General features: G+C 55.8%; 47 protein-coding genes (1 of these 47 running past the window's edge). 19 read left to right on the top strand and 28 right to left on the bottom strand.

What is annotated here, in order from left to right:
- Positions 1–101 precede the first annotated feature (101 nt).
- From ACB496_RS15935 to ACB496_RS15945, 3 genes are read left to right on the top strand one after another with little or no spacing between them, the layout of a single operon-like run.
- Positions 102–449, top strand: coding sequence for an ArsC family reductase (locus tag ACB496_RS15935; protein ID WP_371973056.1), 348 nt, complete (start codon positions 102–104; stop codon positions 447–449).
- 10 nt (positions 450–459) lie between these two features.
- Positions 460–1587, top strand: coding sequence for a succinyl-diaminopimelate desuccinylase (gene dapE / locus ACB496_RS15940; RefSeq protein WP_107703144.1), 1128 nt, complete (start codon positions 460–462; stop codon positions 1585–1587).
- Between the two features lie 25 nt (positions 1588–1612).
- The gene (locus tag ACB496_RS15945; RefSeq protein WP_059179411.1) at positions 1613–1810 is read left to right on the top strand and encodes a YpfN family protein; all 198 of its coding nucleotides are present in this window, start codon (positions 1613–1615) and stop codon (positions 1808–1810) included.
- Positions 1811–1848: 38 nt separating this feature from the next.
- On the opposite strand, the gene ypfH is transcribed toward ACB496_RS15945, so the two are convergent.
- From ypfH to dapA, 6 genes are all read right to left on the bottom strand, one after another.
- Complete coding sequence (gene ypfH / locus ACB496_RS15950) at positions 1849–2544, bottom strand: esterase (RefSeq protein WP_371973057.1); 696 nt, start codon at positions 2542–2544, stop codon at positions 1849–1851.
- Positions 2545–2617: 73 nt separating this feature from the next.
- Positions 2618–4645, bottom strand: coding sequence for a tRNA(Met) cytidine acetyltransferase TmcA (locus ACB496_RS15955; protein WP_371973058.1), 2028 nt, complete (start codon positions 4643–4645; stop codon positions 2618–2620).
- Positions 4645–5514: a neutral zinc metallopeptidase gene (locus tag ACB496_RS15960; protein ID WP_100779351.1), complete on the bottom strand. Its 870-nt coding sequence runs from the start codon at positions 5512–5514 to the stop codon at positions 4645–4647. The genes ACB496_RS15955 and ACB496_RS15960 overlap by 1 nt, the downstream gene beginning before the upstream one ends.
- Before the next feature lie 120 nt (positions 5515–5634).
- A complete protein-coding gene (purC, locus tag ACB496_RS15965) occupies positions 5635–6348 on the bottom strand; it encodes a phosphoribosylaminoimidazolesuccinocarboxamide synthase (protein WP_095282862.1) in 714 nt (237 codons plus the stop codon).
- Between the two features lie 110 nt (positions 6349–6458).
- A complete protein-coding gene (gene bamC, locus ACB496_RS15970) occupies positions 6459–7493 on the bottom strand; it encodes an outer membrane protein assembly factor BamC (RefSeq protein ID WP_100779350.1) in 1035 nt (344 codons plus the stop codon).
- A gap of 16 nt (positions 7494–7509) precedes the next feature.
- Positions 7510–8388, bottom strand: a complete 879-nt coding sequence (gene dapA, locus ACB496_RS15975) for a 4-hydroxy-tetrahydrodipicolinate synthase (protein ID WP_371973059.1) — start codon at positions 8386–8388, stop codon at positions 7510–7512.
- 145 nt (positions 8389–8533) lie between these two features.
- On the opposite strand from dapA, the gene ACB496_RS15980 reads away from it, so the two are divergent.
- Together ACB496_RS15980 and bcp are read left to right on the top strand one after the other, a co-directional pair.
- Positions 8534–9094, top strand: a complete 561-nt coding sequence (locus tag ACB496_RS15980; protein WP_100779348.1) for a glycine cleavage system transcriptional repressor — start codon at positions 8534–8536, stop codon at positions 9092–9094.
- The gene (gene bcp / locus ACB496_RS15985; protein ID WP_100779347.1) at positions 9094–9564 is read left to right on the top strand and encodes a thioredoxin-dependent thiol peroxidase; all 471 of its coding nucleotides are present in this window, start codon (positions 9094–9096) and stop codon (positions 9562–9564) included. The genes ACB496_RS15980 and bcp overlap by 1 nt, the downstream gene beginning before the upstream one ends.
- 38 nt (positions 9565–9602) lie before the next feature.
- Here the strand turns inward: bcp and ACB496_RS15990 are convergent, their stop codons facing one another.
- Positions 9603–10664 (bottom strand): AI-2E family transporter, encoded by a 1062-nt coding sequence (locus ACB496_RS15990; protein ID WP_100779346.1) that lies wholly within the window; start codon positions 10662–10664, stop codon positions 9603–9605.
- Between the two features lie 221 nt (positions 10665–10885).
- Here ACB496_RS15990 and bepA point away from each other — a divergent pair, with 221 nt between their 5' ends.
- Complete coding sequence (bepA, locus tag ACB496_RS15995; RefSeq protein ID WP_100779345.1) at positions 10886–12349, top strand: beta-barrel assembly-enhancing protease; 1464 nt, start codon at positions 10886–10888, stop codon at positions 12347–12349.
- Between the two features lie 12 nt (positions 12350–12361).
- On the top strand, positions 12362–12721 hold the full coding sequence (gene arsC, locus ACB496_RS16000; protein WP_107703142.1) for an arsenate reductase (glutaredoxin): 360 nt from the start codon (positions 12362–12364) through the stop codon (positions 12719–12721).
- Here arsC and ACB496_RS16005 read toward each other — a convergent pair.
- A complete protein-coding gene (locus tag ACB496_RS16005; protein WP_371973060.1) occupies positions 12718–13542 on the bottom strand; it encodes an XRE family transcriptional regulator in 825 nt (274 codons plus the stop codon). The genes arsC and ACB496_RS16005 overlap by 4 nt on opposite strands.
- Before the next feature lie 158 nt (positions 13543–13700).
- Here ACB496_RS16005 and celB point away from each other — a divergent pair, with 158 nt between their 5' ends.
- The 3 genes from celB to ACB496_RS16020 are packed head-to-tail and all read left to right on the top strand — an operon-like array spanning position 13701 to position 17407.
- Positions 13701–15020: a PTS cellobiose transporter subunit IIC gene (celB, locus tag ACB496_RS16010; RefSeq protein ID WP_181826646.1), complete on the top strand. Its 1320-nt coding sequence runs from the start codon at positions 13701–13703 to the stop codon at positions 15018–15020.
- A gap of 3 nt (positions 15021–15023) precedes the next feature.
- Entirely contained in the window at positions 15024–15983 is a 960-nt protein-coding gene (locus tag ACB496_RS16015) for a N(4)-(beta-N-acetylglucosaminyl)-L-asparaginase (protein WP_371973061.1), read from the top strand.
- Positions 15980–17407 (top strand): M17 family metallopeptidase, encoded by a 1428-nt coding sequence (locus ACB496_RS16020; RefSeq protein WP_371973062.1) that lies wholly within the window; start codon positions 15980–15982, stop codon positions 17405–17407. The genes ACB496_RS16015 and ACB496_RS16020 overlap by 4 nt, the downstream gene beginning before the upstream one ends.
- 46 nt (positions 17408–17453) lie before the next feature.
- On the opposite strand, the gene ACB496_RS16025 is transcribed toward ACB496_RS16020, so the two are convergent.
- The 4 genes from ACB496_RS16025 to ACB496_RS16040 all read right to left on the bottom strand — a co-directional run bounded on the left by ACB496_RS16025 (position 17454) and on the right by ACB496_RS16040 (position 21882).
- Positions 17454–18155: a DnaA inactivator Hda gene (locus tag ACB496_RS16025; protein ID WP_213015986.1), complete on the bottom strand. Its 702-nt coding sequence runs from the start codon at positions 18153–18155 to the stop codon at positions 17454–17456.
- A 96-nt stretch (positions 18156–18251) separates the two neighbouring features.
- Positions 18252–19541 (bottom strand): uracil permease, encoded by a 1290-nt coding sequence (uraA, locus tag ACB496_RS16030; protein WP_100779339.1) that lies wholly within the window; start codon positions 19539–19541, stop codon positions 18252–18254.
- Between the two features lie 87 nt (positions 19542–19628).
- Entirely contained in the window at positions 19629–20255 is a 627-nt protein-coding gene (gene upp / locus ACB496_RS16035) for a uracil phosphoribosyltransferase (protein ID WP_023308769.1), read from the bottom strand.
- A gap of 196 nt (positions 20256–20451) precedes the next feature.
- Positions 20452–21882, bottom strand: coding sequence for a 6-phospho-beta-glucosidase (locus ACB496_RS16040; RefSeq protein ID WP_107703138.1), 1431 nt, complete (start codon positions 21880–21882; stop codon positions 20452–20454).
- A gap of 276 nt (positions 21883–22158) precedes the next feature.
- On the opposite strand from ACB496_RS16040, the gene purM reads away from it, so the two are divergent.
- From purM to ppx, 4 genes are all read left to right on the top strand, one after another.
- Complete coding sequence (gene purM, locus ACB496_RS16045; RefSeq protein ID WP_100779337.1) at positions 22159–23196, top strand: phosphoribosylformylglycinamidine cyclo-ligase; 1038 nt, start codon at positions 22159–22161, stop codon at positions 23194–23196.
- Positions 23193–23834 carry a phosphoribosylglycinamide formyltransferase gene (gene purN, locus ACB496_RS16050; RefSeq protein WP_100779336.1) on the top strand — a complete coding sequence of 214 codons (642 nt, stop codon included), beginning with the start codon at positions 23193–23195 and terminating at the stop codon, positions 23832–23834. The genes purM and purN overlap by 4 nt, the downstream gene beginning before the upstream one ends.
- 229 nt (positions 23835–24063) lie before the next feature.
- Positions 24064–26124 (top strand): polyphosphate kinase 1, encoded by a 2061-nt coding sequence (ppk1, locus tag ACB496_RS16055; protein ID WP_100779335.1) that lies wholly within the window; start codon positions 24064–24066, stop codon positions 26122–26124.
- A 3-nt stretch (positions 26125–26127) separates the two neighbouring features.
- Positions 26128–27669, top strand: coding sequence for an exopolyphosphatase (ppx, locus tag ACB496_RS16060; RefSeq protein ID WP_129035568.1), 1542 nt, complete (start codon positions 26128–26130; stop codon positions 27667–27669).
- A 10-nt stretch (positions 27670–27679) separates the two neighbouring features.
- Here the strand turns inward: ppx and ACB496_RS16065 are convergent, their stop codons facing one another.
- On the bottom strand, positions 27680–29920 hold the full coding sequence (locus tag ACB496_RS16065; RefSeq protein ID WP_371973063.1) for an EAL domain-containing protein: 2241 nt from the start codon (positions 29918–29920) through the stop codon (positions 27680–27682).
- Positions 29921–30285: 365 nt separating this feature from the next.
- Between ACB496_RS16065 and ACB496_RS16070 the strand changes: the two genes are divergently transcribed.
- Positions 30286–30456: a YfgG family protein gene (locus tag ACB496_RS16070; RefSeq protein WP_123428126.1), complete on the top strand. Its 171-nt coding sequence runs from the start codon at positions 30286–30288 to the stop codon at positions 30454–30456.
- Here ACB496_RS16070 and ACB496_RS16075 read toward each other — a convergent pair.
- Entirely contained in the window at positions 30446–31336 is an 891-nt protein-coding gene (locus ACB496_RS16075) for a LysR family transcriptional regulator (RefSeq protein ID WP_371973064.1), read from the bottom strand. The genes ACB496_RS16070 and ACB496_RS16075 overlap by 11 nt on opposite strands.
- Positions 31337–31434: 98 nt before the next feature.
- On the opposite strand from ACB496_RS16075, the gene ACB496_RS16080 reads away from it, so the two are divergent.
- Positions 31435–32625: an MFS transporter gene (locus ACB496_RS16080; protein WP_371973065.1), complete on the top strand. Its 1191-nt coding sequence runs from the start codon at positions 31435–31437 to the stop codon at positions 32623–32625.
- A 14-nt stretch (positions 32626–32639) separates the two neighbouring features.
- Here the strand turns inward: ACB496_RS16080 and guaA are convergent, their stop codons facing one another.
- Entirely contained in the window at positions 32640–34217 is a 1578-nt protein-coding gene (guaA, locus tag ACB496_RS16085) for a glutamine-hydrolyzing GMP synthase (RefSeq protein ID WP_100779330.1), read from the bottom strand.
- A gap of 62 nt (positions 34218–34279) precedes the next feature.
- Positions 34280–35746 carry an IMP dehydrogenase gene (gene guaB, locus ACB496_RS16090; RefSeq protein WP_100779329.1) on the bottom strand — a complete coding sequence of 489 codons (1467 nt, stop codon included), beginning with the start codon at positions 35744–35746 and terminating at the stop codon, positions 34280–34282.
- Between the two features lie 159 nt (positions 35747–35905).
- On the opposite strand from guaB, the gene xseA reads away from it, so the two are divergent.
- On the top strand, positions 35906–37279 hold the full coding sequence (gene xseA, locus ACB496_RS16095) for an exodeoxyribonuclease VII large subunit (protein ID WP_371973066.1): 1374 nt from the start codon (positions 35906–35908) through the stop codon (positions 37277–37279).
- Here the strand turns inward: xseA and ACB496_RS16100 are convergent.
- From ACB496_RS16100 to ACB496_RS16155, 12 genes are all read right to left on the bottom strand, one after another.
- Positions 37276–37491, bottom strand: a complete 216-nt coding sequence (locus ACB496_RS16100) for a zinc ribbon domain-containing protein (RefSeq protein WP_100779327.1) — start codon at positions 37489–37491, stop codon at positions 37276–37278. The two genes, xseA and ACB496_RS16100, sit on opposite strands and share 4 nt — an antisense overlap.
- A 44-nt stretch (positions 37492–37535) precedes the next feature.
- Positions 37536–38627, bottom strand: coding sequence for a Gfo/Idh/MocA family oxidoreductase (locus ACB496_RS16105; RefSeq protein ID WP_371973067.1), 1092 nt, complete (start codon positions 38625–38627; stop codon positions 37536–37538).
- A 73-nt stretch (positions 38628–38700) separates the two neighbouring features.
- Positions 38701–40176, bottom strand: coding sequence for a ribosome biogenesis GTPase Der (gene der / locus ACB496_RS16110; protein WP_100780837.1), 1476 nt, complete (start codon positions 40174–40176; stop codon positions 38701–38703).
- 110 nt (positions 40177–40286) lie between these two features.
- On the bottom strand, positions 40287–41465 hold the full coding sequence (gene bamB, locus ACB496_RS16115) for an outer membrane protein assembly factor BamB (RefSeq protein WP_100779325.1): 1179 nt from the start codon (positions 41463–41465) through the stop codon (positions 40287–40289).
- Between the two features lie 10 nt (positions 41466–41475).
- A complete protein-coding gene (locus ACB496_RS16120) occupies positions 41476–42096 on the bottom strand; it encodes a YfgM family protein (RefSeq protein ID WP_100779324.1) in 621 nt (206 codons plus the stop codon).
- A 13-nt stretch (positions 42097–42109) separates the two neighbouring features.
- Positions 42110–43384 carry a histidine--tRNA ligase gene (gene hisS, locus ACB496_RS16125; protein ID WP_100779323.1) on the bottom strand — a complete coding sequence of 425 codons (1275 nt, stop codon included), beginning with the start codon at positions 43382–43384 and terminating at the stop codon, positions 42110–42112.
- 80 nt (positions 43385–43464) lie between these two features.
- The gene (ispG, locus tag ACB496_RS16130; protein ID WP_100779322.1) at positions 43465–44583 is read right to left on the bottom strand and encodes a flavodoxin-dependent (E)-4-hydroxy-3-methylbut-2-enyl-diphosphate synthase; all 1119 of its coding nucleotides are present in this window, start codon (positions 44581–44583) and stop codon (positions 43465–43467) included.
- A 26-nt stretch (positions 44584–44609) separates the two neighbouring features.
- Positions 44610–45620, bottom strand: coding sequence for a cytoskeleton protein RodZ (rodZ, locus tag ACB496_RS16135; protein ID WP_371973068.1), 1011 nt, complete (start codon positions 45618–45620; stop codon positions 44610–44612).
- 298 nt (positions 45621–45918) lie between these two features.
- On the bottom strand, positions 45919–47085 hold the full coding sequence (locus ACB496_RS16140) for a bifunctional tRNA (adenosine(37)-C2)-methyltransferase TrmG/ribosomal RNA large subunit methyltransferase RlmN (protein ID WP_100779320.1): 1167 nt from the start codon (positions 47083–47085) through the stop codon (positions 45919–45921).
- Positions 47086–47250: 165 nt separating this feature from the next.
- Positions 47251–47682: a nucleoside-diphosphate kinase gene (gene ndk / locus ACB496_RS16145; protein WP_095282894.1), complete on the bottom strand. Its 432-nt coding sequence runs from the start codon at positions 47680–47682 to the stop codon at positions 47251–47253.
- A 156-nt stretch (positions 47683–47838) separates the two neighbouring features.
- Entirely contained in the window at positions 47839–50163 is a 2325-nt protein-coding gene (pbpC, locus tag ACB496_RS16150; RefSeq protein ID WP_371973069.1) for a peptidoglycan glycosyltransferase PbpC, read from the bottom strand.
- A 1-nt stretch (position 50164) separates the two neighbouring features.
- Positions 50165–55114: an alpha-2-macroglobulin gene (locus ACB496_RS16155; RefSeq protein WP_371973070.1), complete on the bottom strand. Its 4950-nt coding sequence runs from the start codon at positions 55112–55114 to the stop codon at positions 50165–50167.
- A 291-nt stretch (positions 55115–55405) separates the two neighbouring features.
- Here ACB496_RS16155 and ACB496_RS16160 point away from each other — a divergent pair, with 291 nt between their 5' ends.
- Both ACB496_RS16160 and ACB496_RS16165 read left to right on the top strand, forming a co-directional pair.
- Complete coding sequence (locus ACB496_RS16160) at positions 55406–56950, top strand: PTS transporter subunit EIIC (RefSeq protein WP_123427082.1); 1545 nt, start codon at positions 55406–55408, stop codon at positions 56948–56950.
- Between the two features lie 11 nt (positions 56951–56961).
- Positions 56962–57671: the 5' portion of a 6-phospho-alpha-glucosidase gene (locus tag ACB496_RS16165; RefSeq protein WP_107703114.1), read on the top strand. 658 nt of this gene lie beyond the right edge of the window; the window shows 710 of its 1368 coding nt (coding positions 1–710); it begins with the start codon at positions 56962–56964; its stop codon lies off the right edge, out of view.

Genomic DNA, 57671 nt, shown 5'->3' on the forward strand with positions numbered 1-57671 from the left:
ATAGCAGAATTAACGATAAGCTGAATGTGTTATATTTCTCTGAACAATTTAAAGTCGAAAAAATTGAACGTTTGTTATTAATAAAGACAAAAGGATTCACGATGATTGTGATGTACGGCATTAAAAATTGCGACACCATCAAAAAAGCACGCCGCTTCCTTGAGGCAAACCACGTTGATTATCGCTTTCATGACTATCGCGCAGATGGCCTGGATGAGGAATTTCTGCATAGCGCCATCGCTGAACTGGGCTGGGAAGCGCTGCTGAATACCCGCGGGACCACCTGGCGAAAACTCGATGAATCAGTACGCAATACCATCACTGACGCCGACAGCGCAGCGAAATTAATGCTCGAAATGCCTGCGATCATCAAACGCCCATTGCTCTGTGCGCCTGGGCAGCCTATGCTGCTGGGTTTTAGTGAATCCAGTTATCAGACTTATATTTGAGGTGTAGTCTATGTCATGCCCGGTCATTGAGCTGACTCAGCAGCTTATTCGCCGTCCCTCCCTTAGCCCGGACGATGCAGGTTGTCAGGCATTAATGATTGAGCGCCTGCGCGCCATTGGTTTTACCGTTGAGCGTATGGATTTTGGCGACACCCAGAACTTCTGGGCATGGCGCGGCCAGGGCGAAACGCTGGCTTTTGCCGGACACACCGATATCGTCCCTGCGGGTGACGCCGATCGCTGGATCAATCCTCCTTTCGAACCCACCATCCGCGATGGCATGCTGTTTGGCCGCGGTGCTGCTGACATGAAAGGCTCGCTGGCTGCGATGGTGGTGGCCGCCGAACGCTTTGTCGCCCAGCACCCGAACCACAAAAATCGTCTCGCGTTTTTGATCACCTCCGACGAAGAAGCCAGCGCCAAAAATGGCACGGTGAAAGTGGTCGAAGCGCTGATGGAACGCCGCGAACGCCTGGATTATTGCCTGGTGGGCGAGCCGTCGAGCACGGAAGTGGTCGGTGACGTGGTGAAAAATGGCCGTCGCGGCTCACTGACCTGCAACCTGACCATCCACGGCGTGCAGGGCCACGTGGCCTATCCGCATCTCGCTGATAACCCGGTACATCGCGCGGCGCCAATGCTGAGCGAGCTGGTGGGGATCGAGTGGGATAAAGGCAATGAATTCTTCCCGCCGACCAGCATGCAGATCGCCAACGTTCAGGCGGGCACCGGCAGCAACAACGTTATTCCGGGCGATCTTTTCGTGCAGTTCAACTTCCGCTTTAGCACGGAACTGACCGACGAGATGATCAAATCCCGCGTGATTGCTCTGCTGGATAAATACGAACTGCGCTACACCCTGGACTGGTGGCTTTCCGGCCAGCCGTTCCTGACCCAGCGCGGCAAGCTGGTGGATGCGGTGGTAAACGCTATCGCGCACTATAATGAGATCAAACCGCAGCTCCTGACGACCGGTGGCACTTCAGACGGACGCTTTATCGCCCGCATGGGTGCGCAGGTTGTCGAACTGGGCCCAGTAAACGCCACCATTCATAAAATCAATGAATGCGTGAACGCGGCTGATTTGCAGCTACTGGCTCGTATGTATCAACGTATTATGGAGCAACTCGTCGCCTGACGACTGCTCTGAGAAGGAATAGCGAATGGACTGGCTGGCAAAATATTGGTGGATTCTGGTGTTGGTGTTTCTGGTAGGCGTGCTGCTGAACGTGATCAAAGATCTGAAGCGCGTGGACCATAAGAAGTTTCTCGCCAACAAACCTGAGCTTCCCCCGCATCGTGATTTTAACGATAAGTGGGACGATGACGACAACTGGCCGAAGAAAGACCAGAAGAAATAGTTTCTAAAACCCCTCTCCCACGGGAGAGGGGTTTGAACTTACATAAACTCGACAATATCGTCGTCGTTTGGCTTGCTGCCGCTTAACGCTTCGTCGAAATAGTGCTTCGGCACGGTAAAGCGCAGGTGATCCAGCGCGAACTGCATGCTGCGATCGTCAATGGCGTGACCCAGTTCATCAACAATATCCAGCGTCACATCTCCCCCTTCACGAATCAGCGCTTCCTGAGCCGCCACCGCATGGGACAACTCAATCACGCGATCTTCACCGCCGTGAATCAGGTGGATGGTGGTTGCTGTCGTGGCGCTCTGTGGCAACGTCGCAAAGCGGCCGTTAAAGGCAATCACACGCGAGGCCAGTCCCGGCTGTGCTTTCACGCTCTCCAGCGACATAATCGCCCCCTGCGAGAACCCAATCAGCGCGGTTGCTCCGGCACTTACACCGCTCTGCTGTTGCCAGTAGCGTACGGTGTCGATAAAGGTCGGCATGATGGCATCGATGCGTGCCTGACGATTCTCCTCCGTCACGCCCTGCACGGAAAACCACTGACGCCCCTGTGGGCCGCAAGGCTCTACGCCGCCAATGCTGACGATGAGTGCGTCGGGGAAAATCGGCGCAAACCAGCTGCCGATTTGCCCCATATTCACTGCATTATCACCGACGCCATGAAACAGCAGCAGCAGTTGTTGCGCTGGGGCAGAAGGGCTTTGGACAACAAAATGGTCATGTTTCATGGCAGTCTCCTTAATTGTTAGTCAGGATTTTACGCCTCTGCGGGGTAATGACCATGCCACTTCATTGAAGAAGTCATTGAAAAAATTGCCATTGCAAAACGTCACTTTTGAGCCGCTCGCAGCGGCAGCGATCAAGTAATTCAAGGGCCTGCGCGGCCTCCTGGCGCTGTCGTATGAGTAACGTCTTACGTCCGTGAAGTGCCAGCTCGGCGCACAGTTGCGCGTCCTCTTTGCCCTCTTCCAGCCTGCCGCGCAGGGCCTCCAGCGGTAGAGATACCGCCAGCAACAGGCGCGTGAGCGCTGCTGCAGACGTCGAGAGAGGACGATGGCCAAAGGCGAAACCGCTTAACTCCAGCCAGTCATCATCATTAAGGGTAGTCTCCCAGCGATCGTCTACCGGGATCTTTTCGCCGTTCCAGCGTTCAATAATCCGCGCATCGCGGCACAGGCGCTGATGTTCCTGTGCGCACAGCGCCTGCCCCGCCTCGCTGATGGGCCGCAGCGCCATCGCCGTGTAGCAGCCGCTGCTGGCCTCGCGATGACTGCCCATACGCACCAGCACAAAGCCGCAGCGCTGCCAGAAGCGCCACAGCTCCTCGGTATAGCCAAAGCTGACGGAGAGATAATCTTGCTGTCGGTGCGCACCTGCGCTGCCCGTCAGCGCCTGGCCGATGCCCTCGCGCTGACGCGCCGGATGGACCGCTACGCGGGTGACGCGCCGCCCGACAAGCGTCGCCGCCAGCGGTGATCCGCCGTGTGCGGCAAGAGATTGCGCCACCAGATTGCCGCGCGGGCGTCGGTAGCCTGCCCACACGGCCTGGCTCAACGCCGGCGTTAACCCACCCTCGTCTACCAGCCACAGCGCCCCTGCCAGCGTTTTCCCGGCGCGGGCGACGGCAAAATGCTGGCCCGGTGCGTCCATCATCCGCCGCAAATCCAGGGGTGAGGTGCGGTAGTGCGCTGAGCACAAGAGCCGGTAGATATCAGCGGCAAGCTGCGGCTGGCTCTCCCAGGCGTTTTGTTCAAGGGAGATGATCTCGGGTGCACCGCCGGGTATCGCGTCCACAACGTCGTCATCAAATAACAACGCATCCGCTATCACGCGCTCAAGGGGGCAGCCAGCCGCCCAGCGAATGGGGGCCGAGAGCGTGAAAGAGAGCAGGCCGCTAAAACGCGCGCAGAATTTGAGTAAAAAGCCGCGTCCCGTACCTTCGTAACCCTGCACGGTCGTCGTGAGTAATACGCGCGGAAAACGCGACACCAGCTGTTCCAGCAGCGGCCCGGGAATGGCAGCGGCTTCATCAACCACCAGCCAGTCGGCCTGCTGGTCCGAGGCGAGCAACGCATCCGGGGCCATAAAGTGATAGTGATTTTCCGCGAAGCGGGCGATGACGTCTGTTGCCCCTTTCGCAGGCGCAGTGACGATAGCTCGCCCCGAAATGCGGCGTAACAGCATCCCTGCGAGCGCGGATTTCCCCCGCCCGCGCGGTGCCGTCACCACCGCTACGCCGGTTTCCATCCCGGTTAGTGCCGCCAGAACGTCAGCCTGTTCGCGCTGCGGCTCGCCGCTGGCAGGCTGCCAGTCGGGTGCAGAAGGCAAGGGGAAATCAGGTAAGGGCTGGTGTTCATGCCAGATCAACGCATCGGGATCGGCGCTCACCACCCGACAAAAATGGTGAACAAAATGCGGCGTTGCGATGGGAGTATCGCTGTCGCTCCAGCGAAGCGAATCACTGTCGGTTTGACCGGGCCAGACGGCAAAAGGAGGCGTGAGTAATACCAGCAGGCTGCCCGCGCGTAGTGTGCCGCTCAGCGCCGCAAAGGCTGCGACATCAAAACCGCAACGGGCATCGAAAATCGCGTGACGATACTCGCGCCCGAGCAGATTTTTTAGCGCCTGCGGCGCGCAGTGCGGCTCAATGGGCGCGTCGTTTCCGACCCACAGCCAGTCGCCGGAGAGCGCGTCGCGAAGCGTCAAAGCCTGCCTCTGCGACCACGTGTCGCTACCGCTGAGCACCAGCAACCGGCGATGACCTTCCTGCTGTAGCTGTGCGGCCAGTGGTTCAAACCAGGTGACCGCCTCTTCCCTGCCGCGCGACATCACATGGCTTTACCAAAGGTATTGCACTGAGCCGGATCGCCACTCGCAAAACCACGTTTAAACCAGGTGTAGCGCTCTTCGGAAGTGCCGTGGGTAAAGCTGTCTGGCACCACGCGCCCCTGACTTTGCTGTTGCAGACGATCGTCGCCGATAGCCTGTGCGGCGTTGAGCGCCTCTTCCAGATCGCCCGACTCCAGTACGCCCTGCTGCTGCATGCTATGGCCCCAGACGCCTGCGAAGCAGTCGGCCTGCAGTTCCATACGCACGGACAAGCGGTTGATTTCAGTCTGGGAGGCGTTTTGCTGCAGCTGACGCACTTTGGGTTCGATGCCAAGCAGTTTTTGTACGTGGTGACCGACTTCATGCGCAATCACGTAGCCCTGGGCAAAATCGCCGTCAGCGCCAAGTTTGCGTTTCATGTCGTCATAGAAGGAGAGATCGATATAGACGGTGCTGTCTGCCGGGCAATAGAACGGCCCCATTACAGACTGCCCGGTGCCACATCCCGTTCGCGTCGCGCCACGGTACATCACCAGTTTTGGCTGCTGGTAAGTGCGGCCCATTTTTTCAAACTGCTGGCTCCACGTATCTTCCGTGGTCGCCAGAATGACAGAGGTGAATTTTGCGGCTTCATCTTCGTTCGGACTGATGGAGCGCTGAGATTGCTGTTGTTGTGGAACCGGTTCTCCGGTCATTAAACCGGTCAGATCGACACCGTAGTAGCCCGCCACCAGCACGATAATCAGCAGAACAATGCCGCCTTTACCGCCGGGAAGTCGCATCCCGCCACCGCCCATCGACGGCCCCATGCCGCCACTGCTGCGCCTGTCTTCTACATTGTCACTTTCACGACGCCCTTGCCAGCGCATAACCACCTCGAAACTTTCTCAATATGAATAGAGTGATCGTAGGCGGTTAACGGACGGATTACCATAGGAAACAATGGTAACAAGCCAAAGGATGTTTCCACCCTTTGGCCCGAAAGGGAATTAATCGAGTTTAACGCCCAGACGATGCGCGACGGCTTCGTACGCTTCAATCAGGCCACCCAGGCTCTGACGGAAACGGTCTTTGTCCATTTTATCCAGGGTCTCTTTGTCCCACAGACGGCTGCCGTCCGGGGAGAACTCATCCCCCAGCACCACTTCACCTTTATACAGACCGAACTCCAGTTTGAAGTCGACCAGGATCAGGCCCGCGTCATCAAAGAGCTTTTTCAGCACGTCGTTGGCTTTGTAAGTCAGCTCCTGCATGCGCGCCAGGTTCTCTTTGCTCACCCAACCGAAGGTTTCGCAGTAGGATTCGTTGACCATGGGATCGTGCATTTCGTCATTTTTTAGGAACAGGTCGAACAATGGCGGGTTCAGTTCGATGCCTTCTTCAATACCCAGACGTTTCACCAGGGAGCCTGCCGCGCGGTTACGCACCACGCATTCGACCGGGACCATATCCAGTTTTTTCACCAGACACTCCGTATCGGACAGCAACGCTTCCATCTGAGTCGGGATACCGGCTTCGGCGAGTTTGCTCATAATGAAATGGTTGAACTTGTTGTTTACCATGCCTTTACGATCGAACTGCTCAATGCGTGCGCCATCCCCTGCTGACGTATCATTGCGGAACTCGAGCACCAACAGATCCGGGTTTTCGGTGCTGTATACGGTCTTCGCTTTGCCACGATACAACTCAGCTTGCTTCTGCATCTTCATTACTCCTGGTGTGATGATATGTACAAAAATCTCGGGATATTATGCCACGCACACGTTTGCGTAGCACGAAAATAAAAAGGGCTGGATTAACCAGCCCTGTTTTTTTATTTGCTGAATGCAGCCTGGAAGACTGCGACCAGCGCATCGTTCTGCGACTGGGTCAGCGTGTGACCTTTCGGATCGATGAACTGCAAGCTGCTGCGGTTATCGAGGTCACCGACCTGAATTTTGTAATCGCCGGACGCGAGGCCAGGATCGCTGGCACCCAGTTCCTGCCATGCGCTATCGGAAAGCGGTTTGTAAGTGGCCGTGATGCTGCCCGTTGAGCGGGTGCTGTCGGTCACTTTCATACCGGCTTTTTCAAGCACGGCTGGCAGACGCTGCCAGGTTTGCTGGAACGGTGCGCGCACTACCAGCATTGGCAGACCGGTGTCATCCGCTGCGCTCTGCACATCGAAAGTCACGCCATTGCGGCTCTGCGCGGAGTTCGCTGCATCGGTCGCGTTTTTATCGAGACCAGAAGCAATCACGTTCAGCATTTCAGTGCTGTAGCGCTGCAGCGAGGCCGCATCCGCCACTGGCTTGCCAGCCTGCTCCAGGTTCAGCAGTTTGACCGTGACGGCCTGCTGATAACCCTGCGGTTTGACAGAGACTTGATAACGACCACGGTACTGCTGATCTTCATCCAGACGGTTCCATTCGATCCAGTCGGTCGTCAGACTCTGACTGGCGTCGTCACGCTTATCAATCGCGTAGTTCTTCGACTGAATCACGCTGACCACCTGCGGCCACAGGGTGTTGCCACGACCGTTTTCGACCAGAAGCGTAGCCGTGTCACCCGTAAACTGGGTGCGGGCACCGCTCACCAGCGCCAGTGGCTGTGCCGGTGGACGAATGTCCAGCGCTTTGCCTACTGCACCACTGCTGTTAGTGACAGGAATGTTGTAATCACCGTTTTGAATCGGCAGGATCATACCCGCTGGCGCATGAAGTTCAGCAAGCGGCGTTGCATCCAGATAGGATTCATCACCGCTCACCTGGCGCTTGTAGCGCGAGTCTGAACTACAGGCTGCGAGGAGCATAACAAGCGAAACACCCGCAACCTTCGCCAGGCGCGACTTCTGTACTGAGTAAGCCATCAAATCTCCCTAAACTCTACAGCAAACCGGCATGCTTCAGCGCCCCAGTGACCACTTCGCGACCGTGGTCGGTAATGGGGGTCATCGGCAGACGCAGCGTGTCGGTCGCTACAAGTCCCAACTCCTTACATGCCCATTTCACTGGGATCGGATTGGGTTCGACAAATAATTTTGTGTGCAGCGGCATCAGACGCTGGTTAATCAAGCGAGCTTCGTCGAAATGACCCGCCGCAGCCAGTTTGCACATTTCGGCCATATCGCGCGCGGCTACGTTAGACGTCACGGAAATCACGCCATGACCACCGAGCTGCATGAAGTCCAGCGCGGTCGCGTCATCACCACTGAGCAGGATAAAGTCGTCTGAAACCAGCTCTTTGATCTGGTGAACGCGGCTTAAGTTCCCGGTCGCCTCTTTAATTGCGATAATATTTTTAACTTTCGAGAGACGGCCTACGGTTTCCGGCAGCATATCGCAGCCAGTACGCGACGGCACATTATACAGAATTTGTGGCAAGTCAGTATGTTCAGCGATGGCTTTGAAATGCTGGAACAGACCTTCCTGCGTTGGGCGGTTGTAGTACGGGGTCACCGTCAGGCAGCCGACAATGCCGCTGTTGTTAAAACGCTGGGTCAGGCTGATGGCCTCGGCGGTTGCATTTGCACCCGTTCCGGCGATAACCGGGATACGCCCGTCAGCCAGTTCGACGGTCATCATCACCACATCGCCGTGTTCTTCATGGCTCAGGGTGGCAGATTCACCGGTAGTCCCTACGGAAACGATCGCCGACGTCCCGCTGGCGACATGGTAATCAATCAGTTTTTTCAGGCTTGACCGGCAGACATTACCTTTCTCATCCATCGGCGTAACAAGCGCAACAATACTTCCCGTGAACATGGGCCATCCTCTGTGCAAACAAGATTCTCAATGGTACGTTTGGAACTGTAATAAAAGCAAGCGACGTAAGGCGTCCAGGCTGTTGTATGCATGTTTTTTTTATGCTTTCCTTAGGATGACTTAACCACGCAAAGGAAGAACAGGTTTGACAACCTCATCACAACATTACCTGGTTATCACTGCGCTGGGTGCCGACAGAGCCGGTATTGTGAACACCATCACCCGCCACGTCAGCAGTTGCGGCTGTAATATCGAAGACAGTCGCCTTGCGATGCTGGGTGACGAGTTCACGTTTATCATGCTGCTGTCCGGGACATGGAACGCGATTACGCTCATTGAATCCACGTTGCCGCTGAAAGGCGCGGAGCTGGATTTGCTGATCGTGATGAAACGCACAACTGCGCGCCCGCGCCCGGCCATGCCGGCGACCGTCTGGGTGCAGGTTGAAGTCACCGATTCCCCGCATTTAATCGAACGTTTCACCGCACTGTTTGACAGCCACCAGATGAACATCGCTGAGCTTGTGTCCCGCACACAGCCCGGACCGCTGCCAAAATTATTTATTCAGATCACGGCACACAGCCCTGCCTCGCACGATGCGTCAAATATTGAGCAAGCGTTCAAAGCACTCTGTACAGAACTCAATGCACAAGGCAGTATAAACGTCGTCAATTATTCGCAGCACGAACAGGATGGAGTTGAGTAATGAATCCACTGAAAGCCGGTGACATCGCACCGAAATTTAGCCTGCCCGATCAAGACGGCGAGCAAGTAAATTTGACCGACTTCCAGGGACAGCGTGTTCTGGTCTATTTCTACCCGAAAGCCATGACGCCAGGGTGTACCGTACAGGCGTGCGGTTTACGCGATAACATGGATGATTTGAAAAAGGCCGGCGTAGACGTGCTGGGAATCAGCACCGATAAGTCAGAAAAACTGTCACGCTTCGCTGAAAAAGAGCTGCTGAACTTTACGCTGCTCTCCGATGAAGACCATCAGGTTTGCGAGCAATTTGGCGTCTGGGGTGAAAAGACCTTTATGGGCAAAACCTACGACGGCATTCATCGCATCAGCTTCCTGATTGATGCCGATGGCAAAGTTGAACATGTGTTTGATGATTTCAAAACCAGCAACCACCACGACGTGGTGCTCGACTGGCTGAAAGCGAACGCCTGATTAAACGAAAAATCCCGGTTCATTGAACCGGGATTTTTTTATTCTTCCACCGCAGGCACATCCGGCCACGCATGCACCACCGCTTTAATCAGCGTCGCCAGCGGGATGGCAAAGAACACCCCCCAGAAGCCCCACAGCCCCCCAAAAATCACCACCGACAGGATGATCACCAGCGGGTGCAAATTCACCGCCTCCGAGAACAGCACCGGCACCAGCAGGTTACCGTCCAGCCCCTGAATAATCAGGTAGACCGCGAAACAGCTCCAGAATTCTGTACCCAGACCAAACTGGAACAGGGCCACACCGACTACCGGAATCGTCACCACGAATGCGCCGATATAGGGAATCAGCACCGAGAAGCCCACCAGCACCGCCAGCAGCAGCGAATAATTCAGACCAAAGATCACAAATCCAATCCAGGTCGCGACGCCGACCACAATCATCTCCAGCACTTTGCCGCGGATATAGTTGGTGATCTGTTGGTTCATCTCTTTCCACACCTGGCCCGCCAGCCCGCGATTGCGCGGCAAAATGCGGCGCACGGCGTTGAGCATCTGCTCTTTGTCCTTCACGAGGAAGAAGACCATCAGCGGCACCAGCACCAGATAGACCGCCAGCGTCAGCAGGCCCACCAGCGAGGCGAGGGAATATTTCACCACCGAATCGCCCATCGTCATGATGCGGGCGCGCATATTTTCCGCCATCGCATCAATAATGCCCGCATCCATCAGCGCCGGATAACGGCGTGGCAGCGTGGCGGCAAAATCGGAGAGTTTATTGAGCATTCCCGGCATATCGCGGATCAGGTAGATCCCCTGCTGCCAGGCAACCGGCATCACCACAAACGACATCAGCAACAGAATGCCGACGAACAGGATCAGCACAATGCTGGTTGCCCAGCGGCGGGAGCAGCCGATTTTTTCAAGGCGCACTGTCGGCCATTCGAGAAGATAGGCCAGTACCAGGGCAACGAGCAGCGGCGCCAGCAGGCCGCTGAAGAAGAACAAAATACCGAACCCGGCGACCAGAATAACCAGCAAAGCAATAGCTTCGGGGTCGCTGAAACGGCGCCGATACCACTGCATTAACATTTCGAGCATACAACCCTTCCCTGAATCTGATGGCTGGAGCGAGAGGCGAATTGTATCTAACTGTCACACAAAAGACTTTCCATTTTTGACGCTGCGTCACGAAACGCAAAAGGCGGGCGTTTGGGATTTTCTTCAGGCCGTAACACGGCTACACTCGCAGAGCAGCAGAAGGTGAACGATATGCACGTTCTTCGGTCAAATGGGTACATCCAAAATACAGGGCAGAGGTTATGTTCAGGCAGTTGAAAAAAACTCTGGTTGCAACGCTTATTGCCGCGCTGACTGTCGGTCAAATGGTGCCAGCTTTCGCTGACACATCCGATACATTGCCGGATATGGGTACCTCAGCAGGAAGCACGCTCTCCATCGGACAAGAAATGCAGATGGGTGATTATTACGTGCGTCAGCTTCGCGGCAGCGCGCCGCTGATTAATGACCCGCTGCTGGTGCAATATATCAACGGTCTTGGCATGCGCCTTGTGGCCCACGCCGACTCCGTCAAAACCCCCTTCCACTTCTATTTAATTAATAACGACGAAATCAACGCCTTCGCCTTCTTCGGCGGTAACGTGGTGCTGCATTCGGCGTTATTCCGTTATTCCGACAACGAAAGCCAGCTTGCGTCGGTAATGGCGCACGAAATCTCCCACGTCACTCAGCGCCATCTGGCGCGTGCGATGGAAGATCAGAAAAAAAATGCGCCGCTGACCTGGGTCGGCGCGTTAGGTTCGATCCTGCTGGCGATGGCCAGCCCGCAGGCCGGCATGGCCGCCCTGACCGGGACGCTCGCCGGGACGCGTCAGGGGATGATCAGCTTTACCCAGCAGAACGAACAGGAAGCAGACCGCATCGGCATTCAGGTGCTCCAGCGCTCTGGTTTTGATCCGCAGGCGATGCCGACCTTCCTCGAAAAATTGCTCGATCAGGCGCGCTACTCCACTCGCCCACCGGAAATTCTGCTGACCCACCCCCTGCCAGAAAGCCGTCTTTCCGATGCGCGTAACCGTGCCAATCAGATGCGTCCGGTCGTCGTTCAATCGTCGCAGGATTTCTACATGGCGAAGGTCAGAACCCTCGGCATGTATAATTCTGGCCGCAACCAGCTGACGAGCGACCTGCTCGATACGCTGACGAAAGGCAATGTGCGTGAGCAGAATGCAGCCCAGTACGGTCGTGCGCTGCAGGCGATGGAGGCCAGCAAATACGATGAGGCGCGCAAAGCGCTCCAGCCGCTGCTGGCCGCCGATCCTAACAATGCGTGGTATCTGGATCTCTCAACCGACATCGATTTAGGCCAGAAGAAAACTGCCGATGCGATTAATCGCCTGAAAAACGCCAAAGATTTGCGCACCAATCCGGTGTTGCAGCTCAACCTGGCGAATGCTTACTTACAGGGCGGCCAGCCGAAAGAGGCGGCAACGATTCTGAATCGCTATACCTTTGACCATAAAGACGATCAAAACGGCTGGGATTTACTGGCGCAAACCGAAGGACAGCTTGGTAACCGCGACCAGGAGTTAGCCGCGCGCGCCGAGGGCTTTGCCCTGGTTGGGCGCCTGGACCAGTCGATTTCCCTGTTAAGCAGCGCCAGTTCGCAGGTGAAACTGGGCAGTCTGCAGCAGGCGCGCTACGACGCCCGAATCGATCAGCTGCGCGCGCTGCAGCAACGGTTCAAGCCGTACGAAAAGATGTAATAAGGAGAAGTCATGTCAGACAAGGTTAAAATTTATCACAACCCTCGCTGCTCCAAGAGTCGCGACACGCTGAGCCTGCTGAAAGCGAACGGCATTGATCCCGACGTGGTGCTCTATCTGGAGACGCCGCCGGACGCCGCCACTCTTCGCCAGCTTCTGAGCATGCTGGGCATGGCGAGCGCACGTGAACTGATGCGCCGGAAAGAAGATCTCTATAAATCCTTAAACCTGGACGATAGCCACCTCACGGAAGATGCGCTGATTCAGGCGATGGTTGAAAATCCAAAGCTCATTGAGCGCCCGATTGTGGTCGCTAACGGTGAAGCGCGCATTGGCCGCCCACCGGAAGATGTGCTCGAAATCCTCAACTAAAGGGTGCGCCGCAGCGCTTCAAGAAAGCCCTGCGGCGTACTGTCCCCCAGCTTTTTCTGCGCTTTGCCCTGATTATAGAATTCACAGATTCGCATCAATAACTCCCCTGCCGGTTCCACATTCACTCGAGGAATGATTTCACCCAGCGGGATCGCCACCTGTACGGCGCTGTGCTGTGCCGGGCTGTGTTTTATCACTATCCCCTCCAGGCTCAACGATGTGGCGAAACCAAAAGTCTCAACAGATTGAATATCAGCCGGACAGGCTTCCAGCAGCTCTCTTGCCCAGTTTGCCACCAGCTGCGGTGAAATCCCCGCGTATAGCCTGGCAAAACACCAGCCGCTGACCGGCTCTCGCGCCCACAGCAGATGCTGTTCCCCGCCGTCGTCCATATGCAATGAGAGCGGCAGATGGTGCAGTTCAAGCCGCTGCGGTAAGTAACCGGCTTTCAGCGCTTTTTTGCCCTGCAGTGGCGCGCCCTGACGCGAAGATGCAGCAGGTTTCAGATAGCGATTCAGCGTCGCCCGCGAAACGCTAATCCCCAACCCTTCATTCACCAGCAGCAACAGTTCGTCCAGCGGCGCACCGGTGGCGTCACGCAGGGCGTTAATCAATGAAACCTGCTCCTGTCTCATCGCTTTGTGTATCACTTTAGGCGTCGTGTGGTTGTCGGATATCTGCTCACGCTTGCGCCAGCGCCGGACGGTGGTGACTGAAATTCCCAGCTCGAGGGCCAGCTCTCTGTCGCTCTTATCCGACTGCTGAAGATAGCGACGGGTGCGCGGTGTCGTGGTGGCATTGGCGTGCAGTTTGATTTCCATCGCGAGGCCTCAGTCAAATTTCTTATAACCAATCTTGTGAGATTTATGTTAACAAAGCGATTACATTGTGACCTGATTCACCTTTCGGTCGCAACGCTTCACTGATAATCCTCAGACATAGCATAAACAACGTCACGCGATCTTGTACGGAGTTCACAATGAACAATGTTCTGGGATTTATGGAAGCAAAATTGATGCCGCTGGCAGCCAAAACGGCTCAGCAGCGTCATCTGGGTGCCATTCGTGGTGCATACGTTTCATTCATGCCGTTTATTATCGTCGGCTCGATCCTGCTGGTTATCTCCTCGTTCCCGAATCAAACCTATCAGCAGTTTATGTCGTCGGCGTTTGGCGAAAGCTGGAGCGCGATTATCGAGATCCCGTTTAACGCTGTTTTCTCGACGATGTCTCTGTTTATCAGCTTCCTGGTCGCCTTCCGTCTGGCGGAGCACTACGACGAGGACCGTATCTCGTGTGGGATCCTGGCGCTGGTCAGCTTCCTGATCCTCACGCCGTTTATCAAAGTGGCGGAAAACGGCGGAATTACCGTGATGCCGGTGGAGTGGATTGGCAGTAAAGGCCTGTTCGTGGCGATGATTGGCTCGCTGTTATGGACGGAGCTGTTCTGCTGGCTGAAGCGTAAAAATCTGGTGATCAAAATGCCGGAGGGCGTTCCGCCTGCAGTGCAGGAGTCGTTCGCCGCGCTGATCCCCGCCCTGGTGGTGATGATTCTGGTGCTGGTGATCCGCATTGCGTTTGAAAACACGCACTATCACACCATCCATCAGTTCATCTATGACGTGGTCGCAACGCCGGTGCGTCACTACGGCACCTCCTATTTCGGCGCGCTGATGACGGTGTTCAGTATCACCATTTTGTGGTCAGTGGGCATTAACTCCGGTTCGATGATTAACGGCATTATCCGTCCGCTGTGGATGGAGAATCAGACCGACAATATCGCCGCCATTCAGGCGGGCGTGACGCCGCCGCACATTATTACCGAGCAGTTTTTCGACATGATCTGGATGGGCGGCGCGGGTGCCACGCTGTCGCTGGTCATCGCGATGCTGATTTTTGCCCGCAGTAAAAATATGCGGGAAGTGGCGCGGCTCGGCGCGGGCGCGTCGGTGTTCAACATCAACGAACCGATTCTGTTCGGACTGCCGGTGATCATGAACCCGATCATGCTGATTCCCTTTAACCTGGTGCCGCTGGTGTTAGTCACCGTGCAGTACGCGGCCATGAAAATCGGCGCGGTCGCCGTGACCACCGGGGTGTTTATTCCCTGGACGCTGCCGCCGGTCATCAGCGGCTTTATCGTCACCGGGCATCTCAGCGGCAGCGTGATGCAACTGCTCAACCTGCTGATCGGCGCGATGCTCTATCTGCCGTTTATGCGCATTCTGGACAAACAGTACCGCGCTGCGGAAATCGCTACTGCGACGCCAACCGAAACCACGCTGGCAAAACAGGAGTAAACCATGTGGGGAATTATCGCAACCTGGCGAATGGCGCTGGAAGGTGTGACGGAGTCTGCGTCTGCGCTGGCTACGGGGAAGCCTGTCACATCGGCAGTCGTGGATGCCGTTGCCGCCGTTGAAGACTTTCCGTATTACAAGTCCGTCGGCTACGGCGGGCTGCCCACGGAGAATGGCGAAGTGGAACTCGACGCCGCCTATATGGACGGCGACACGCTGGCCTTTGGCGCAGTGGGCAATCTGGTGGATATCGCCAACCCGGTGCGGGTAGCTCAGGCCTTGAGCCGTCAGCGCTATAACAGCTTGCTGGTCGGCCAGGGAGCGCGCGAGTGGGCGTTAAGCCAGGGCTTTACTGACAAAACCATGCTCACTGACCGGGCAATGCAGCACTACCGCAAGCGCTGTCGTGAAACGCTGGATAAGGGGCTCAGCCCGTACGACGGTCACGATACTGTCGGCATTATCGGGCTGGATAAGCAAGGCTCCATGAGTGTCGCGACCTCCACCAGCGGCCTGTTTATGAAAAAACGCGGGCGCATCGGGGATTCGCCGATTATCGGTTCCGGTTTTTATTGCGACAGCGAAACGGGGGCCGCCACCGCCACGGGCGTGGGCGAGGACCTGATGAAAGGCTGCACCAGCTACGAAATCGTGCGCCGCATGGCGCAGGGCATGACGCCACAGCAGGCGGCAGATTCCGTCGTCTTTGAACTGGAAGACAAGCTGATGTCACGCTTTGGCCGCGTGGGCGATCTTTCCGTGGTGTGCATGAATAACCGAGGCGAATTTGGCGCGGCGACCAACATCAAAACGTTCTCTTTTGTGGTCGCCACCGCCCGGCAGCCCCTGACCGTTTTTCGCACCGAACGCCTGCGTGAGAAAACCCACTATCAGGCCGTGGATGACGACTGGATGCAGGCCTATGCCACCCGCATTCGCGCGCCGATTGAGGAACAACCATGATTACCTGCCAGCTGATTACCTCTCTTGCCGAAGCCCGCCCACACAGCCATCTTCTGGCGCGCCACGCCTGCGCGCAGTTGCCGGAGACGGCGCTTATCAATGAGATGCGTGCACAGACAGGCGTAGCAGACACACGCTTCGGCTGTGCCCCTTTTACCCGTATTACTCTGCTGCCGGAAGCGCTGTGGAAGGATTCCCTGACCGACGGTTTAGTGGCCGCGCTACGCCCGCTTTTTGCCGCGCCCGTCAGCGAAAGCCTGGTGATTGATCTTTGCGATATTCACGACACCGTTCTGGGCCAGTTGCTGCGTTTCCTGTTCAATCAGGCGCATAACCTCAGCGATTTGCAGCTCAAGAAAACGGACGGTTCCGCCGTGCGGATTCGCCACATTGCCGCCCTGTGCCTGCCCGAGCAACGAGAGCGGTTAGCCAGCATCATCGAACAACAGCAGGCGGTTGCCAACGGGATGATGGCTGCGCGGCGTCTGGCAGACACGCCATCCGACCGCTGCACGCCACAGTACGTGGTCGACGAGGCGCAGACCCTGTGTGCCGCCTTCCCTGCCCTGCGCTGCGAGGTGCTTGATGAACAACAGATCGTCGGGCAAGGTCTTGGGCTGCTCCATGCCGTAGGAAAAGGCGCCACCTGCCCGCCGCGCCTGCTGGCGATTCATTACGACGGCATCAGCGACGGTCCGGTTCGCTGCTATGTGGGCAAAGGCATTACCTTTGACACGGGCGGTCTGTGGCTGAAGGAAGGCGCGGGAATGTACACAATGAAGTACGACATGTGCGGCGCGGCCAACGTGCTGGGCCTGATGCTGACGGTGGCGGAGCTGAACCTGCCCGTGCGGATCATGGGTGTGCTGGCGCTGGCGGAAAACGCCATCGGCCCGGACGCAATGCAGCCGGGGACGGTAGCGCGGGCCTGTAACGGCCTGACGGTGGAGATCAATAATACCGACGCCGAAGGACGTCTGGTGCTGGCCGACGCTATCGCCTGGGCAAGTCAGCGCCATCCGCAGGCGCACTACATTATCGATATGGCGACGCTGACGGGTGCAGTGGTAAAAGCGCTGGGGTATGAGCTGAGCGGATTAATGACGCAAAACGAAACGCTGCGGGAGCAGCTGATCCGCGCCGGGATCAGGAGCGGCGATGAGGTGTGGTCTCTACCGCTGGATGCGCGGCTGAAAAAACAGACCGAAAGCACGATTGCCGATCTGTGCAATACGCCGACCAATAATGCGGCGATCAGTGCGTCAGCCGCATGGTTATTACACCATTTTTGCCCGCCAACGATTCCGTGGGCGCATCTGGATATCAGCGGAACGGCGTTATGGCGTGAAGGCGGAAGAAGCGTGGCGTCGGGAAGACCGATTCCGTTATTGGTGGAGCATTTATTAGCAGATACAGAACTGTAAGCCCGTACACGCGCCGCGCCGCCGGGCCAGCAGGCCTGGTGGCGAATTAGAGTTTCAGCGTCTCTTTCACAAACGGAATGGTCAGTTTGCGCTGGGCCGTAATGGACGCATGATCGAGCTGATCCAGCGTATCAAACAGAGTGCGCATTTCCCGATCCAGTCGCTTTAACAGGAAACGACCTACGTCTTCCGGCAGCTCAAACCCACGTAGCCGCGAGCGTAACTGCAGCGCCTGAAGTTTGTCTTCATCAGACAAGGGTTGCAGCTTGTAGATTTGTCCCCAGTCGAGACGAGACGCCAGATCCGGCAATCCCAGATTCAGCTGGCGCGGAGGACGATCGCCGGTGATCAGCAACCGGGTTTTCCCCGATTCCAGAATGCGGTTGTAGAGATTAAACATCGCCATTTCCCACGGCTCATCTCCGGCAATGCATTCAATATTGTCGATGCAAACCAGTGAAAGATGTTCCATACCGTCGAGCACTTCCGGGACAAACCAGGTGCGTTTATCCAGCGGCACGTAGCCTACCGCGTCACCGCGCTGGGAAAGTTCCGCACAGGCGGCGTGCAGCAGATGGCTGCGTCCCGCGCCTTCGCGTGACCAGATATAAATGTATCCGCTGTGCTCCTGGCGCAACACGTTTTGCAGTGCAGCCAGTAAAGAGGGGTTATCACCCGGCCAGAAACTCGCGAAAGTTTCGTCGTCAGGAAGATAAAGTGGCAGAGAGAGCTGTGCCGGTCCGTTCAGAAATACCTCGATCAAGGTCTCACATAAAATCGGGAGGGAGTTTATCACGGAACCTGCAATGAGAGAACCGGGCGGATCGTCCGCCCGGTTTAACGATCAATGTGACGCTTTTTCGCTGTCAGCGGCGTCGAGAACTTCTTCTTCCGGGCGCAGTACAGAGATCAGTTTGAAGATCAGGCTCAGGCCTACGCCGACGATGGTGGCCAGCGCCATGCCTTTCAGCTCAGCGGCACCGATGTGCACTTTCGCGCCGCTCACGCCGATAATCAGGATCACCGAGGTCAGGATCAGGTTCTGCGTTTTGTTGTAATCCACTTTGGATTCAATCAGCACGCGAATACCGGATGCGCCGATCACGCCGTAGAGCAGCAATGAGACACCGCCGATGACCGGGACCGGGATAATCTGGATCGCCGCCGCCAGTTTACCCACGCAGGAGAGCAGAATTGCAAAGATCGCCGCCCCGCCGATCACCCAGGTGCTGTAGACGCGAGTAATCGCCATTACGCCGATGTTCTCACCGTAAGTGGTGTTTGGCGTGGAGCCGAAGAAGCCGGAAATCATGGTCGACAGGCCGTTAGCAAACATCGAACGGTGCAGACCTGGGTCGCGGATCAGATCTTTTTTGACGATATTCGCCGTTACCACCAGGTGCCCAACGTGCTCGGCAATCACCACCAGCGCCGCTGGCAAAATGGTGAAGATCGCAAACCACTCAAAGCGCGGCGTGTAGAAGGTTGGCAGTGCAAACCAGTGCGCCTGGGCAATCGGAGTGGTATCCACCACACCCATCGCGAAGGAGAGCGCATAGCCCGCCAGCACCCCGATCAGAATCGGGATAATCGCCAGGAAACCACGGAACAGCACCGAGCCGAACACCGTCACGCCCAGGGTTACCAGCGAAATAATAATGGTTTTGGACTCAGGCGATTGCCCGTCCGCAGGCAGCAGCCCGGCCATATTGGCCGCCACGCCCGCTAGCTCCAGACCGATGACGGCAACGATTGCGCCCATTGCCGCAGGCGGGAACATCACATCCAGCCAGCCTGTCCCGGCTTTCTTCACAATGAAGGCCACCAGGCAGAACAGCGCACCGCACATGATAAAACCGCCCAGAGCCACTTCGTAGCCTAATGGCAGCAGCAACAGGACCGGGGAGATAAACGCAAAGCTGGAACCCAGATACGCCGGGATTTTGCCTTTACAGATGAAAAGGTAAAGCAGCGTACCGACACCGTTGAACAGCAGCACGGTAGCCGGGTTAATGTGAAACAGGATTGGCACCAGCACGGTCGCACCAAACATGGCAAACAGATGCTGCAAACTAAGCGGGATCGTCTGCAAAAGCGGCGGTCTTTCACTCACCCCGATAGTACGGCGCGTCATAGTGTTTTCCTCTAAGTATTGTGAGTTGTTTGTGTTTTATTCAAAAAAAAGCCGACTATCAAAGTCGGCTTCTTTTTCGTTATTCGATTATTTCGTACCAAAAATCTTATCGCCGGCATCGCCCAGCCCCGGGATGATGTACCCGTGCTCGTTCAGCCCCTGGTCGATGGATGCGGTATACAGCTCTACGTCCGGATGCGCTTTTTCCAGCGCCGCGATACCTTCCGGTGCCGCAACCAGCACCAGCACTTTAATGCTGTTGCAGCCGGCGTTTTTCAGCAGGTCGATAGTGGCGATCATTGAGCCGCCGGTGGCGAGCATCGGGTCAACGACCAGCGCCATACGCTCGTCGATATTGGAAACCAGCTTCTGGAAATACGGAACCGGCTCGAGAGTCTCTTCATTACGGTAGATACCGACAACGCTGATACGCGCGCTCGGTACGTGCTCCAGCACGCCTTCCATCATGCCCAGACCTGCGCGCAGGATTGGCACCACGGTAATTTTTTTGCCTTTGATCTGCTCAACCTGGACCGGGCCGTTCCAGCCTTCGATGGTCACTTTTTCAGTTTCCAGGTCAGACGTTGCTTCGTAAGTCAGTAAGCTTCCAACTTCAGAGGCCAGTTCGCGAAAACGCTTCGTGCTGATGTCATGCTCACGCATCAGGCCCAGCTTGTGTTTAACGAGTGGGTGTTTCACTTCCACAATCTTCATTCTCATTCTCCTCTGAGGTGGCTACCGCAAAAAAAATCGCCGGATTATACCGCTTTTTTCCAGGTTCGCCATACCCATCTTGCTTGACGTTGATCAATCAAAGTGGATTAGGGAGTGTTAGAGAGTATAAAACAGGAAAAAAAAGCCGGAGGGGAGTCCGGCTTTTTCGGGGGATAGTTGACGTGCGGTGCTGCGCTTACAGGTCTGCGCCGTTAGTGGCGATAACCTTCTGATACCAGTCGAATGATTTTTTCTTGCTGCGGTTCAGGGTGCCATTACCTTCGTTATCTTTATCGACAAAGATAAACCCGTAGCGTTTTTTCATTTCGCCCGTGCCCGCCGACACCAGATCGATACAGCCCCACGGGGTGTAACCCATCAGATCCACGCCATCTTCAACCACCGCTTTTTTCATCTCGCGGATGTGCGCGTCGAGATAATCGATGCGGTACTGGTCGTTCACCGTGCCGTCGCTCTCCTGCACGTCGATGGCGCCAAAGCCATTCTCGACGATAAACAGTGGCAGCTGATAGTGATCCCAGAACCAGTTCAGGGAGTAGCGCAGGCCCACCGGGTCAATCTGCCAGCCCCAGTCGGATTTCTGAACGTACGGGTTGGAGACCAGGCTTTTACTTTCGTCATAATCCAGCTGCGGGTTGTCCGGCGTTGCTTTGGTGGCGAAAGACATGTAATAGCTGAAACCGATGTAATCAACACAGCCCTGCTTCAGTGCCGCAATATCTTCCTCGGTAATATCCAGCTCAAAACCGCGACGCTCAAAGTAGTTAAGCAGGTGCTGCGGATATTTCCCGCGCACGTGCACGTCGGTGAACCAGTAGCGACGATGCATGGCGTTCATCGCCATCATGATGTCGTTTGGCGCGCAGCTCAGCGGATAGATTGGGCACATGGCAATCATGCAGCCAATTTGCAGGGACGGATTGATCTCACGCCCGGCTTTCACCGCCAGAGCGCTGGCCACCAGCTCATAGTGCGCGGCCTGGAACATCACCGGCTCGCGATCTTCGCCCGGCTCGTACTTCAGGCCGGAGTTAGTGAATGGCGCAAAATCTTCGTGGAAGTTAGCCTGGTTGTTGATCTCGTTGAAGGTCATCCAGTACTTCACTTTGTGCTGGTAACGCTTGAATACCACGGTCGCGAAACGCACAAACATGTCGATCAGCTTACGATTGCGCCAGCCGCCGTATTCGGTCACCAGATGGAAAGGCATTTCGAAGTGCGAAAGAGTAATCACCGGCTCAATGCCATATTTCAGGCACTCGTCGAACAGGTCGTCGTAGAATTTCAGACCGGCTTCGTTCGGCTCCAGCTCATCGCCTTTGGGGAAAATACGCGTCCAGGCAATCGATGTGCGGAAGCATTTAAAACCCAGTTCAGCGAAAAGTTTGATGTCTTCTTTGTAGCGATGGTAGAAGTCGATGGCTTCGTGGTTCGGATAGTTTTTACCCTGAATCACGCCCTGGGTGATTTCACGCGGGACGCCGTGCGCGCCGACCGTCATTACGTCCGCAACGCTGATTCCTTTACCGCCCTCTTTCCAGCCACCTTCCAGCTGATGCGCCGCCACCGCGCCGCCCCACAGAAAACCTTCTTTGAATCCTGGCATGCCTTTTCCCTCATTCTGCGTTATTTTCTGCAAAAACAATTACAGAAACCGGTTTCAGTGAAATCATGTGCAATGCTCCTGGCGGTTGCAAGCACATTACCGAAACCGGTTTCATTTTCGTGAACGGTATCAAGTTTGTCGCGACCCGATGTATAAATGTGTAAATTTTCAGCGACTTTTTATGACCGCAGAATAGGCTCGCAAACGTTTGCCTGGACTGTTAGAATTGCGCCGATTTTTCTTACTATGCAATGCAATCGCGTGGGGACTTAAGCCGTGACCAACAAAACTTCTCTCAGCTATAAAGATGCCGGTGTTGATATTGACGCAGGTAATGCGCTGGTTGACCGAATCAAAGGTGTGGTCAAAAAGACTCGCCGCCCTGAAGTGATGGGTGGTCTGGGTGGATTTGGCGCACTGTGCGCACTGCCGCAAAAATATCGTGAGCCTGTTCTGGTTTCTGGCACTGACGGCGTGGGAACAAAACTGCGTCTGGCGATGGATCTCAAACGCCACGACACCATCGGCATCGACCTGGTGGCCATGTGTGTGAACGACCTTGTGGTGCAGGGTGCTGAACCCCTCTTCTTCCTCGACTATTACGCGACCGGAAAACTGGACGTGGATACCGCATCCAGCGTGATTACCGGTATCGCTGAAGGCTGTTTGCAGTCAGGCTGTGCGCTGGTCGGCGGCGAAACGGCAGAAATGCCGGGGATGTATCACGGTGAAGATTACGATGTCGCAGGCTTCTGCGTCGGCGTGGTAGAAAAATCAGAAATTATCGACGGCAGCAAAGTGACCGATGGCGATGTGCTGATTGCACTCGGCTCCAGCGGCCCGCACTCCAACGGTTATTCCCTTGTGCGTAAGATCCTCGAAGTGAGCGGCTGCGATCCAGAAACCACGGAACTCGACGGCAAACCGCTGGCCGATCACCTGCTGGCACCGACCCGCATCTACGTGAAAAACATTCTTGAACTGATTGAGAACGTTGACGTGCACGCCATTGCTCACCTGACCGGCGGCGGCTTCTGGGAAAACATCCCGCGCGTTCTGCCCGACAATACTCAGGCGGTGATCGACGCGTCCTCCTGGCAGTGGCCAGCCGTGTTCAACTGGCTGCAAACCGCAGGTAACGTCAGCCAGCACGAAATGTATCGCACCTTCAACTGCGGCGTCGGCATGCTGATTGCTCTGCCAGCCAGCGAAGCAGACAAAGCCATTGAGCTGATGAAGGCGAAAGGTGAAAACGCGTGGAAAATCGGTATCATCAAAGCTTCTGATTCCGAACAGCGCGTGGTCATTGAATGAAAAATATTGTGGTGCTCATTTCCGGTAACGGAAGTAATTTGCAGGCCATTATCGACGCCTGCAAACAGAAACAGATCAATGGCACCATTCGCGCAGTATTCAGCAACAAGGCCGATGCGTTCGGCCTTGAGCGTGCGCGGGATGCCCATATCCCGGCGCACGCGCTGGAAGCCTCTCAGTTTGCCAGTCGAGAAGCCTTCGACCGGGAGCTGGTGCAGGAGATCGACGCCTACGCGCCGGATGTCGTGGTGCTGGCCGGCTATATGCGTATCCTCAGCCCGGGTTTTGTTTCCCACTATTCTGGCCGTCTGCTGAACATCCACCCTTCTCTTCTGCCGAAATATCCAGGCCTGCATACCCACCGTCAGGTGCTGGAAAATGGCGATGAGGAGCATGGGACTTCCGTGCATTTCGTCACCGACGAGCTGGACGGCGGGCCGGTCATTCTGCAGGCAAAAATCCCGGTGTTTGACGGCGACGATGAAGACGACATCACCGAACGCGTTCAGTCGCAGGAGCACGCCATTTACCCGTTAGTGGTGAGCTGGTTTGTCGATGGGCGTCTTGAGATGCGCGACAACGCCGCCTGGCTGGATGGCGTTAAGCTGCCCGCTCAGGGCTATGCGGCCGACGAGTAATCTGTTTTTCCCGGCGGCGCTGCGCTTGCAGAGCCGACGATTTTGCCAGTCGGGTACGCGCCGCGCCGCCCGACACATCTTCATCCGCACCAACCCCTTAAAATCCCCCATAAAAAAAATTAACTGTCATACTTTTCTGGCACAGTTGGACATCTCGTGTCAAAGCTCGCCATAATAGAATCGAGACGGATTTGCTGCGTCCCGTGATTGAAACGGAGTGTAAGTTGTAATGGGTCAGGAAAAGTTATACATCGAAAAAGAGCTAAGCTGGTTAGCATTCAACGAACGCGTGCTTCAGGAAGCGGCTGATAAAAGTAATCCGCTGATTGAGCGGATGCGTTTTCTGGGTATTTATTCCAATAACCTGGATGAATTTTATAAGGTCCGTTTTGCCGAACTGAAGCGGCGGATCATCATCAGCGAAGAGCAAGGCCTGAACTCCCATTCACGCCATCTGCTGGGTAAAATCCAGGCTCGTGTTCTGAAAGCCGACCAGGAATTTGACGGCTTGTATAACGAGCTGCTGCTGGAGATGGCGCGTAACCAAATCTTCCTGATTAACGAACGTCAGCTCTCCGCCAACCAACAGACCTGGCTGCGCCACTACTTCAAACATTATCTGCGCCAGCACATCACCCCTATTCTTATCAATCGCGAAACGGATCTGGTGCAGTTCCTGAAGGATGATTACACCTATCTGGCGGTTGAGATTATTCGCGGCGATTCCATTCGCTACGCGCTGCTGGAGATCCCCTCGGATAAAGTGCCACGCTTTGTGAACCTGCCGCCGGAAACCCCGCGCAGACGCAAGCCGATGATCCTGCTGGATAACATCCTGCGCTACTGCCTCGACGACATTTTCAAAGGCTTCTTCGATTACGATGCGCTGAACGCCTATTCCATGAAAATGACCCGTGATGCCGAGTACGATCTGGTGCACGAGATGGAAGCCAGCCTCATGGAGCTGATGTCCTCCAGCCTGAAACAGCGTCTCACGGCCGAGCCGGTACGCTTTGTTTATCAGCGCGACATGCCCGACGCCATGGTGGAAATGCTGCGCGACAAGCTGACCATCTCCCGCTACGACTCCATCGTACCAGGCGGACGCTATCACAACTTTAAAGACTTTATTAGCTTCCCGAACGTCGGCAAAGCCAATCTGGTCAACAAACCGCTGCCGCGCCTGCGCCATCTCTGGTTCGATAAGTTCCGTAACGGATTCGACGCCATTCGCGAGCGCGACGTGCTGCTTTACTATCCGTACCACACCTTTGAGCACGTACTTGAACTGCTGCGTCAGGCGTCGTTCGATCCGAACGTGCTGGCGATTAAAATCAACATCTACCGTGTGGCAAAAGACTCGCGCATTATCGATGCGATGATTCACGCCGCGCACAACGGTAAAAAAGTGACGGTGGTGGTTGAGCTGCAGGCGCGTTTCGATGAAGAGGCAAACATTCACTGGGCGCGTCGTCTGACGGAAGCCGGTGTGCACGTTATCTTCTCTGCGCCGGGGCTGAAAATTCACGCCAAACTGTTCCTGATCTCCCGTAAAGAAGGTGATGACGTGGTGCGCTACGCCCACATCGGGACCGGTAACTTCAACGAGAAAACCGCGCGACTGTATACTGACTACTCGCTGCTGACCGCCGACGCGCGCATCACCAACGAAGTGCGCCGGGTGTTTAACTTTATCGAGAACCCATATCGTCCGGTGAGCTTCGACTATCTGCTGGTCTCCCCGCAGAACTCGCGCCGCCTGCTCTACGCGATGATCGACAAAGAGATTGCCGCCGCGCAAAAAGGCGAGCCGTCGGGCATTACCCTCAAACTCAATAACCTGGTCGACAAAGGCCTGGTGGATCGGCTGTATGCGGCCTCCAGCACCGGTGTGCCGGTGAATCTACTGATTCGCGGCATGTGCTCGCTGATTCCAGAACTGGAAGGCATCAGCGAAAATATTCGCGTGACCAGCATCGTTGACCGTTATCTGGAACACGATCGCATCTATATTTTTGAAAATGGTGGCGACAAACAGGTGTATCTCTCTTCCGCGGACTGGATGACGCGTAATATTGATTACCGAATTGAAGTCGCGACGCCGCTGCTGGACCCACGTCTGAAGCAGCGGATCCTCGATATTATTGAGCTGCAACTGAGTGACACCGTTAAGGCTCGCTATATCGATAAAGAACTGAGTAACCGCTACGTGCAGCGCGGCAATCGCCGTAAAGTGCGCTCACAGCTGGCGATTTACGACTATATCAAATCACTCGAGCAACCTGATTAACCTATGCCGATAAATGATAAGACCCCACGCCCGCAGGAGTTTGCTGCGGTCGATTTAGGTTCTAACAGCTTTCATATGGTCATCGCCCGCGAGGTCGACGGCGCCATGCAGATCATCGGGCGCCTTAAGCAGCGCGTCCATCTCGCCGATGGTCTTGACGACAAAAACATGCTCAGCGAAGAGGCGATGGAGCGCGGTTTAGCCTGCCTGTCGCTGTTCGCCGAACGCCTGCAAGGGTTCTCCGCATCAAGCGTGTGTATTGTCGGAACGCACACGCTGCGCCAGGCGCTGAATGCGCCAGAGTTTCTCAAACGCGCGGAAAAAGTGATCCCCTACCCGATTGAAATCATTTCGGGTAACGAGGAAGCGCGTCTGATTTTTATGGGCGTGGAACATACCCAACCGGAAAAAGGCCGCAAGCTGGTAATCGATATCGGCGGCGGTTCAACTGAGCTGGTCATCGGCGAAGACTTCGAACCCAAACTGGTTGAAAGCCGCCGTATGGGCTGTGTCAGCTTTGCGCAAATGTACTTCCCTGGCGGCGCTATTAGCCGTGAAAATTTCCAGCGCGCGCGCATGGCGGCCGTTCAGAAACTGGAATCGCTTGCCTGGCAGTATCGTATTCAGGGCTGGAATGTTGCCCTCGGCGCGTCTGGTAGCATCAAAGCGGCACACGAAGTGCTGCTGGCGATGGGTGAAAAAGACGGGATTATCACTCCGGAACGGCTGGAAAAACTCCGGGAAGAAGTGCTCAAGCACAAAAGTTTTGACTCCCTGAGCCTGCCGGGCTTGTCCGACGAACGTAAGGCGGTCTTCGTCCCTGGGCTGGCGATTCTGTGCGGTGTCTTCGATGCGCTGGCGATCCGCGAGCTGCGCCTGTCCGACGGGGCGTTGCGTGAAGGCGTGCTTTACGAAATGGAAGGTCGCTTCCGTCATCAGGATATTCGCAGCCGTACCGCGCAAAGTCTGGCGAATCAGTACAATATCGACCGTGAACAGGCGAAGCGCGTTCTGGAAACCACCACCCACATTTACGAACAGTGGGAAGCGCAAAATCCGAAACTGGCGCATCCGCAGCTGGCTGCCCTGCTGAAGTGGGCGACGATGCTGCACGAAGTGGGCCTGAATATTAACCACAGCGGCATGCATCGCCACTCGGCCTATATTCTGCAAAACAGCGATCTGCCGGGCTTCAACCAGGAGCAACAAACGATGATGGCGACGCTGGTGCGCTATCACCGTAAGGCAATCAAACTGGACGATCTGCCGCGCTTTACGCTGTTCAAGAAAAAGCAGTTCCTGCCGCTCATTCAGCTTTTGCGTTTAGGCGTTTTGCTGAATAATCAGCGTCAGGCGACGACGACGCCGCCAACGCTTACCCTGAAAACCGACGACCATCACTGGACGCTGAGTTTCCCGCACGACTGGTTTAGCCAGAATGCGCTGGTGCTGCTGGATCTGGAAAAAGAGCAGCAGTACTGGGAAGGAGTGACCGGCTGGTTGCTTAAAATCGAAGAAGAGCAGTCGCCAGACGTGGCGGCGTAACCCTGTGTTCTCAGGCGTCCAGTGGTGACGCCTGAGAATCAAGCAGCTGTTCCAGCGGCTCAGGTTTACCGATTAAATATCCCTGCAGAAAATCTATCCCTAGCGCGCTAAGTGCGCTGCGTATCGCTTCACTTTCCACATATTCGGCCACCACCAGCATTTTCTTCATCCGCGCCAGATGGCAAATCGACGCCACAATCTGATAGTCCAGGCTGTTGTCGGCGATGTTACGAATAAAGCTGCCGTCAATTTTCAGGATATCGGCATCAACGCTTTTCAACCGTGCATAGCTGGCGTAGCCCGTTCCAAAATCGTCGATGGCAATCAGACACCCTAACTTCTGCAGCTGTTTGACCATCTGATCCGCCAGATCCGCATTGCCAAAGCCGCTGCACTCGGTAATTTCAAAGATCAGCTGCCAGGCTTCGATGCCGTATTTCTCCAGCAAACGGTGAACCTCAATGGGGAATTGCGATCGGCAGATGGTTGAAGACATGAGATTAATGGCAAAACGCTTGCCGGGTAGCCTGCCGCGATGCGCCGACATAAACTTCAGCGTACTTTCCAGCACCCAGAGATCCACGCGCGATGACAAGCCAAACTCCTGCGCCACGGGCAGGAATTTATCCGGCGTAATGAGTACGCCATTTTCATCGGTCATGCGTAACAGGATTTCGTGGTAGTGATCGCCGCGAACGCCCTGCACCCGTTGCGCCATGAGCTGGAATTCATTGTGCTCAAGCGCCCGTTGCAGACGGTTCATCATCGCCACTTTATCCCGCAGGCTACGCTGTAGATTAGCCGCGCCGCGCTGTTTTAGGTTCTCAGGATGGTTGGTGAAGAGCGAGAAATCCGCAATGATGCTCAGCTCGCCCAGCAGCAAATAGAGATGGGTCACCGGCGAACGGACACAACAATAGCTGATACCCACCTGCGGTTGCAGCGGCACCCCGTCCCAGATAAAACGAAACTGTTTAATGAGTTCGTCGAGCGCTTCAATGCGCGCTACGTGTGACTCAGTGTTCAGCCGTATCGCCAGATCGCAACCGGACAGCTGATAAACGCACTCATTGGGCTGCAGGAAACCCTTAAGCCACTCCGCCAGCTTCTGTTTGTACTGAATTCGAAGCAGCACGCCGTAATTGCGGCTCAGAACTTCAAGTTCCGGTACGCGCAGCATACAGAGCGTTGACCAGGGTGATTTAGACAACGCACGCGATAACGCCCGCAGATTCGGCATGTGCACAACCGGATCGAGAAAAGCCAGGCGTCTGGCATGGCGCGTGATCACCCGCTGGCGCGTAGCCAGCATCGCCATGTAAATCACCACAAAAGAGAAGACCAGATAGCTCGACGACGTGATCGCCAGGTGAATGTCGTAGCCCTGGCCGAGCGGAATATAGTGGTAAAAATAGTGAATTGAGACCATCAGCACCGGCGTCCAGATGATCGACATCAGCTTATAGCCAAACCGCATGGAGCCCCACAGCATTACCGGCATCATCAGCGACAGCGTGTAGTTAGTGCTAAAAATTGAGCTGCTGTCGCTCATGGGCACCAGCAGCAGTGAAAGCAGGCCAGCCAGCGCGGCCAGCCAGAGAACAAACTCCGCCGCAGTGACTTTCTTATCAATCTGCGTTCGGATCTGTGATATGAGCGCTTTAAGATAACGCGGATGGCGGAACACGCGAATCACCAGATAGCTGAACGGCACTCCCGTCAATCCGCCGACCAGCAGCCCCTGAAAATTGATCAGGGTGCGAATGGTCAGCGGATTTAGCCCGGCCACGCTCTGTCGGGTTTCATAGACGCCGAGGTAAACAGCAAACTGGAACAGCACTAAAAATAGCGTGGACGGGCATAAAACCTGCCAGAAAATACGTTGCGCCATCAGCTTTGTATTGCCGTATGCCACCATATTTCGCCGGGGAGCAAACACCCGATATCCGCCCCAGCTCAGGGTGAGCGGAACGATAAAATGGCAGATGAGCGCCACGGTCTCATAGAGGCTGACCGTGTCGTAGTAACGTAAAAACAGCGCCAGAATGATGCCAGGCAGTGCTGCGAGGCCGAAAAACAGCATTGCGGAGAGCAGAAACGACAACGGCATGTAATAAAGTACGATGCTTCCGCCGTTTAACTGGGTATAAGTGCTCGCAACGTTCAGCAAGGGCAGAAAAATAACAGGCAAAAGAAGGGGGAGCGCCCACCAGCGATCTTTGTTTTGCTGTAAAAAAGAGAGAATGTTCATAGGCGCCTGGTTAAGCCCCTTCATCCATAGGGTAATTTCAGACAGGCATCCAACCTGACATTTTGACGCACAGTATTTTCATGAGAAAACACCATGGAGGGAGGATTTTAGTGATCAATGCCGCGCAAGAATTGACCTAACGCAAGAATATGGATTCAAAAAACCAATTATTACAATTTTCTTGGGTCGTTTTCTGCTTTCTATCAGTCCGGTAAATTATTGAATTAATATCGATAACATCAACGAATCATTACATTGACGATTTTTTACACACTCCGAATTGACCCTTGCTTCCCGCTGTGACTTAATAGTCCCATCGCCCAAAAGGGTATACCCAGGAAAACACAGTGAGCCAGGCAACGCGTATGCACAAACGACATCGATTTAACACTCGAATGACCCGCATTATCTTGCTTATCAGCTTCCTGTTTTTCTTCGGCCGCTTCGTGTACTCCTCCATTGGCGCCTGGTATCACCACCAGGACAAAATCCAGTCTCAGCAAGTCAGCCAGCCGCTGGACTCCGTTAACCATTAACCTTCTCGCGCAATAAACGAATCACTTCAGAAATTCCCTTACTGAGAATTTTGTCTTGCCGCATGACGATACCTAACTGACGATGCAGAACGGGGTTCAGCGATCGCACGCTCAGCCCTTCGCGATCGGCCACGTTTTCGACCGCCATACGCGGGACAATGCTGTATCCCAGCCCGGCGCGAACCATGCGTTTAATGGCTTCGATACTGCCCAGCTGCATCACAGGGCAGACCTCCAGATCGCATGTGTTAAACCAGCCATCGATTAAATCCCGCGTGCCACTCCCCGATTCGAAGGCTATCAGGGGAAGTGCGTGCAATATTTGCGGGGTAAACAGCGCTATCTCCTCGTCCTGCACCTGGGAAATTATCAGGACAAACTCTTCATCGAGTAGGGGCATCACCTCCAGCGCCCGACCGCTTGCCGGGAGTGTGACCAGTCCGATATCCAGACGGTTCTCCTCCACGGCGCGCACCACATCCAGCGTGTTTCCCGTCGTTACGCCGACGCGTAATAGCGGATGCTCCTCACGCAGCTGCTGTAGCAACGGCGGCAAAAGGTGAATACAGGCCGTGGCCCCCGTACCCAGCGTAATAGTGCCACTGATCTCATGGCTAAACTCACTTACCGACCGGATCGCCTCTTCCACTACCTGCTCAATACGATTGCCATGCTCAAGTAGCGCCAGCCCCGCAGCGGTGGCTTTGATGCCACGCCCGGTACGTTCGACCAGACGCGTTCGCAGAAATTGCTCAAGCTGGCGCACCTGCAGGCTCACCGCTGGTTGAGAAAGGCCCAATATATCCGCCGCAGCCGAAAAGCTGCCGCGCTGGATCACCAGCCGGAAGGTCGCCAGATTGCCCAGATTCAGCGTCGTCATCGCAAAGTTTCTCTTATAGGAGTCATAAACACAGAGGCCTGCCAGCACCTTACCGTGCGCAGTATGGTGATCACAACTGCCTGACGGAATGAAAAATAATGAAAACATCTGCCCTCCCCCGCCTGCTTCCTGTTGCTGCCGGAGGCAATCAGCTGATCAACTGGGGAATTACCTTTTACATGCCAGGGACCTTTGCCCACGCGATCGCAACGGATATGCGCTGGTCGTCACCACAGATCTTTCTTGGCCTGACCCTCGCCATGCTGGTGATGGCGACGGTGTCGCCTTTTGTCGCCAGGCTGCTGGCCCGATTTGGCGGGCAGCTCGTGGTGATGAGCGGCACGCTGATGATCGCCGTGAGTTGTGCCGTCATGGCCTGCGTGCACGCGTTGCCTGGCTGGTACGCGGCGTGGCTGCTGGCAGGGGTCGGCATGCGCCTGTCCCTGTACGATGCCCTGTTCGCCTCGCTGGTGAATCTCTACGGTCAGAGTGCCCGACGGACAATTTCACACGTCACGCTGGCGGGCGGGCTGGCCTCTGCCGTGTTCTGGCCGCTGGGCGCGAAACTGCTTACATTTATGAGCTGGCGTGAAGCACTGATGATTTACGCCCTGGCCGGCCTGCTGAGTGCGGCGCTTATCCGCGTACTTCCAGGCCATAGGGTGCCGGTCGCCACTACACGGAAAGCGACAGCGCACGCCAATCATCAGGATCGCCGCAACGGCCTGCTCTACGCCACATTCATCGCGCTCATTACCTTTGTTTCGAACGGCACATCAACGCACTTACCGGAATTTATCGCAAGCGTAGGGCTTCCGGCTTCCGTGGGGATGCTCTGGGGGATTGGCCAGACGGGCGCACGATTTACGGAGGTGGTTGCCGGGTCGCATCTCACGCCGCTGCGACTGACGCTGATCACTGCCCTCGCCATGCCCCTCTGTTTTTTGACCGGACTCAGCGCCAGCACCCTTATCTGGGCGGCTGCCGGATTTGTGCTGGGCTATGGTGCTATCAACGGGCTGGTGACCATCGTAAAAGCCACGCTGCCGTTGCAGCTTTTTCCTGCTGAGGATTACGCGCGACGCACGGGCGTCTTGCTTATTCCGGCGCAGGTCATGGCAGCGGTATCGCCCTTTGCTTACGCATGGCTGAATCGGGAACTGGGTGTGTTCGGGGCAATGTGGGTGTCATGTGGATTGACGGTGATAATTGGGGGGCTGGCTGTAGGGATGGTGGTTGTGCAGCGCCACAATAAAAAACCCTCTGGCGAGGCAGAGGGTTTTGTGTGACTAGAGGGTGAAAATTATTCCCACTCAATCGTCGCCGGTGGCTTACCGCTGATGTCATAAACGACACGGGAAATCCCGTTCACTTCGTTGATGATGCGGTTAGAGACACGGCCAAGGAAGTCATACGGCAGGTGTGCCCAGTGTGCGGTCATAAAGTCGATGGTTTCGACGGCACGCAGGGAGACAACCCAGTCGTACTTACGGCCATCACCCATGACGCCGACGGAGCGTACTGGCAGGAATACGGTGAACGCCTGGCTCACTTTGTTGTACAGGTCGGCTTTATGCAGCTCTTCGATGAAGATTGCATCCGCACGACGCAGCAGGTCGCAGTACTCTTTCTTCACTTCGCCCAGCACGCGCACGCCCAGACCTGGGCCCGGGAACGGGTGACGGTAAAGCATGTCGTACGGCAGGCCCAGCTCCAGACCAATTTTACGCACTTCGTCTTTGAACAGCTCACGCAGTGGTTCAACCAGACCCATCTTCATCTCTTTCGGCAGGCCGCCCACGTTGTGGTGAGATTTGATGACGTGTGCTTTACCCGTTGCGGAAGCAGCGGATTCGATCACGTCCGGGTAGATGGTGCCTTGCGCCAGCCATTTCACGTCTTCCAGACGCAGCGCCTGTTCGTCGAACACTTCAACAAACACACGGCCAATGATTTTACGTTTGGCTTCCGGATCGTTTTCGCCCGCCAGTGCGGACAGGAAGCGCTCTTCGCCTTCAACGTGAACGATGTTCAGACCGAAATGGTCGCCGAACATGTCCATCACCTGTTGGGCTTCGTTCAGGCGCAGCAGACCATTGTCCACGAAGACGCAGGTCAGGTTTTTGCCGATGGCACGGTGCAGCAGCATCGCGGTCACGGAGGAGTCAACGCCACCGGACAGGCCGAGGATCACTTTATCGTCGCCAACCTGTTTGCGGATACGCTCAACGGCGTCGTCGATGATTTTCGCCGGGGTCCAGAGAGCTTCACACTGGCAGATATCGCGAACGAAGCGGTCCAGCATACGCATACCCTGACGGGTGTGGGTTACTTCCGGGTGGAACTGCACGCCGTAGAAGCGTTTTTCTTCGTTCGCCATAATGGCAAACGGGCAGCTTTCGGTGCTGGCAACGGTTACGAAATCGGAAGGAATCGCGGTCACTTTATCGCCGTGGCTCATCCAGACGTCGAGCAGCGGTTTGCCTTCAGCGGTCAGGGAATCTTCGATGCCGCGAACCAGGGCGCTGTCGGTCAGTACTTCGACCTGCGCGTAGCCAAACTCACGTTCGTTAGAGGATTCAACGTGGCCGCCCAGCTGCATTGCCATGGTCTGCATGCCGTAGCAGACGCCGAAGACAGGAACACCGGCTTCAAAGACGTATTGCGGGGCGCGCGGGCTGTTATGTTCGGTGGTGCTTTCCGGGCCACCGGAAAGGATGATGCCGCTTGGATTGAATTCACGGATTTGTGCTTCCGTGACATCCCACGCCCACAGCTCACAGTAAACGCCAAGTTCACGCACGCGACGTGCCACCAGCTGAGTGTACTGAGAACCGAAATCCAGGATAAGAATGCGATGTTTATGAATGTTTTCCGTCATTGACGCTAATTCCGAGGCAAGTGAAACAAAGCGCCCGGCATTGAGCCGGGCGCGGAAACTTATCAGGAGCCCAGACGGTAGTTCGGGGACTCTTTGGTGATCGTCACGTCGTGAACGTGGCTTTCCTGGATACCCGCACCGCTGATACGTACAAATTCCGCTTTAGTACGCAGCAGGTCGATAGTACCACAGCCGGTCAGGCCCATACAGGAACGCAGGCCGCCCATCTGCTGGTGGATAATCTCTTTCAGACGGCCTTTGTATGCCACACGACCTTCGATACCTTCCGGTACCAGTTTGTCGGCTGCGTTATCCGTCTGGAAGTAACGGTCTGAAGAACCTTTGGACATCGCGCCCAGGGAACCCATACCACGGTAAGATTTATAAGAACGGCCCTGGAACAGTTCGATTTCGCCCGGAGACTCTTCGGTACCGGCCAGCATAGAGCCAACCATGACCGCCGCTGCACCTGCCGCGATGGCTTTCGCGATATCGCCAGAGAAGCGGATACCGCCGTCGGCGATAACCGGAATACCGGTGCCTTCCAGCGCTTCTACCGCGTCAGAAACGGCGGTGATCTGCGGAACGCCCACGCCGGTTACGATACGCGTCGTACAGATGGAGCCAGGGCCGATACCCACTTTTACAGCGCTACAACCAGCATCTGCCAGAGCGCGGGCACCCGCGCCAGTTGCGACGTTACCGCCGATGATCTGCAGATCAGGGTATTTTGCACGGGTATCGCGAATACGTTGCAGAACGCCTTCGGAATGACCGTGAGAGGAGTCGATCAGCAGAATGTCAACGCCCGCAGCGACCAGCGCATCAACGCGCTCTTCGTTGCCAGCGCCTGCACCCACCGCAGCGCCTACGCGCAGACGGCCACGCTCGTCTTTACAGGCGTTGGGTTTACGTTCTGCTTTCTGGAAATCTTTTACGGTGATCATGCCACGCAGGTGGAAACTGTTATCCACAACCAGCGCTTTTTCAACGCGTTTTTCGTGCATTTTAGCCAGCACGACTTCACGGGTTTCGCCTTCACGCACGGTCACCAGACGCTCTTTCGGCGTCATGTAGACGCTGACAGGCTGGTTCAGGTCGGTCACGAAGCGCACGTCACGGCCAGTAATGATACCCACCAGTTCGTTGTCTTCAGTCACAACCGGGTAGCCCGCAAAGCCATTACGCTCGGTCAGCGCTTTCACTTCGTGCAGGGTAGTGGTTGGCAGAACGGTCTGGGGATCGGAAACAATACCGGATTCATGTTTTTTCACGCGGCGAACTTCATCCGCCTGACGCTCGATAGACATGTTTTTGTGAATAAAGCCGATGCCACCTTCCTGTGCCAGGGCAATTGCCAGGCGCGCTTCAGTCACGGTGTCCATAGCCGCAGAGAGCATAGGAATGTTCAGGCGAATGGTTTTAGTCAACTGCGTGCTGAGATCGGCAGTATTCGGCAGAACGGTGGAATGAGCGGGAACGAGGAGGACGTCGTCAAACGTCAGTGCTTCTTTAGCGATACGTAGCATGGGCAATATCTCTGACCTGGGTGGTTAAATATTGCCGTGGCATTATACAGAGCGTAACCGATTGCATCCACACTTTTTTATAAAAAATGCTTGCGATTGCCTCCGGGCAGGTTACTATCGACTGAATAACTTGCTGATTTAGAATTTGATCCCGCTCACATGTTATCCTCCCAAAGCCCCTCAATTTTTACCGTAAGCCGCCTTAATCAATCGGTTCGTTTGCTGCTCGAGCAGGAAATGGGACAGGTCTGGATCAGCGGAGAGATCTCTAATTTCACGCAGCCGTCATCCGGGCACTGGTACTTTACGCTGAAAGACGACACCGCTCAGGTGCGCTGTGCCATGTTCCGCAACAGCAATCGTCGGGTGACGTTCCGCCCTCAGCACGGCCAGCAGGTTCTGGTTCGCGCGAATATCACGCTGTATGAACCGCGCGGTGATTATCAGATCATCGTCGAGAGCATGCAGCCGGCGGGTGAAGGCTTGCTGCAGCAGAAATACGAGCAACTGAAAGCAAAACTGTCAGCGGAAGGCCTGTTCGATCAGCAGTTCAAGAAATCCCTGCCCTCTCCCGCCCATTGCGTCGGGGTGATAACCTCTAAAACCGGTGCGGCGCTGCACGATATTTTACACGTGCTGAAGCGTCGCGATCCGTCGCTGCCCATTGTGATTTACCCGACTGCCGTGCAGGGCGACGATGCGCCGGGCCAGATTGTGCGCGCCATTGCGCTGGCAAACGCGCGCCAGGAGTGTGACGTGTTAATCGTCGGGCGCGGCGGTGGCTCTCTGGAAGATCTATGGAGTTTCAACGACGAGCGCGTGGCGCGGGCGATTTTCGACAGTGTTATTCCCATTGTCAGCGCGGTCGGGCACGAAACTGACGTCACCATCGCTGATTTTGTCGCGGACATGCGCGCGCCGACGCCATCTGCCGCCGCCGAAATCGTGAGCCGCAACCAGCTGGAACTATTGCGCCAGTTGCAGAACGGCCAGCAGCGTCTGGAAATGGCGATGGACTATTTCCTCGCCAACCGTAATCGTCGTTTTACCCAGTTGCAGCATCGGCTACAGCAGCAGCACCCGCAGCTGCGTCTGGCACGTCAGCAAACGGTGCTTGAGCGTCTGCGCCAGCGGATGAATTTTGCTCTGGATAATCAACTCAAGCGCGCGCTTTCGCGCCAGCAGCGGATAACCCAGCGCCTGAATCAGCAAAACCCGCAGCCGCGCATCTATCGCGCGCAGACACGCATGCAGCAGCTTGAATATCGTCTGGGTGAGAACATCCGCGCACGCCTGAGCAGCACCCGTGAGCGTTTTGGTAATGCGGTGACGCATCTGGAAGCCGTTAGCCCGCTTTCAACGCTGGCGCGCGGCTACAGTGTAACCACGGCGACAGACGGCACGGTACTGAAACAGACCAAACAGGTGAAAGCCGGTGACGTGCTGACAACCCGCCTGGCCGACGGCTGGGTAGAAAGTGAAGTGAAAGGTATCACTCCCGCGAAAAAGACGCGCAAGAAAAAGCCGGTTTAGACCGGCTTGAATTCAACGCGTTTCTTCGAAATCAGGCCGTGCCCGTTCTGGCAAAAATAATCGACCGCACCGCAGGCTTTCAACACCTGAAGCGGCTGATGGCAGTCAGGGCATAGCGCTTCCAGCGCGATATCTTTATCGCAGCTCTCGCAGTGTGCCATTCCGTTTACGGGTTCCAGCTCTGCATGGCAATCCGGACAGATGATAGACATCGTGACTCCTTAAAAAGGTTTTGAGGTATTTTACCACGCCGCGATCAGTGTGGGCCACGCAGCTGTTGCTGTAATTTCAGCAGGAGTTCGACCTCTTCCAGCCGCCGCTGCGTGGTGAATGCCACCTCTTCTGGCGCCCTCTCGTACAGGCTATTTTCCCCAAGAATATGCTCTGCCAGACAGTGGGCGTAGATCGCCCCCGGAAGCGTCCAGCGCTGCACGTTTTCGCCGTCAATCAGTTCGAGAACATCCTCGGTGCCGCGTCGGTCGTGGCTGATAATGCGCCCGTCACGTAGATGCAGCCGAAGCCCTTTTTGCCCACCCGCAGGCCCGGCATATTTGTTCAGCCAGATATCCACCGGAATACCGCTCACATGGCCCTGAAGATGAGCTTCGCCTTCGGCGGTGAGCAGATCGCCTGTGGCAATCGGGCGGCCGAGACGATCTGTCGCGGTTATCACCTGCAAAGACAGTGCGTGATTTCCGCCGAGCGCGCGCACGGTTTCTCGCATCATCGCCAGCACATGGGTACCGATATCAATGATCACACCGTCCGGGTGGCGAAGCTGGCGGGTATCAGGCTCACCGGTGGCAAAATTCAGCGCAACAGGTTCTCCCGCGGAGTTGAAGCCGCTAGGCTCCTGAAGAGATCCTTCGATTTTGACGATCTCATCAAGTGAATGGACCACCCGGCCTGCCGTCTGATTTTCCCGTTCCGGCTGCCAGGCCGGGTTCAGAATGCCCAACGCGAGTTGCATGGCACCGCTTCGCGCCATCCAGTGATCGAGCGCCAGCACGCGAGCAGCGGCTTCAGGTTTTGCGAGCAGCGTTTTGAGTCTTTCGATTTGGGAAAGCGTCGCGACAACCGGTTTTTCCACCACGATACGCGGAATCGGTGAGGATAAGGCCAGCTCAAGCGCATCGAGGTGATGCAGTGAAGAGGTGGTGACAAACAGGGTTTCTATCGGACTGGCCAGTAGTTGCTCCAGGGACGGGCAGCGCACCACGCCTGCAAGCTCGCGCTCGGGGCGAAGATCGAAACCGACGCAATGTAAGGGAGTATCGAAAATCTGTCGCAACGCCGGTAAATAGGCCGTCTCAACCACGGCACCAAGCCCAATAAACCCTAACCGCATGTTCCACTCCGTTCATGAATTGTGGAGAACAAAAGGCAAAAAACCCGACTCAGTCGGGTTTTTTAGTGTGCAATTATTTGCCTTTCTTGATGTGTTTAATCAAGCGCTTACGCTTACGCATCTGGTTCGGCGTCAGCGTGTTGCGTTTGTTCGCAAACGGGTTATCCCCTTCCTTGAACTGAATGCGGATAGGCGTACCCATCACATCCAGCGATTTACGGAAGTAGTTCATCAGATAACGCTTGTAGGAATCCGGCAGATCTTTCACCTGATTACCGTGAATCACCACGATTGGCGGGTTGTAACCACCGGCGTGGGCGTATTTCAGCTTCACGCGACGGCCTCGCACCAGCGGCGGCTGATGGTCTTCCGCTGCCATGGTCATGATGCGCGTCAGCATGGCGGTGCTTACACGACGGGTAGAACTGTCGTAGGCTTCGCGAACGGATTCGAACAGGTTGCCCACGCCGCTGCCGTGCAGCGCAGAGATGAAGTGCACACGGGCAAAGTCGATGAAGCCCAGACGGAAGTCCAGCATCTCTTTGACTTGCTCACGCACTTCGTTGCTCAGGCCGTCCCATTTGTTGACGACGATAACAAGTGAGCGCCCACTATTGAGGATAAAGCCCAGCAGCGACAGGTCCTGATCGGAGATGCCTTCACGCGCGTCGATGACCAGCATCACCACGTTGGCATCTTCAATCGCCTGCAGCGTTTTGATAACGGAGAATTTTTCCACTACATCGGTGATTTTACCGCGCTTACGCACGCCCGCCGTGTCGATGAGCACATATTCGCGCTCGTCACGTTCCATCGGGATGTAAATACTGTCACGCGTGGTGCCCGGCATGTCGTAGACCACCACGCGGTCTTCGCCGAGAATACGGTTGGTCAGTGTGGACTTACCTACGTTCGGGCGACCGACGATAGCGAGTTTGATCGGCAGATCCTGCGGATTAAAATCATCCTCAGGTTCTTCTTCTGCGCCCTCTTGATCGGCTTCGAACTGCGCCCAGTATTCAGCGTCTTCGTCCACTTCTTCCGGCGGGTTTACTTCGTCAACCCACGGCAGCAGAACGGTTTCGAGCAGGCTGGTGACACCGCGGCCATGAGACGCGGCAATCGGGTAGATTTCACCGAGGCCCAGGGCCCAGAAATCCGCTACCGCCTGATCGGCATCAATACCGTCAGTTTTGTTCGCCACCAGGAAGGTTGGCTTTTCGCGAGAGCGCAGGTGTTTGGCGATAGCCGTATCGGCAGGCATCAGGCCCGCACGTGCGTCTACCATGAACAGAACAATGTCCGCTTCTTCAATCGCCAGCAGAGATTGCTCTGCCATGCGCGTTTCCACACCGTCTTCTGTACCGTCGATACCACCCGTATCGATACAGATAAACTCGCGACCTTCCACTTCAGCACGACCGTACTTACGGTCACGAGTCAGCCCCGGGAAATCCGCCACCAGCGCATCACGGGTGCGTGTTAAACGGTTAAAAAGAGTGGATTTTCCAACGTTCGGGCGCCCGACAAGCGCGACCACAGGTACCATGTTTGAAGCCTCATAAAATTCAAATAAACGTCGCAGTTGCGGCGTTTTTATAAAAGTCAAAACGGCCCCTGAGTTAACAGGAGCCGTTTATTATACTACAAACGAGACGATTAACGCGTGATCGCGTAGAGCGTACCGTCTTTTGCCTGGATCAGCAGTTTGCCGTCAGCCACAACCGGATCGGTCAGGAAACCAGAGCTGTCGACTTTTTCCTGCGCCACGAAGCGACCCGTTTCCGGATCAATCCAGTGCATATAACCTTCGCTATCGCCCACCACCAGGCTGCCATTGTACAGCGCAGGTGCGGTCAGCAGACGGTGCAGCAGATCGCTCTGCGTCCACAGCGTGACACCACCGTCGGTGTTCAGCGCCAGCAGACGGTCATTCTGATCCACCAGGTAGATGCGGTTACCCTCGACCACGAAATCGTTCACTGAACCCAGCTCACGTTTCCACATAACCTGGCCGCTGCGCAGATCCAGCGCCGTCAGGTTGCCGTTGTAAGCCAGCGCATAAACCACGTTGTCCACGATAACGGGCGTGGTATCGACGTCGCTCAGACGATCAATTTCAGTCGGACCGGTTGCCTGGGAGATACGCTGCTGCCAGATCATCTGACCCTGCTGCATCAGCACGGCGCTGACGCGACCGTTATCACCGCCCACGATAGCCGCACCAAACGCGGTCGCAGGGGCAGATTCGCCGCGCAGAGACAGGGCTGGCATGTCCAGGTTCACAGTCCATTTCACGGCACCGTCCGCTTCGTTCAGCGCCTGCAGCTGGCCGTTGCTGGTATGAATCAGCACCAGGCCGTCGCTCACAACCGGACGAGACAGGGCTTCACCTGCTACGCGCGTTTGCCATGCAATAGAACCGTCGCTGGCGTTCAGCGCATAGACCTGCGCTTTTTCGCTACCGATATAGACATGACCACCGGAAACGGTCACGCCGCCCGAGAGCAGTGCTGGCGTACGGGAAAACCAACCGTCTTTTTCGGCCAGATTGACCGACCAGACTTCTTTCCCGTCATCGGCGTTGAACGCGCGCACGGTGCCTTTGCGATCAGCCGCATAGACAACGCTATCGGCATACGCCGGATGCAGGTTGGAATAGAAATCACCGATTCCATCACCCACGGAAGAGCTCCACGCGGTTGACGGGGTAAACTGATTTTCAACAGTCGGCAGCGGGGACATTTTTACAACATCTTCTTCGCCACTGAACAGTGAACATCCACTCAATAACGTAACAGAAAGCAGTCCTGGCAGAAGTAATTTACGCAATTGCATCGGGTCCCTCTCAGACGGACAAATTATTTATTTTCATCTGCATCATTTCGCTCAGCGCAGGTGAGGCGTTACTTTTCACGCCCGCTTCCCACGCGCTGCGCGCGCCTTGTTTGTCGCCTTTGCTCAGCAGAGCTTCACCACGCAGGTCAGCTACGATGGCTGCAAAACCTTCACCTTTGACAGTGTCGAGGGTTTTCAGCGCGTCGTCGGCTTTGTTCTGCTGTACCTGAATACGCGCCAGGCGCAGATTAATCACCGCTTTCAGATTGTCATCGCTGGCTGCCGCGAGACCCTGAGTCAGCTGAGCGGCGGCTTTATCAAGTTCATTTTTATCAACGAACTGCTGAGCCACTTCGAGCGATGCCAGTGCACCGTAAGTATTTTTGTTGTCAGCAGCAAATTTCTCCGCAGCAGCCAGCGTTTGCGGCTGATCGGCACGAATTGCGCTCACGGTATTTTCATAGGAAAGGGAAGCATCACGCGCGGAATCAGCCTGATGGCTATTCCAGTAACGCCAACCCATCAGCGCGCCCACACCCAAAATTACCCCAACGGCCAGGGCTTTGCCATTTTCGGCAAAGAAGCGTTTAATCGCATCAACCTGGTCGTTTTCGTTCTCGTACATTTCCACGCTGTTCTTCCCCTTAGCCCAGTAAAGTGCGCAAGTGCGCGGCAACGCTATCCTGCGTTACGGTTGTTTGCTCACCAGAGCGCAGGTCTTTTACCACCACTTCGCCAGCAGCCACTTCGGACTCGCCCAGCACCAGTGCGATACTTGCGCCCCATTTGTCGGCACGGGCAAACTGCTTTTTGAAGTTGCCACCACCATGGTTAGTCATCAGCTTAACGCCCGGCAGCGCATCGCGCAGACGTTCGGCAAACTGCATTGCCGCAGACTGCGTATCCGCACCTGAGGCCACCAGGTATATATCGACAACGGATTCTGCTTTAAATTCCGGATTAACTGCCTGAACCAGCAAAACAAGTCGTTCAAGACCCATTGCGAAACCTACTGCAGGTGCAGCACGGCCACCCAGCTGTTCCACCAGACCGTCATAACGACCGCCTGCACACACGGTACCCTGAGAACCCAGGCTGGTGGTGACCCACTCAAATACCGTGCGATTATAGTAATCCAGACCGCGCACCAGACGCTGGTTAACGGTATAAGCAATACCGGCCGCTTCCAGCAGTTTGCACAGACCAGCAAAATGCTCGCGAGAATCGTCATCCAGATAGTCACCCAGCGCCGGGGCATCGTTCAGCAGCGCCTGCACTTCCGGGTTCTTGGAATCCAGAACGCGCAGCGGATTGCTGTACATGCGACGCTGGCAGTCTTCATCCAGCTTATCTTTGTGCTGTTCCAGGAATGCGACTAACGCATCACGGTAGTTCGCACGCGCCTCCAGGGAGCCAATGGAGTTCAGCTCCAGCGCAACGTGCTGGGAAATCCCCAGCTCACGCCACCAGCGCGCCGTCAGCATGATCAGCTCAGCGTCGATATCCGGACCTTGCAGGCCAAAGACTTCCACACCCAGTTGATTAAACTGGCGATAACGGCCTTTTTGCGGGCGTTCGTGCCGGAACATCGGGCCGATATACCACAGACGCTGCTCCTGATTGTACAGGAGACCATGTTCGATGCCGGCGCGTACACAACCTGCCGTACCTTCCGGACGCAGCGTCAGGCTATCGCCGTTGCGGTCTTCAAAGGTATACATCTCTTTTTCAACGACGTCGGTCACTTCGCCGATCGCGCGTTTAAATAACGGGGTCTGCTCTACAATCGGCAAACGGATTTCGCTGTAACCGTAGCTGCCGAGCACCTGTTTCAGAGTGCCTTCAATGCGCTGCCAGATGGCGGTTTCGCCAGGCAGATAATCGTTCATGCCGCGGATGGCTTGAATGTTTTTTGCCACGTTTATTCTCTTTCTATATACAAAAAAAACCCAAAGAATGGGTTCAATCATACATGGGAAGCCTGACGCTTCCCATCACGTTATTTTTCAACTTGCTGAATGCTGATGCGCTGGGCTTCGTCCAGCATCGTCGCTTTTGCGCGGATGCGGGCTTCCAGCTGATCGATCATGTCGTTGTTGTCCAGACGGTCTTTACGGATCCCATCTTCATAGAGGCCGCTTTTCTTGTTGCCGCCGGTCACGCCAAGCGTTGACACCAGCGCTTCACCAGGACCGTTCACCACGCAGCCGATAATAGAGACATCCATCGGCGTGATCAGATCTTCCAGACGCTGCTCCAGCGCGTTGACCGTACCGATAACGTCAAATTCCTGACGCGAACAGGTTGGGCACGCAATGAAGTTGATCCCGCGAGCACGAATGCGCAGGGATTTCAGAATGTCGAAACCGACTTTGATCTCTTCCACCGGATCGGCTGCCAGCGATACACGCAGCGTGTCGCCAATCCCTTCGGAAAGCAGCAGCCCAAGGCCAATCGCCGACTTCACAGAACCACTGCGTAAGCCACCGGCTTCGGTGATCCCAAGATGCAACGGCTGATCGATTTGCTTCGCCAGCAGGCGATAGGATTCAACGGCCAGGAAAACATCAGACGCTTTCACACTGACTTTGAACTGATCGAAGTTGAGGCGATCGAGATGATCCACATGGCGCATGGCTGATTCCAGCAGCGCTTGCGGCGTCGGTTCGCCGTATTTTTCCTGCAGATCTTTTTCCAGCGATCCGGCGTTAACGCCGATGCGGATAGGGATATTTTTATCGCGGGCGCAGTCAACGACCGAACGAATACGCTCTTCGCTGCCGATGTTACCTGGGTTGATACGCAGACAATCCACACCATATTCCGCGACTTTCAGCGCGATTCGGTAATCGAAGTGGATATCGGCAACCAGCGGAACATTAACCTGCTGCTTGATGAGTTTGAATGCCTCGGCGGCATCCATGGTCGGCACGGAGACGCGGACAATATCCGCACCTACGCGCTCTAATGCTTTGATTTGATTGACCGTCGCCTCAACATCCGTGGTACGGGTGTTGGTCATCGACTGAACGGCGATGGGTGCACCATCACCAATCGGCACATTCCCAACGTAAATCCGCTTAGATTTTCTACGTTGAATCGGAGCCTGATTATGCATGAAAAGTCTCCCGCGTTACTCGCCTGTTACTGTGCTGCTGATTGTTCGGCATTAACGGTAAGACGCGCAACCTGGTTAGTTCTGATAAAACGGCTCAGATCGACAGGTTTTCCTTGATACTGGATCTGCACCGCAGCCGGAGCACCGATTTTAAGCTTATACGGAGCCTGACCGGTTAGATTTAATGTGCCATCTTTACGCTGCAGGCCACTGAACAGTTTTTTACCTGTTGCATCCGTCACTTCCAGCCAGCAGTCGGCAGAGAAGTTCATCACCAGCGCGTTAGGATCGGCAGTGGTTGCCCCTGCCACGCCAGCCTGGTCGGTTGGCAGCGGCTGTGTAGTGTTCGCCGTAGCGGCAGGTGCTGTCGCCGCTGGAGCGTTATCCACATTCGCCTGAGACGGTGCGACAACAGCATTTTGCGCTGTCGTCTGGTCCGGTGTGGTGGCCGGCGCTGGCGTTTGGGTAGGTTCTACAGCCTGAGAATCGGTAGCCGCAGTTTGCGGTTCGCCGGAAGTGGCGCTGCTGTCGGTGTTTAACGGCACGCTTTGCGCGCCGTCGTTACCGGAATTGTTTAGCTCGGCAGAGGACTGGTCAGCCATTGTAGTGATCTCTTCCTGCTGCGCTTTGTGGTTTTGCCACCACCATGCGCCCGTCAGACCAATCACCACAAACAGTACCAGCCAGGTAAAGCTCATCAGCCAGCCATCACGTTTTTTGCGACGTTTGCCCAGAGAGAAGGTCTGCATCGGCGCGACTTTCGCCGCACGTACCGGTGCCTGTTTTTCCATCATTGGCAACAGTTCTTCTTCAGGGATATGCACCAGTTTTGCATAAGAGCGGATGTAACCACGCAGAAACGTTGAAGCAAGATCGGCCGGAGCCTTGTCTTCTTCAATATCGCGAACCGTGGAAACCTTCAGGCACAAGCGTTCTGCAACAGCTTGCTGGCTGAGTCCGAGTTGTTCACGGGCATTGCGAAGACGAACGCCCGTGGAGAGTGCTTCATTTTGGTCGTGAGTGGCTTCAGTATTCATTCGCTACAACTACTTACTGGTACGTGTAAATTAGGGTTCAGGCGCCGGTGAGTCACAATGCCACCCGCACCGCGAAACTTCTGGTCATTTAACCTTAGACAGACAGTTAGTATAAGACTGTCCGGCTTTAGTTGACAGTGCAGCGCTACTCATGAGGCTAAACTGTTGTTGCGACGTTACATACTGCCTTAAAGTCGTCTGAAACGCACCGTAATTATTCAGCAATCACAATCTACGTGGCTGAATATTCAGTAAGCTAATGCGTCACGGTACAAACCTGCACCGCGACGCATACGAATCACACAGCTTTGACCTCAATCGCCTCACCCTGCATGCGCTTACGCAGCGTACGCTTGGTACGGTCGATCACATCACCGGCCAGCTGGCCGCAGGCGGCATCGATATCATCACCACGGGTTTTACGCACGATGGTGGTGAAACCGTACTCCATGAGCACCTTGGAGAAACGATCGATACGGCTGTTAGAACTACGGCCATACGGCGCCCCCGGGAACGGGTTCCATGGGATCAGGTTAATCTTGCACGGCGTGTCTTTCAGCAATTCAGCCAGCTGATGCGCATGATCGGTTTCGTCATTCACATGGTCCAGCATCACATATTCGATGGTCACGCGGCCCTGGTTGGCATTGGACTTTTCGAGGTAGCGACGCACGCCCGCGAGGAAGGTTTCGATATTGTACTTTTTGTTGATCGGCACAATTTCGTCACGAATTTCATCGTTCGGTGCATGCAGGGAGATCGCCAGCGCCACGTCAATCATGTCGCCCAGTTTATCCAGCGCAGGCACAACCCCAGAGGTGGAGAGGGTCACGCGACGCTTGGACAAACCAAAGCCGAAGTCATCAAGCATGATTTCCATCGCCGGAACGACGTTGGTCAGGTTCAGCAGTGGCTCGCCCATGCCCATCATCACCACGTTGGTGATAGGACGTGTGCCGGTCACTTTTGCCGCGCCGACGATTTTCGCCGCGCGCCATACCTGGCCGATAATTTCAGACACGCGCAGGTTACGGTTAAAGCCCTGCTGCGCCGTCGAGCAGAATTTGCACTCCAGTGCACAACCAACCTGAGAGGAGACGCACAGAGTCGCGCGATCTTCTTCCGGGATGTACACGGTTTCAACGCGCTGATCGCCAACTGCAATCGCCCATTTGATGGTGCCGTCAGAAGAACGCTGCTCTTCCACCACTTCCGGTGCGCGGATTTCAGCGACTTCTTTGAGTTTGTTACGCAGCACTTTGTTGATGTCAGTCATGTCATCAAAGTTGTCGCTGCAATAGTGGTACATCCATTTCATGACCTGATCGGCACGAAACGGCTTCTCGCCCATCTCTTTGAAAAACTCGCGCATCTGCTGACGGTTCAGATCCAGCAGGTTAATTTTTCCATTTTTATTAGGAACCGCGGCAATGGCGACTTCAGAGGTGTTAACTAGTTCAGACATAATATTTTCCGGCCTCGTTGTTACACGTTATGGCCCGTGGAGGGTTGAAAAGAAACGCCCCGGTGAGCGCTTTGCTCTTCCGGGGCGTTGCATTGTACAAAGTCTGGCGCAGGGATGCCACGTTTGCACGCGACTTTTACCAAATTTATACCCTTCCCTGAGGAATTAGCGGGTACGAGCGCACACTTCGCCTTCGGCGAAGAAGTAAGCGATTTCGCGCGCAGCAGATTCTACAGAGTCGGAACCGTGGGTGCCGTTCTCGGTGAAGCTGTCAGCGTAATCTGCACGCAGAGTGCCAGCCAGTGCGTTCGCCGGGTTAGTTGCACCCAGCAGATCGCGGTGACGCTGTACTGCGTTTTCGCTTTCCAGTACGGAAACCACGATTGGACCGGAGGTCATGAACTCAACCAGGCCGTCGAAGAAAGGTTTACCGTCGTGCTCAGCGTAGAAACCGCGAGCCTGTTCAACGGTCAGATGCAGCATTTTGGTGCCAACGATTTTGAACCCTGCAGATTCAAAGCGAGCAAAGATGCTGCCAATAACGTTTTTTGCCACCGCGTTTGGTTTGATGATGGAAAAAGTACGTTCAATAGCCATGATAACCTCTGTGTTATGTTCTGTTGTTTTGCATACATCTGTATAAGATGGCGCGGATTATAGAGAGCAAAAACGCCATTGCCTATGGTTCAACGTAACATTTTTTTAAAATAAGACGAGTTTTAGCAACAGCTCACATCCCGGATGGGTTTTTCGCTACTGCAGGGTGAAATTGACCGTAGCGACTTGCCCCGTCTCATCCATTACCAGTAACTGATAATCCCCTGCTTTATCAAGCTGTAAAGTGTAAGCGCGCCCTTTCACATTCAGCGGTTCGCCATTCAGGAACCACCAGCGCTCACTGTCGCTGCCAATTGCCTGTAGCGGCAGCGATACACGTGACTCACCGGGCAGGCGTTTAATCAATGCCCCCTCACGCACACCGGAGAGCATCAGCGGCGCAGGGGAATCTTGCGCCAGCGGAGGACAGGTGGTTGACGGTGCCGGAACGCGTACCGCCCGGCGTTCAGAAGCAGGAAGCCAGGGTTCAAGCGGTAACGGCCAGACGTCGAGGATTTTCTCCTGCGCGCCGGGGCAATCAGCCGCGACGCGTTGGCCCTGGTTATCCAGCCAGACCGGGAAGCGAATCCCGCGAATCCCCTCTTGCTCTGGCAATAACAGTGTGGGCGGCTGACTGCCGTCAAGCAACCAGGTCGCGAGCCTGCGACGGCAGTTCTCACTCCCTTCTGGCAGGGATTGCCCGCCGGGCCAGCAGATCACACCGCGACTGACCGAAGCCGGGCGCGGATCGCGCGGCAAGCGCCCTTCATCCACCGTTGAACTCGACTGCAGCATATTATTGACCTGGTTCAGCAATGGCACGGCGCTGGCGAATCCAAACTGACCGGCAACGGGTGTCCCGTCCGGGCGTCCGGTCCAGATCCCAATGATGTAGCGTGCGTTCAGGCCAATGGCCCAGGCATCACGATAGCCATAGCTGGTACCGGTTTTCCACGCCAGCGGTGCAACCTGCGGCAGTGCGCTATCCGGCAGCGGCTGCGCTTCGTTGCCTAAAATTCGACGAATGATCCACGCCGCGCCAGGCGAGAGCAGCGGACGCTCAATCAACGGATCGCCCGGCTGCAGGCGTAACCGACCCGCTTTCCCATGACGGGCAAAGGCGCTGTAAGCGGCGGTAATGTCTGAGAGCCGCGCCCCCGCACCGCCCAGGATCAGCGATAAATTAGGCTGCGCGCCAGGCGGAAGGAGCAGGCGTAAACCGACATTGCTCAGCATTCCGGTGAAACGTTTTGGGCCATAAGCCTCCAGCACTTGCACGGCGGGAAGGTTCAGGGAGCGCACCAGCGCCTCGCTCATGCTGACGGGGCCGTGAAAACCACTGTCGAAATTACCCGGTCGGTAATCTCCCGTGCGCCGCGGAACATCCTGTAACAAAGAGGCGGGATGGATCAGGCCTTCATCAAGTGCCATTCCGTAGACAAAAGGTTTCAGCACCGATCCCGGCGAACGGATCGCGCTCACCATATCGACATGACTAAAACGACTGTCATCATTGATATCCACTGAGCCAACCCAACCGCGTACTTTCATAGTAGTGTGATCAACAACGATCATCGCCAGTGAGCTACGCGGCGGAAGCCGAGATTTCCAGTTCATCGCCAGCTCTTCCATCTGACGTTGCAGCGAAGCATCCAGCGTAGTGACAATTTTGTTGTCGCGACTTTTACTCAGCATCATGCGGGAAAATAGCGGAGCCAGCTGTGGCATTTGCCGGGGGGCAAGCCAGACTGGCTCTTCACGCGACTCTTTAACCTGCTGCGCACTCCAGACGCCCTGCGTCACCATGCGCTCGAGCACTTTATTACGCGCGGCCTCCGCGCGCTCTGGCCAGCGGTCCGGACGCAGACGGCTCGGTGCCTGAGGAAGAACGGCCAGCAACGCAGCCTCTGAGTAGCTTAACTGCGCCGGTGATTTCCCGAGATAGGCCCAGCTGGCCGCACCGACGCCCTGTAACGTCCCCCCAAAGGGCGCACGGTTGAGATAGAGCGTGAGGATCTCGCGTTTTGACAGGTGCCATTCGAGTTGCATCGCCCGCCATAGCTGGCGCACTTTACCGCCAAAAGTACGTGGATGCGGATCAAGCAGTCGTGCCACCTGCATGGTGAGGGTACTGCCGCCCGAAACCACTTTACCAGAACTCAGATCCTGCCAGGCGGCACGCAAAACGGAGAAGGGATTGACGCCGGGATGATCCCAGAACCAGCGATCTTCATACTGGATCAGGGCTTCGAGGTAGCGCGGAGAGACATCTTCAATGGTGACCGGATAGCGCCAGATTCCGTCGCTATCGGCAAAACGCCAGAGGGGTGTACCTTTCTCATCGACCACCACCCGCGCAGGGTTGACCTCTTTTAAAGGCAACGGCCACAGGCGATCGGCGACAACAATCAGCGCCCATACAATAAGAATCGCTCCCGCCAGCCAAAGCCAACGGGAGCGAATGAGTCGAGATAACGTCACCTTACGGAACAACAATCAGCGGGCCGCTTGCTGCGCCCGTTGCCCGCCACTGCGGAACATACATAGATTCCACCATCGGTACCGGAACCTGATACGTTCCCGGTGTAACGGCACGAGCCAGATACACCAGCGTCACAGGCTGACCTTCGTTCACGGGCACCGCAGCAACAAAGCGATCGTCGCGGAACTCCATATGCTGAATGTCCGCCTGTTGCATCTGGTTGAGCAGGTTCTGTACTTCGCTGCCGCTATCCTGAAGGCTGGCGCTGCTGCTGGCCAGGTTCTGGTTTTCCAGCTCAAGCCCTGCCGGAAGTAAATCGACCACCAGCGCATCCGGGACATTCTGATTTGCCTTCACTTCCAGCCACACCAGCACCAGTTCACCGCTCTTCAGAGAAGAGAGCGATTTGCTGCTGCCATCACTTGCGAGAATATGACGCTCGATTTGCAGAACGTTGGACGATGGCTCTGGGGCATAATCCGGATAGCCCGTGCTGTCGAGACGGACCCACAGCGGCGTGGTGCCACTGTTGGTGACCTGCAATGCGCCCAACTGATCGCCACTCACATTTTGTGTCTGAGCCTTATCGCCGCTCAGCGCTTTATCCGAGAGGCTGGTGGTTGCCTGCCAGGCGCCTGAAAGTGTCGGCAATAGACGACCGGCCAGGAACAGCGCGTTGCTTTCCTGTGTTGAGAGCCAGCGCTGGCTGAACGCCTGCTGAGACAACGTATTCAGCAGCGTGTTCTGCGCATCCGGCAGCAGTTTGTACTCTTCCAGCAGGGAGAGCATCAGAGCGTTGTCACGCAGCTGGCTGCCGTAATCCGCCATCCAGTTTTTGCTGTCAATGCGCGAGGTTTTCAAGGCCAGATCCAGCGCCTGCTGGCTGCGTGGCGCATCCCCCATCAGTTTCAACGCCATCCCCAGCTGCATCAACGGCAGACCCGAACCGGTCTGCGCACGACGCTCCCAGATTTCACGCAGTGCACCCAGCGGTGCTTTTTGCTGGCGGGCCAACACCAATGCCGCATAGGCCTGAACTGCAAATTTACTCGCCTGCGTATCATCGCTGTAGCGAATAGACATCATGCCAGGATCCTGCATATAGCGCAGAAGACGGTTGTTGGCATTGTTCACCGCCTCGGCCGGAACGCTGTAACCCTGCTCACCCGCACGGACCAGGAAATCGGTGACGTAGGCCGTCAGCCAATACTCTTCCGGGCCATTTTTATCCCACAGGGCAAAACCGCCGTCATCACGCTGCATTTGCAGCAAACGGGAGATGCCGATATCAATAGCCGCACGGCGTTTGTCATCCGTATCGCCTTTGATGCCGAGGGCAGTCAGCTGCGCCGCGTTGGTATAGAGAGACGGGAACAGTCCGCTTGCGGTTTGTTCCAGGCAACCGTATGGATAGGCCTGCAATTCGCGGATATATCGCGCCAGATTCAGCGGCGGTTTACCGCTGAGCAACAGTTGACCTTGCAGGGTAGCCGGTGAGAATCCTGTGATGTGCTGAGCCGGTGCCGTCCAGCTTTCGCCTGGGTTTAGCATGGTTCCCGTATTCACTGTCTGTGCCGGGAACGCCGGACGCACGCCAATTTTCCAGCTCTTGTTCTGCGGTGCGAAAGTTTCTCCTGGCAACTGAAGGCCAGTCACCTGCGCGGTGATTTCACCGTCACCGTAACCGTCCAGGGCTCTCACCGGAACAAACAGCGTGGTTCGCGTGCCCGGTTCAAGCTGAACGGGCTGCGGTTGTGCGCCTTCAAGCTCCATCAATCCCGATGCGCTCAACGCGACATTCAGCGTCTGCGATTTGTCGGTGAGGTTAGTCAGATCCAGCGTCAGCCTTGTTGCGTCACCACTGGCCAGGAAGCGTGGCGTGTTGAGTTCGGTAATCACCGGCGCGGCAACAATCACTTTGCCCTCGCTGCTACCAAAATCATCCGCCGTCCAGGCCTGCGCCATGACGCGCAGCTCGCCGTTGAAGTCGCCAATCGGCAGAGTAATCGTCCCTTCGCCATTGTCATCCAGCGCCACAGGCTGCGCCTGCTGGGCAATAATGGTGACATGATTCACCGGCGGTTTACCGCCGCGTTTCAGTTCATCGCCGTCACCACCAAAGCGCAGTGCCGCCATCCTTCCCTGCCCTTCAATCACCTGACCGTAAATGTCGTAGATATCCGCGCCGTAACGCTTCTGGCCAAAGAACGCTTCCCACGGATCGGGCGTGACATAATCGGTAATGTTCAGTACGCCACTATCGACAGCGGACACCAGCACGTTCACTTTCTGTGGCACGCTGCCGTCTTTCACGCTGGCTTTGACCTTCACTGACAGCGTCTGATTCGGGCGAATTTTCTGTGGTGTATCCAGGGCCAGTGTCAGTCGACGATTTTCATCACCCATCGGCAGATGCAGAATGCCCACCGCGCGTTTCGGCGTGGCGGATTTGGATTTATCCCCCGGGCGTACCACCAGCGTGCTGAGGTAAAGATCGTGACGCTTCCAGGCTTTATCGACCGGAATGGAGAGATCCAGCCCTTTCGCCGGGACGTCGATCTCTTTCCACCACAGCGGACCTTCGCTGGATTCAATCATCGCGTAGCCTTTACCCGCTGCCGGTGCTGCAACATGCAGTTTAATGGTGTCGCCTGGCTGATAAGCGGGTTTATCGAGTTTCAGCATGACGCGGTCAGGGCGCGCGGCCCCGGTGCCGTCACTGTTATCCTGCCAGCTGTAACCGGCCCAGAAACGCACGCTGCTGACCATATCGTCAGGAGCTTTGACTTCCAGACGGTAAGAGCCCCACTCAACGGGGAAGGTCACTTTGCCCGTTTCGTCGGCCTTGAGCGTCAGTGCCTGCTCGCCCTCCACCAGATCTTTCTGATCGAACTGAGACAACCAGCCGTCGCTTTCTGACCAGTTCCAGTAGTAGTCGCGGCGCTCGCGGATCAGGCGCACCTGAAGATCCGATACGGCTTTTTTCGCGCCGCTGGCGTCGGCATAAACAATGTCAAAACTGGCGTTACCGTTTTCATCGACAATCGGCTGGTTCACCGTGGTGTCCGTGCGATAGTCATACACCGCTTTGCTGGCGAACTGAGGGCGGATACCCGGCAGGGCAGCAGCAGGCCAGATGGCCTGCTCTGCACGACGCGTTATCGGCCTACCACCAGACTCCAGCAGGCTGGCCTGCAGAATCAGCTGCAGCGGAGAGTGCACTTCTTTCCACTGGCTTTCCGTGGCAACCTGACCGCGCCCCTGCTCGTTCAGCGTCAATTGCACTTCATCGAGGCTGCGGCTGAGATTCTCTTCCGCAATATCACCGAACTGGAATCCTGGTAACGCGCTGACCGCTTCACGCAGCGGACGCAGGAAAAGCTGGCCCTGCAGACTGTTGCCGTTAGCCGGTGCACCATATAGGTAGTAGCCGACAACGTCGAAATTGACCTCATCCTGTACCGAAACCGGCGTTTTCTGCCCGGTCAGATTCAGTGCCATACGTTCTGGCATGAAATCTTCGACGTGGAAATCCCATAGACGCTGCTGATTGTCGCCCGTATTCGCGCGCACATGCCACATGCCGGTCTGTGCGCCACTCTCCAGCGGATAGTTAAAGCGATAAAGACCATTTTCAGGCTGGCTGACGACGGTTCGCGCCACCTGCCCATCCGGGCGCAGCACTTCCAGCTTCACAGGCTGATCGGCCAGCGGTTTGCCGTCGCTGTCGCGCAGCAGACCGTTGAGGATCACGGTCTCCCCGGGACGATAGAGATCGCGCGGGCCAAACATAAAGAACTGCTTGCTGTAACCAGGCCCGCCTGCGATATCAAATTCCGCCAGGTCCAGCGCCGGGAGTTTTAGATCAAGTAGCGTCGTCTGACCGTCTTTACGGGCCAGAATCAGCGCCGCCTCTTTGTCCGTTTCAAGTTTCGCATGGCCGTCGCCATCGCTGGTACCCTGCGCCAGCGTCTGGCCTTTGTCATTCAGCAGCAGGACTTCAACACCGGACTGTGCCGCGCCGTTTTCTAAGCTCTGAGTGAAGATATCGAGACGATTGTGATAGCGGTGCGCAGATAAACCCACGTCACTGAGGGTGAAGAGCGTGGCAGCATTGCTGTAGTTGTAATGCCCCGCCTGATTCATCACCGCGATATAGACGCCGGACTGCTGCAACGGTTTGATATCGCGCAGCGGCAGCAGCAGTTTTTCGCGGGTATTGCGCGCCGGATTGAGATCGAAGCGCCCGGTATAGACAAGCTCGGCCATCTTAAGCAGATTATCCGATTCCCAGTTGCTCAGGGAGTTACGGTACTCCCACTGGCTCACAAATGACGCCAGCGATTCCGGCTTCACGCGGTAGAAGTTTACATCCACGTTGTTGACGTTCAGCGCCATCACCGGCAGGCCTTCGACCACTTTACCCGGCAGGAGCGAGCCCCGGCTGGCAAAGCCGACAGTCGGTTCAATATCCCGAGTGGTGATCGCTTTTTCGTAGTCGATGCCAAAGGTCGCTTTGTTCAACGCCTGCAAATCGCGCTCCACGGTGACCACCAGATTGCGATTCGGCTCCAGATGGCGCAGGCGCAGCTCTTTCAGATTTGGCGCGAGCTCCCAGGCACCGTCCACTTTGCCGCTCTTTTTATCGACGACGTGAACCGTGCGGGCAAAATCCTGATCGGGGTTGAGCGGAACCGAAAACGTCAGAACCAGAGTGGATGCGCCATCGAGCTGAACTTCCGAGGCATCGAGCAGCGTGAGCGCTTTGCCCTCACTCTGCGCGGCGAGTTTCGCGAGCTTATCCGCATCCGGTTTGGCGGGCGCTTCTGATGTGGTGGTGGAAGCCGCGGGTGCGGCCGCCTGAGGTTTATCGTCGTTGTTATCGCAACCAACGAGCGTAAACGTAGTGAGAAGCGCGAGCGAGAGCGCAGCTAAGCGAAACGGTGTCATCCTTTATCCCTGTTCGTGGAACCTGTTAGTCGTCATCCGAATAAGTATTATCCGCAAGTTTCACGAATACAAAAGTCCAATCTTAGAATCTGGAAAGCGCCTCGCAGATTACTCCGACTCACCTGCGGCTGCGATACCGATCATCGTTCAGATCACAGTGCTAAAGGTTACATGTAACCTTTGGCGTCATTTGTTTTTAAAACAATAAGATAGCTAGATATCCAGACAGATCACCTGCTAATTTACATCTTAGACGCACGCTGAGTGCGCGGTTCACTAAGAGAGATAGCCATGAAACGAGCCGTGAACGCCCTACAAAATTTCGGAAAATCACTTTACGGACCGGTACTTATCTTACCGATTGTCGGGCTGTTTATCGCCTTCGGCAACGTGCTGGGTAACGGTAATCTTGCCGAGTATGTGCCGTTTCTCGGCCATCCTCTGATTCAACACATTGGCCAGCTGATTGCTAAATCGGCGGTCTCGGTTCTGGTCAATCTGGCGCTGGTCTTTGCCGTGGGCATTCCTGTTGGACTCGCCACGCGGGATAAAGGTTACGCGGCGCTTATCGGTCTGGTGACTTTTGTGGTGTTTATCAACGCCATGAATGTGACGCTCCAGCTACAAGGGCATCTCGCCCCCGCCGATCAGATGAAAGCCGCCGGACAGAGCATGGTATTAGGCGTGCAGGTTCTGGAGATGGGCGTTTTCGCCGGTATTCTGACCGGTGCCCTGTCTGGATATCTGTACAACAAATACTCCGGCGTACAGTTTAACGGCGCTATGGCGATCTACTCCGGGCACTGTTTCGTGGCGATTATCATGCTGCCCGTGTCGATGCTACTTGGCGTGGTGATGAGCGAACTGTGGCCATTTGCCCAGCACGGCATTAGCGCCATGGCGTTAGCCATTAAAGGTTCTGGTCCGTTTGGCGTGGCGATTTACGGTTTCCTTGAGCGCATTCTGGTGCCAACCGGCCTGCATCACCTGGTCTATACGCCGTTCCTGTACACCGAACTGGGCGGGACGCAGGAGGTGTGCGGCACCGTCTATCAGGGCGCACGGAATATCTACTTCGCCGAAATGGCCTGCCCGGAAGTGAAACAGCTCAGCAGCACGGTCGTGTGGGATGCACGCGGAATAAGCAAAATGTTCGGCCTGCCTGCTGCGGCGCTGGCGATGTATATGACCGCCCGACCGGAGCGCAAAGCGCTGGCGAAAGCCATCCTGATCCCAGCAGCGCTAACCTCGCTGCTGGTCGGCGTGACCGAACCGCTCGAATTCTCCTTCCTGTTTGTCGCCCCGCTGCTGTTTGTGGTGCACGCGGTGCTGACCGGGATTGGCATGATGCTGTTCTATCTGTTTGGCGTTCATGCCATCGGCGCCAACGGCATTATCGATTTCATTCTCTACAACCTGCCGCTGGGTACGGAGAAGTCCAACTGGCCGATGTATATCGTCGTCGGGCTGATTATGTTCGCGCTCTATTTCATCGTGTTCCGCTTCCTGATCCTGCGTTTCAACATGAAAACGCCGGGCCGTGAGGACGACGAACAGGAAACCCGTCTGTACAGCAAGCAGGAGTATCAGGCGAAAGGCAGCAACGACGGGCTGGGCGAGTCCATCGTGGTCGGTCTCGGCGGGCGAGAAAATATTGAAGTGGTGGATAACTGCTACACCCGACTGCGCGTCACCGTGAAAGATGTCGACATCATCGATGAGCCACGGCTCAAGGCGACGGGTGCAAAAGGAATTATCAAACAAGGTAACAACGTTCAGGTGGTCTACGGGCTGCACGTCAAAAAAATGCGAGAAGCCGTTGAGACGTTTCTCTGAAGGAGCCAAACATGTTTAAACCTCCCTTTATTCTCTCCATTGCCGGGGGTGGCAGCACCTACACACCCGGCATTGTGAAAAGCCTGATGGTCCAGCTGCAGGATTTCCCGCTGGCAGAAATCCGCCTCTACGACATCGACGCCGCGCGCCAGGACACCATCGCACCCGTGGTCGAGAAAGTGATTCGCGACCACAGCCAGAGCATTAAATTCACCGTGACGCATGACCCGGAAGTGGCCTTCAGCGGTGCCCATTTTGTGTTCGCCCAGATGCGTGTCGGTCAGTATAAAATGCGCGAGCAGGACGAGAAGATCCCCCTGCGCCACGGCGTCGTCGGTCAGGAAACCTGCGGCCCTGGCGGACTGGCATACGGGCTACGCACAATTCTGCCGATGGTCGAACTGATCGATCTGGTAGAGCGATACGCACACGAGAAAGCGTGGATCGTGAACTACTCCAACCCGGCGGCAATTGTGGCTGAAGGCGTACGCCGCCTGCGTCCTAACGCCCGCGTGCTGAACATCTGCGATATGCCGGTGGCAGCGATGCGTAATATGGGCGCGATTCTGGGCGTTGATCGTCACAAGCTGGAAGTGGACTATTTCGGCCTGAACCACTTCGGTTGGTTTACTCGCGTGCTGGTCGATGGCGTGGACAGATTGCCTGAGCTGCGCCGCCACATCGCAAAATATGGTCTGCTGACGGAAGATGCAGCCAAAAC

Origin of the sequence: Lelliottia nimipressuralis (assembly GCF_041464075.1) — a bacterium.
GTDB lineage: Bacteria > Pseudomonadota > Gammaproteobacteria > Enterobacterales > Enterobacteriaceae > Enterobacter > Enterobacter nimipressuralis.

Bases quoted from the DNA above. Each gene is read 5' to 3' on its own strand.
- ACB496_RS16015 (WP_371973061.1), top strand. From the start codon at position 15,024: ATGTGGGGAATTATCGCAACCTGGCGAATGGCGCTGGAAGGTGTGACG.
- ppx (WP_129035568.1), top strand. From the start codon at position 26,128: ATGCCGATAAATGATAAGACCCCACGCCCGCAGGAGTTTGCTGCGGTC.
- dapE (WP_107703144.1), top strand. From the start codon at position 460: ATGTCATGCCCGGTCATTGAGCTGACTCAGCAGCTTATTCGCCGTCCC.
- ndk (WP_095282894.1), bottom strand. From the start codon at position 47,682: ATGGCTATTGAACGTACTTTTTCCATCATCAAACCAAACGCGGTGGCA.
- dapA (WP_371973059.1), bottom strand. From the start codon at position 8,388: ATGTTCACGGGAAGTATTGTTGCGCTTGTTACGCCGATGGATGAGAAA.
- ypfH (WP_371973057.1), bottom strand. From the start codon at position 2,544: ATGAAACATGACCATTTTGTTGTCCAAAGCCCTTCTGCCCCAGCGCAA.
- ACB496_RS16065 (WP_371973063.1), bottom strand. From the start codon at position 29,920: ATGAACATTCTCTCTTTTTTACAGCAAAACAAAGATCGCTGGTGGGCG.
- celB (WP_181826646.1), top strand. From the start codon at position 13,701: ATGAACAATGTTCTGGGATTTATGGAAGCAAAATTGATGCCGCTGGCA.
- arsC (WP_107703142.1), top strand. From the start codon at position 12,362: ATGTCAGACAAGGTTAAAATTTATCACAACCCTCGCTGCTCCAAGAGT.
- ACB496_RS16105 (WP_371973067.1), bottom strand. From the start codon at position 38,627: ATGCGGTTAGGGTTTATTGGGCTTGGTGCCGTGGTTGAGACGGCCTAT.
- ACB496_RS16070 (WP_123428126.1), top strand. From the start codon at position 30,286: ATGCACAAACGACATCGATTTAACACTCGAATGACCCGCATTATCTTG.
- ACB496_RS15935 (WP_371973056.1), top strand. From the start codon at position 102: ATGATTGTGATGTACGGCATTAAAAATTGCGACACCATCAAAAAAGCA.
- ppk1 (WP_100779335.1), top strand. From the start codon at position 24,064: ATGGGTCAGGAAAAGTTATACATCGAAAAAGAGCTAAGCTGGTTAGCA.
- ACB496_RS16040 (WP_107703138.1), bottom strand. From the start codon at position 21,882: ATGCCAGGATTCAAAGAAGGTTTTCTGTGGGGCGGCGCGGTGGCGGCG.
- purC (WP_095282862.1), bottom strand. From the start codon at position 6,348: ATGCAGAAGCAAGCTGAGTTGTATCGTGGCAAAGCGAAGACCGTATAC.
- ACB496_RS16160 (WP_123427082.1), top strand. From the start codon at position 55,406: ATGAAACGAGCCGTGAACGCCCTACAAAATTTCGGAAAATCACTTTAC.
- guaB (WP_100779329.1), bottom strand. From the start codon at position 35,746: ATGCTACGTATCGCTAAAGAAGCACTGACGTTTGACGACGTCCTCCTC.
- rodZ (WP_371973068.1), bottom strand. From the start codon at position 45,620: ATGAATACTGAAGCCACTCACGACCAAAATGAAGCACTCTCCACGGGC.
- ACB496_RS16100 (WP_100779327.1), bottom strand. From the start codon at position 37,491: ATGTCTATCATCTGTCCGGATTGCCATGCAGAGCTGGAACCCGTAAAC.
- guaA (WP_100779330.1), bottom strand. From the start codon at position 34,217: ATGACGGAAAACATTCATAAACATCGCATTCTTATCCTGGATTTCGGT.
- ispG (WP_100779322.1), bottom strand. From the start codon at position 44,583: ATGCATAATCAGGCTCCGATTCAACGTAGAAAATCTAAGCGGATTTAC.
- ACB496_RS16140 (WP_100779320.1), bottom strand. From the start codon at position 47,085: ATGTCTGAACTAGTTAACACCTCTGAAGTCGCCATTGCCGCGGTTCCT.
- ACB496_RS15945 (WP_059179411.1), top strand. From the start codon at position 1,613: ATGGACTGGCTGGCAAAATATTGGTGGATTCTGGTGTTGGTGTTTCTG.
- ACB496_RS16020 (WP_371973062.1), top strand. From the start codon at position 15,980: ATGATTACCTGCCAGCTGATTACCTCTCTTGCCGAAGCCCGCCCACAC.
- xseA (WP_371973066.1), top strand. From the start codon at position 35,906: ATGTTATCCTCCCAAAGCCCCTCAATTTTTACCGTAAGCCGCCTTAAT.
- purN (WP_100779336.1), top strand. From the start codon at position 23,193: ATGAAAAATATTGTGGTGCTCATTTCCGGTAACGGAAGTAATTTGCAG.
- ACB496_RS16155 (WP_371973070.1), bottom strand. From the start codon at position 55,114: ATGACACCGTTTCGCTTAGCTGCGCTCTCGCTCGCGCTTCTCACTACG.
- ACB496_RS15955 (WP_371973058.1), bottom strand. From the start codon at position 4,645: ATGTCGCGCGGCAGGGAAGAGGCGGTCACCTGGTTTGAACCACTGGCC.
- ACB496_RS16005 (WP_371973060.1), bottom strand. From the start codon at position 13,542: ATGGAAATCAAACTGCACGCCAATGCCACCACGACACCGCGCACCCGT.
- bcp (WP_100779347.1), top strand. From the start codon at position 9,094: ATGAATCCACTGAAAGCCGGTGACATCGCACCGAAATTTAGCCTGCCC.
- bamB (WP_100779325.1), bottom strand. From the start codon at position 41,465: ATGCAATTGCGTAAATTACTTCTGCCAGGACTGCTTTCTGTTACGTTA.
- ACB496_RS16080 (WP_371973065.1), top strand. From the start codon at position 31,435: ATGAAAACATCTGCCCTCCCCCGCCTGCTTCCTGTTGCTGCCGGAGGC.
- upp (WP_023308769.1), bottom strand. From the start codon at position 20,255: ATGAAGATTGTGGAAGTGAAACACCCACTCGTTAAACACAAGCTGGGC.
- bamC (WP_100779350.1), bottom strand. From the start codon at position 7,493: ATGGCTTACTCAGTACAGAAGTCGCGCCTGGCGAAGGTTGCGGGTGTT.
- uraA (WP_100779339.1), bottom strand. From the start codon at position 19,541: ATGACGCGCCGTACTATCGGGGTGAGTGAAAGACCGCCGCTTTTGCAG.
- ACB496_RS15990 (WP_100779346.1), bottom strand. From the start codon at position 10,664: ATGCTCGAAATGTTAATGCAGTGGTATCGGCGCCGTTTCAGCGACCCC.
- bepA (WP_100779345.1), top strand. From the start codon at position 10,886: ATGTTCAGGCAGTTGAAAAAAACTCTGGTTGCAACGCTTATTGCCGCG.
- ACB496_RS15960 (WP_100779351.1), bottom strand. From the start codon at position 5,514: ATGCGCTGGCAAGGGCGTCGTGAAAGTGACAATGTAGAAGACAGGCGC.
- der (WP_100780837.1), bottom strand. From the start codon at position 40,176: ATGGTACCTGTGGTCGCGCTTGTCGGGCGCCCGAACGTTGGAAAATCC.
- ACB496_RS16075 (WP_371973064.1), bottom strand. From the start codon at position 31,336: ATGACGACGCTGAATCTGGGCAATCTGGCGACCTTCCGGCTGGTGATC.